Annotated in this window: 47 protein-coding genes, 4 tRNA genes and 1 pseudogene (2 of these 52 cut by a window edge); 11 read left to right on the forward strand and 41 right to left on the reverse strand. The window is 42.5% G+C overall.

The window, feature by feature from the left end; genetic code table 11:
• The 5 genes from BW986_RS13895 to BW986_RS13915 form a co-directional block, all read right to left on the reverse strand.
• On the reverse strand, nt 1–442 hold the beginning of the coding sequence (locus BW986_RS13895; protein WP_076368457.1) for a sensor histidine kinase. 797 nt of this gene lie to the left of the window's left edge; the window shows 442 of its 1,239 coding nt (coding positions 1–442); the start codon lies at nt 440–442; the stop codon falls past the left edge of the window.
• A gap of 10 nt (nt 443–452) precedes the next feature.
• Nucleotides 453–1,124, reverse strand: coding sequence for a response regulator transcription factor (locus tag BW986_RS13900; RefSeq protein WP_076368458.1), 672 nt, complete (start codon nt 1,122–1,124; stop codon nt 453–455).
• 108 nt (nt 1,125–1,232) lie between these two features.
• Nucleotides 1,233–2,423, reverse strand: coding sequence for an ABC transporter permease (locus BW986_RS13905; RefSeq protein ID WP_311316558.1), 1,191 nt, complete (start codon nt 2,421–2,423; stop codon nt 1,233–1,235).
• A complete protein-coding gene (locus tag BW986_RS13910; RefSeq protein WP_076368459.1) occupies nt 2,350–3,090 on the reverse strand; it encodes an ABC transporter ATP-binding protein in 741 nt (246 codons plus the stop codon). The genes BW986_RS13905 and BW986_RS13910 overlap by 74 nt, the downstream gene beginning before the upstream one ends.
• A 1-nt stretch (nt 3,091) precedes the next feature.
• A complete protein-coding gene (locus BW986_RS13915) occupies nt 3,092–4,060 on the reverse strand; it encodes an efflux RND transporter periplasmic adaptor subunit (protein ID WP_076368460.1) in 969 nt (322 codons plus the stop codon).
• 232 nt (nt 4,061–4,292) lie between these two features.
• On the opposite strand from BW986_RS13915, the gene BW986_RS13920 reads away from it, so the two are divergent.
• On the forward strand, nt 4,293–4,631 hold the full coding sequence (locus BW986_RS13920; protein WP_076368461.1) for a DUF485 domain-containing protein: 339 nt from the start codon (nt 4,293–4,295) through the stop codon (nt 4,629–4,631).
• A gap of 14 nt (nt 4,632–4,645) precedes the next feature.
• Nucleotides 4,646–6,184: a solute symporter family protein gene (locus BW986_RS13925; RefSeq protein WP_076368462.1), complete on the forward strand. Its 1,539-nt coding sequence runs from the start codon at nt 4,646–4,648 to the stop codon at nt 6,182–6,184.
• 105 nt (nt 6,185–6,289) lie between these two features.
• Here BW986_RS13925 and BW986_RS13930 read toward each other — a convergent pair whose 3' ends face one another.
• The 3 genes and pseudogenes from BW986_RS13930 to BW986_RS13940 all read right to left on the reverse strand — a co-directional run bounded on the left by BW986_RS13930 (nt 6,290) and on the right by BW986_RS13940 (nt 8,598).
• Complete coding sequence (locus tag BW986_RS13930) at nt 6,290–6,739, reverse strand: threonine/serine exporter family protein (RefSeq protein ID WP_179086070.1); 450 nt, start codon at nt 6,737–6,739, stop codon at nt 6,290–6,292.
• 16 nt (nt 6,740–6,755) lie between these two features.
• Nucleotides 6,756–7,511, reverse strand: coding sequence for a threonine/serine exporter family protein (locus BW986_RS13935; protein ID WP_076368551.1), 756 nt, complete (start codon nt 7,509–7,511; stop codon nt 6,756–6,758).
• Nucleotides 7,512–7,792: 281 nt separating this feature from the next.
• A pseudogene (locus BW986_RS13940) lies at nt 7,793–8,598 on the reverse strand (alpha/beta fold hydrolase).
• 166 nt (nt 8,599–8,764) lie between these two features.
• Here BW986_RS13940 and BW986_RS13945 point away from each other — a divergent pair.
• A complete protein-coding gene (locus tag BW986_RS13945; RefSeq protein ID WP_076368464.1) occupies nt 8,765–10,027 on the forward strand; it encodes a dicarboxylate/amino acid:cation symporter in 1,263 nt (420 codons plus the stop codon).
• 360 nt (nt 10,028–10,387) lie between these two features.
• Nucleotides 10,388–11,059, forward strand: coding sequence for a lysoplasmalogenase (locus tag BW986_RS13955; RefSeq protein WP_076368466.1), 672 nt, complete (start codon nt 10,388–10,390; stop codon nt 11,057–11,059).
• Between the two features lie 85 nt (nt 11,060–11,144).
• On the opposite strand, the gene BW986_RS13960 is transcribed toward BW986_RS13955, so the two are convergent.
• From BW986_RS13960 to BW986_RS13970, 3 genes are all read right to left on the reverse strand, one after another.
• The gene (locus tag BW986_RS13960) at nt 11,145–12,344 is read right to left on the reverse strand and encodes a class I SAM-dependent rRNA methyltransferase (RefSeq protein ID WP_076368467.1); all 1,200 of its coding nucleotides are present in this window, start codon (nt 12,342–12,344) and stop codon (nt 11,145–11,147) included.
• A gap of 110 nt (nt 12,345–12,454) precedes the next feature.
• Entirely contained in the window at nt 12,455–13,447 is a 993-nt protein-coding gene (locus BW986_RS13965) for a PTS sugar transporter subunit IIC (protein ID WP_076368552.1), read from the reverse strand.
• A gap of 408 nt (nt 13,448–13,855) precedes the next feature.
• Nucleotides 13,856–14,758, reverse strand: a complete 903-nt coding sequence (locus BW986_RS13970) for a glutamate biosynthesis transcriptional regulator GltC (RefSeq protein WP_076368468.1) — start codon at nt 14,756–14,758, stop codon at nt 13,856–13,858.
• A gap of 156 nt (nt 14,759–14,914) precedes the next feature.
• Here BW986_RS13970 and gdhA point away from each other — a divergent pair, with 156 nt between their 5' ends.
• Nucleotides 14,915–16,297, forward strand: a complete 1,383-nt coding sequence (gene gdhA, locus BW986_RS13975; protein ID WP_076368469.1) for an NADP-specific glutamate dehydrogenase — start codon at nt 14,915–14,917, stop codon at nt 16,295–16,297.
• Between the two features lie 202 nt (nt 16,298–16,499).
• On the opposite strand, the gene rbsB is transcribed toward gdhA, so the two are convergent.
• From rbsB to BW986_RS14035, 12 genes are all read right to left on the reverse strand, one after another.
• On the reverse strand, nt 16,500–17,420 hold the full coding sequence (gene rbsB / locus BW986_RS13980) for a ribose ABC transporter substrate-binding protein RbsB (protein WP_076368470.1): 921 nt from the start codon (nt 17,418–17,420) through the stop codon (nt 16,500–16,502).
• Nucleotides 17,421–17,435: 15 nt separating this feature from the next.
• Entirely contained in the window at nt 17,436–18,380 is a 945-nt protein-coding gene (locus BW986_RS13985) for an ABC transporter permease (protein WP_076368471.1), read from the reverse strand.
• A 1-nt stretch (nt 18,381) separates the two neighbouring features.
• Nucleotides 18,382–19,863, reverse strand: a complete 1,482-nt coding sequence (locus BW986_RS13990) for a sugar ABC transporter ATP-binding protein (RefSeq protein WP_076368472.1) — start codon at nt 19,861–19,863, stop codon at nt 18,382–18,384.
• 18 nt (nt 19,864–19,881) lie between these two features.
• A complete protein-coding gene (rbsD, locus tag BW986_RS13995; protein WP_076368473.1) occupies nt 19,882–20,274 on the reverse strand; it encodes a D-ribose pyranase in 393 nt (130 codons plus the stop codon).
• Nucleotides 20,271–21,155, reverse strand: a complete 885-nt coding sequence (gene rbsK, locus BW986_RS14000; protein ID WP_076368474.1) for a ribokinase — start codon at nt 21,153–21,155, stop codon at nt 20,271–20,273. Before rbsK ends, rbsD begins: the two co-directional genes overlap by 4 nt.
• Nucleotides 21,152–22,138: a LacI family DNA-binding transcriptional regulator gene (locus BW986_RS14005; RefSeq protein ID WP_076368553.1), complete on the reverse strand. Its 987-nt coding sequence runs from the start codon at nt 22,136–22,138 to the stop codon at nt 21,152–21,154. Before BW986_RS14005 ends, rbsK begins: the two co-directional genes overlap by 4 nt.
• Before the next feature lie 748 nt (nt 22,139–22,886).
• A complete protein-coding gene (locus BW986_RS14010; RefSeq protein WP_076368475.1) occupies nt 22,887–24,698 on the reverse strand; it encodes an IucA/IucC family protein in 1,812 nt (603 codons plus the stop codon).
• A 22-nt stretch (nt 24,699–24,720) separates the two neighbouring features.
• Nucleotides 24,721–26,049 (reverse strand): lysine N(6)-hydroxylase/L-ornithine N(5)-oxygenase family protein, encoded by a 1,329-nt coding sequence (locus BW986_RS14015; protein WP_076368476.1) that lies wholly within the window; start codon nt 26,047–26,049, stop codon nt 24,721–24,723.
• The gene (locus BW986_RS14020; protein WP_081395615.1) at nt 26,024–26,608 is read right to left on the reverse strand and encodes a GNAT family N-acetyltransferase; all 585 of its coding nucleotides are present in this window, start codon (nt 26,606–26,608) and stop codon (nt 26,024–26,026) included. The genes BW986_RS14015 and BW986_RS14020 overlap by 26 nt, the downstream gene beginning before the upstream one ends.
• Nucleotides 26,598–28,400 (reverse strand): IucA/IucC family protein, encoded by a 1,803-nt coding sequence (locus BW986_RS14025; RefSeq protein WP_076368477.1) that lies wholly within the window; start codon nt 28,398–28,400, stop codon nt 26,598–26,600. Before BW986_RS14025 ends, BW986_RS14020 begins: the two co-directional genes overlap by 11 nt.
• Nucleotides 28,401–28,402: 2 nt before the next feature.
• A complete protein-coding gene (locus tag BW986_RS14030) occupies nt 28,403–29,911 on the reverse strand; it encodes a pyridoxal phosphate-dependent decarboxylase family protein (RefSeq protein WP_076368478.1) in 1,509 nt (502 codons plus the stop codon).
• 7 nt (nt 29,912–29,918) lie between these two features.
• Nucleotides 29,919–31,271 carry an aspartate aminotransferase family protein gene (locus tag BW986_RS14035; protein ID WP_076368479.1) on the reverse strand — a complete coding sequence of 451 codons (1,353 nt, stop codon included), beginning with the start codon at nt 31,269–31,271 and terminating at the stop codon, nt 29,919–29,921.
• A gap of 257 nt (nt 31,272–31,528) precedes the next feature.
• On the opposite strand from BW986_RS14035, the gene BW986_RS14040 reads away from it, so the two are divergent.
• The 5 genes from BW986_RS14040 to pepT all read left to right on the forward strand — a co-directional run bounded on the left by BW986_RS14040 (nt 31,529) and on the right by pepT (nt 38,361).
• Nucleotides 31,529–32,212, forward strand: a complete 684-nt coding sequence (locus BW986_RS14040) for a polyphosphate polymerase domain-containing protein (protein ID WP_076368480.1) — start codon at nt 31,529–31,531, stop codon at nt 32,210–32,212.
• A 35-nt stretch (nt 32,213–32,247) separates the two neighbouring features.
• Nucleotides 32,248–32,943 (forward strand): DUF4956 domain-containing protein, encoded by a 696-nt coding sequence (locus BW986_RS14045; RefSeq protein ID WP_076368481.1) that lies wholly within the window; start codon nt 32,248–32,250, stop codon nt 32,941–32,943.
• A 69-nt stretch (nt 32,944–33,012) separates the two neighbouring features.
• Nucleotides 33,013–34,752 (forward strand): CotH kinase family protein, encoded by a 1,740-nt coding sequence (locus BW986_RS14050; protein ID WP_076368482.1) that lies wholly within the window; start codon nt 33,013–33,015, stop codon nt 34,750–34,752.
• A 744-nt stretch (nt 34,753–35,496) separates the two neighbouring features.
• On the forward strand, nt 35,497–36,960 hold the full coding sequence (locus BW986_RS14055) for an alpha-amylase (RefSeq protein WP_076368483.1): 1,464 nt from the start codon (nt 35,497–35,499) through the stop codon (nt 36,958–36,960).
• A 165-nt stretch (nt 36,961–37,125) separates the two neighbouring features.
• Nucleotides 37,126–38,361, forward strand: a complete 1,236-nt coding sequence (pepT, locus tag BW986_RS14060; RefSeq protein WP_076368555.1) for a peptidase T — start codon at nt 37,126–37,128, stop codon at nt 38,359–38,361.
• A 65-nt stretch (nt 38,362–38,426) separates the two neighbouring features.
• On the opposite strand, the gene BW986_RS14065 is transcribed toward pepT, so the two are convergent.
• Together BW986_RS14065 and BW986_RS14070 are read right to left on the reverse strand one after the other, a co-directional pair.
• Nucleotides 38,427–40,496, reverse strand: a complete 2,070-nt coding sequence (locus BW986_RS14065) for a catalase (protein ID WP_076368484.1) — start codon at nt 40,494–40,496, stop codon at nt 38,427–38,429.
• A gap of 282 nt (nt 40,497–40,778) precedes the next feature.
• A complete protein-coding gene (locus BW986_RS14070; protein ID WP_076368485.1) occupies nt 40,779–42,227 on the reverse strand; it encodes a DEAD/DEAH box helicase in 1,449 nt (482 codons plus the stop codon).
• 297 nt (nt 42,228–42,524) lie between these two features.
• Here BW986_RS14070 and BW986_RS14075 point away from each other — a divergent pair, with 297 nt between their 5' ends.
• Nucleotides 42,525–42,857: a heme oxygenase gene (locus tag BW986_RS14075; protein ID WP_063234288.1), complete on the forward strand. Its 333-nt coding sequence runs from the start codon at nt 42,525–42,527 to the stop codon at nt 42,855–42,857.
• A gap of 63 nt (nt 42,858–42,920) precedes the next feature.
• Here the strand turns inward: BW986_RS14075 and rlmN are convergent, their stop codons facing one another.
• The 16 genes from rlmN to dnaB form a co-directional block, all read right to left on the reverse strand.
• Nucleotides 42,921–43,988 carry a dual-specificity RNA methyltransferase RlmN gene (gene rlmN, locus BW986_RS14080; protein ID WP_076368486.1) on the reverse strand — a complete coding sequence of 356 codons (1,068 nt, stop codon included), beginning with the start codon at nt 43,986–43,988 and terminating at the stop codon, nt 42,921–42,923.
• Between the two features lie 81 nt (nt 43,989–44,069).
• Nucleotides 44,070–44,549 carry a 23S rRNA (pseudouridine(1915)-N(3))-methyltransferase RlmH gene (gene rlmH / locus BW986_RS14085; RefSeq protein WP_063234290.1) on the reverse strand — a complete coding sequence of 160 codons (480 nt, stop codon included), beginning with the start codon at nt 44,547–44,549 and terminating at the stop codon, nt 44,070–44,072.
• A gap of 388 nt (nt 44,550–44,937) precedes the next feature.
• On the reverse strand, nt 44,938–45,099 hold the full coding sequence (locus tag BW986_RS14090; RefSeq protein WP_065310847.1) for a CxxH/CxxC protein: 162 nt from the start codon (nt 45,097–45,099) through the stop codon (nt 44,938–44,940).
• 175 nt (nt 45,100–45,274) lie between these two features.
• On the reverse strand, nt 45,275–46,486 hold the full coding sequence (locus BW986_RS14095; RefSeq protein ID WP_076368487.1) for a S1C family serine protease: 1,212 nt from the start codon (nt 46,484–46,486) through the stop codon (nt 45,275–45,277).
• A 255-nt stretch (nt 46,487–46,741) separates the two neighbouring features.
• Nucleotides 46,742–47,536, reverse strand: coding sequence for an MBL fold metallo-hydrolase (locus BW986_RS14100; protein ID WP_076368488.1), 795 nt, complete (start codon nt 47,534–47,536; stop codon nt 46,742–46,744).
• Between the two features lie 6 nt (nt 47,537–47,542).
• Nucleotides 47,543–48,340, reverse strand: a complete 798-nt coding sequence (locus BW986_RS14105) for a two-component system regulatory protein YycI (protein ID WP_076368489.1) — start codon at nt 48,338–48,340, stop codon at nt 47,543–47,545.
• Nucleotides 48,327–49,664, reverse strand: a complete 1,338-nt coding sequence (locus BW986_RS14110; protein WP_076368490.1) for a YycH family regulatory protein — start codon at nt 49,662–49,664, stop codon at nt 48,327–48,329. The genes BW986_RS14105 and BW986_RS14110 overlap by 14 nt, the downstream gene beginning before the upstream one ends.
• A complete protein-coding gene (gene walK, locus BW986_RS14115) occupies nt 49,661–51,493 on the reverse strand; it encodes a cell wall metabolism sensor histidine kinase WalK (RefSeq protein ID WP_076368491.1) in 1,833 nt (610 codons plus the stop codon). The genes BW986_RS14110 and walK overlap by 4 nt, the downstream gene beginning before the upstream one ends.
• 5 nt (nt 51,494–51,498) lie before the next feature.
• Nucleotides 51,499–52,206, reverse strand: a complete 708-nt coding sequence (yycF, locus tag BW986_RS14120) for a response regulator YycF (protein WP_034316131.1) — start codon at nt 52,204–52,206, stop codon at nt 51,499–51,501.
• Between the two features lie 278 nt (nt 52,207–52,484).
• Complete coding sequence (locus BW986_RS14125; RefSeq protein WP_076368492.1) at nt 52,485–53,903, reverse strand: peptidoglycan DD-metalloendopeptidase family protein; 1,419 nt, start codon at nt 53,901–53,903, stop codon at nt 52,485–52,487.
• 409 nt (nt 53,904–54,312) lie between these two features.
• Nucleotides 54,313–54,385, reverse strand: a tRNA-Phe gene (locus tag BW986_RS14130).
• A gap of 28 nt (nt 54,386–54,413) precedes the next feature.
• Nucleotides 54,414–54,489: transfer RNA gene (locus BW986_RS14135), tRNA-Asp, on the reverse strand.
• Between the two features lie 23 nt (nt 54,490–54,512).
• Nucleotides 54,513–54,584 (reverse strand) — tRNA-Glu (locus BW986_RS14140).
• 8 nt (nt 54,585–54,592) lie between these two features.
• Nucleotides 54,593–54,668 (reverse strand) — tRNA-Lys (locus BW986_RS14145).
• 267 nt (nt 54,669–54,935) lie between these two features.
• On the reverse strand, nt 54,936–56,228 hold the full coding sequence (locus BW986_RS14150; RefSeq protein WP_076368493.1) for an adenylosuccinate synthase: 1,293 nt from the start codon (nt 56,226–56,228) through the stop codon (nt 54,936–54,938).
• A gap of 291 nt (nt 56,229–56,519) precedes the next feature.
• A protein-coding gene (gene dnaB, locus BW986_RS14155; RefSeq protein WP_076368494.1) for a replicative DNA helicase crosses the window boundary here: on the reverse strand, nt 56,520–57,671 show its 3' portion. It continues 213 nt past the right edge of the window; the window shows 1,152 of its 1,365 coding nt (coding positions 214–1,365); the start codon falls outside the window, past its right edge; it ends in the stop codon at nt 56,520–56,522.

Below are 57,671 nucleotides of genomic sequence, written 5' to 3' on the forward strand. Positions count from 1 at the left end.
CAAGCATTTCTTTTTCTGTATCCACATTCCTGATGAATTGTACAGTCATCTCTCCATACTCCGTATCGACCTTGGTGGAAAGTGCACGAAACGTTTGCCCGTTTACCGATATTTCTTCAATCTCATCAAATCTTTCAGGGTAAAATTCCGATTCATTAATTTTAATAAAATTGTCTACACTCAGTCTTGGCTCAATGATCGTATCATCCGGTCCCCAAACGATTACGCTTGGCCCCGGACCTAAGAGAAACTCACCTTGCGGACGTCCGCCTGGCATTCCTCCATTATTGAAATCCCTATAATCCTTTTTAAGTGAATCATTGACATCCATATAGATCTGATTTTCCGTATAGAAATAAATCGTTCTGCTTAATATGGCTATTAAGACAATAAAGACGATAGAATTCAATAATGTTAGTTGAAGCCGTGTTTTTTGGAACATAATGATCCCCTTATGGTTGTTTTAGCATATAACCAATACCCCGAACGGTTTGAATATCTTTATGGTAATTGAAAGGTTCCAATTTTTTTCTAAGGTGATGGATGAACACTTCAACAATGGCAATCGTCGTATCTGAATCAAACCCCCAAATACGGTCGAAAATCTGCTCACGGGTCAGTATTTTCCCATTATTTTGAATTAGGTATTCCAGTAATTCAAACTGTTTCAAAGTCATTTTAATGACCTTTCCATCAATCAAAATATCCTTTTCTTTTTCCAACAGTTCAATATTGCGGTATTTCACATGCTGCTCAAGCGTTATAATGCCACTCCTTCGAAGCAGGGCACGAATCCTGGCCTTAAGTTCCGGTGCCTGAAACGGCTTGACTAAATAATCATCGCCACCCATTTCCAATCCTCTGACACGATCCTCAAGTGCATCTTTTGCCGTCAAAAACAAGACACTTGTATCTATTTTTGCTTCCCTGATTTTCCGTACGATTTCAAATCCATCGATTCCCGGAAGCATTACATCCAAAATGATGATATCGTATATACTTTGCTGAGCCATGAATAGCCCATCTTCCCCATTATCCGCTGTATCCACTTCATATTCATCCGTCAGAATCTGTCGGATCGACTCTAATAATGAAACATTATCTTCTACCACCAAAACCTTCATGCAGGGTACCTCCCAACCGCCTCAATTGTGATATATGTTGATTTTATCCTTTTTCATATGCAAAAGAAAGCGGGCTTTTAATCGCCTGCTTTCTTTCAAATTGTATGGTCATTCGTGACGCAGTGCCTGGATTGGATTTAATTTGGATGCCTTATTGGCAGGAAATACTCCAAACATTATCCCGATTAAAATGGAGAATAAGAAGGCAAACAATGTCACCGACCATGAATAACTAATCGATAAACTTGAAAAAACTGAAATCAATTTTGCGATTCCCAATCCAATTCCAACCCCCAACAATCCCCCGAAGCAGCTCAGGACCATCGCTTCAATTAAAAACTGAAGAAGAATCGATTTCCGATTTGCCCCAATTGCTTTTCTAATCCCGATTTCCTTCGTCCTTTCTGATACGGAAACCAACATGATATTCATGATCCCGATTCCGCCAACCAGTAACGAAATACTGGCAATACCGCCAAGCATGAGTGTGAATGTGTCCGATACAGAACTCATTGTATCCATCAGGTCTTCTTGATTGGACACCGAATAGTTATCACTCTGTTCTGGGAATGATGTGGTCATCGCACCTTGTACCTGGTACATCGCCCTATCCATGATATTCTCGTTCTCCGCTTTTAAATATACGGTTCCGATTGTCGTGCTGCCTGTAGCCCTTTCGGCAGTGGTGATCGGTGCAATGATTACATCATCCCCGCTCGATCCCATTGAGGTGCCTACCGATTTCAGGACACCGATCACGCGATAGGAAACACCGCCGATAAGCACGTTCTGGTCCACAGCTTTTTGATTTTCAAAAAGCGTGCTGGCTGTATCCGACCCAAGGACAACGACCTTGGAGCGTAATTCCGTTTCCATATCAGTCAAAAACCGGCCTTGGCTGAGCTCCAGATCCCTAACCGATAAGTAGGATGAAGTTGCACCGGTCATTGAAACCTGTGCCGAAGCTTCTCCGTTTTTAGCATAAACGCGTCCGGTGACCACAGGCGCCACTTCCGATATCCCGTTCAGCTCTTTAAACTGTTCAATTGTATCATCCGTCAGCTCCACAGAGTCGGTATCCGTGACACTTACCGTTATCAAGTTCGTTCCCAGGCTATTGATTTCATCCTGAACGGACTGTGAGGAGCCCTGCCCGATCGAGACCAGAACGATTACGGAGGCAACACCAATTATGATCCCAAGCATGGTTAAAAATGCTCTGACTTTATTGGTTTTGATACTGCGTATAGCCATCTTCATAGATTCGCTCAGGTTCAATCCAATCACCTCCGTTTTCAAATAGCTGACCATCCTGTATCCGGACGACACGAGTCGCTTCTTTAGCAACTTCCAAGTCATGGGTTATTAGAATGATTGTTTGTCCCTTTTCGTTCAATTCTTTCAGCATCTGCAGCACTTCTTTACTCGTTTTACTATCCAGTGCCCCCGTCGGCTCATCCGCCAATAGAACGGGAGGGTTACCGGCAAGTGCCCTTGCAATCGCAACTCTTTGCTGCTGTCCGCCCGACAGTTGGGTCGGCAGATGATTCTTCCGGTCACCCAGACCTACCATATCAAGGCATGCATTGGCCACTTCTCTTCTTTCCTTCACGCTTGCCCCTCTATAAACCAGGGGAAGTTCGACATTCTCCAACGCTGTCAGTTTTGCCAACAGGTTGAAATTTTGAAAGATAAAGCCTATTTTAATATTACGAATGGCAGCTAGCTCATTATCTTTCATCTTGTCCACTTCTTTTCCATCAAGAAGATATTCACCAATGTCAGGCTTGTCAAGGCAGCCAATCATATTCATGAACGTCGATTTCCCTGATCCAGAAGGACCAATGATCGAAATGAAATCGCCTTTATCGATTGTAAGACAGACATCTTGAAGTGCCCTAACCGTTTCGCCGCCTAATTCATATGATTTAGACATGTTCTTAATTTTTATGATGGGTTTCGCCATTTTACTGACCTCCCTTGCCGCTTGGTATTCCGCCACCGTTTTGCATCCCGCCGCTCGGCATTCCGCTGCCGCCCTGCATTCGTATTTCGCCTCCTTGGCCTCCCCTCATTCCATCGGCGCCACTGCCAGTCGAGCTTTCATTGATGGTGATAGGCAAGGAAACAAACTGGCCCTCTTCAAGACCCGAAGTTATTTCAATATACCTATCATTGCTGATCCCAGTCTCAACCGCTGTCTTTGTACTGGCAGTTCCTTCAGTTGTACCGGATTGTTGTATATTTACATATTTTTCTTCGCCGTCCATCTGGACAGCTTCAATCGGAACATATAAAGCATCTTTTACACTATTCGTCAAAATGCTCACTTCAGTCGACATCCCAATTTTTATATCGCCGGGTTTGTCAATTTTGATAGTGACATCGAACGAAGAAACTCCATTCTCATATGTACCTTCCTTTGCTACACTGGTCACTTCCCCCGTAAACGTTTCATCTTCAAAGGCACTGGCTTTAATTTCAACTGTTTGTCCTTTTTTAACACTTGGAACATCCAATTCATCTACACTGATCGTGGTTTTCAATTTTTTATAATCCGTAACGTGTGCCAACACTTCACTGCTTGATACACGATCCCCTTCTTCTACATCCATTGTTGTAACGGTACCATCGAATGGGGCCGTTATCGGGTCACTTCCATCCGTGAAGGTAATAAGTTCATCACCTTTCTCAACCAATTCATTCTTCACTACAAGGACTTCATCCACTTCACCCGTTACAGAGGAAGTGATGTCCTCACTATTGATTGCGGCGACCGATCCGGAACCGCTTATTTGAACATCAAGATCTCCCTTTTCAACTGTAGCGGTCACCGACTTTGCGATGACAGGCTCAGCACTGTCCTTCATGAAAAACCAAGCGCCTCCCCCAATCGCCAACACTAAAACCGTACATATCATTATTAACTTTTTCATCGCTTTTCTCCTTTCAGATTTCCTTCGTTGAAACCAGTATCGTGAAAGAAGCTTAACTTTTCCTTAATGGCCATGCGTTTGATTTCCATGATCTTTCGTTTATACAACAAAACTCCCTTGCTTGTACGAAAGAATTTTTTAATTTACAATATATTCTGAAAATTATATACTGGTACTGATATCGGAATTTGGTAATGTAATCCGAATCAATAATGATGAAGGGGGAACCAACTTGGCATCTAACGATTCAATCGCTAAGGAAACCAAGGTAAGCGCTTCCACGGACTACACCAAGATCGTCCAATCACAATCATTTCAAGAACTGTTAAGGAAAAAACGCAATTTCATCGTCCCACTATCCATCTTTTTCATGGTCTTTTATTTCACCCTACCCCTACTAACTTCCTATTCTAAAGTTCTTAACTCCTATGCTTTCGGGGCAATCAGCTGGGCCTGGATTTTTGCCTTCGCTCAATTTATCATGACCTGGACATTATGCATCCTCTATTCCAAAAAAGCTGCGACATTTGACCGATTAGTGGAAAAAATCGTTAAAGAAGCGAAAGGATAAAAGGTGAATTCACAATGAATATACTTGCTTTTATATTATTTCTAATCATTGTCGGGCTAACATTGGTCATTACCTATTTTGCTTCACGGCGCACCAAAACGACCGCGGACTTTTATACGGCGGACAGCAGCCTTACCGGCTGGCAGAATGGCTGGGCCATTGCGGGAGATTATATGTCCGCTGCCTCATTTTTGGGGATAGCAGGCATGGTCGCACTCTCTGGATTTGATGGTTTTTTCTATAGCATAGGTTTTCTGGTTGCGTATCTGGTCGTTCTGTATATCGTGGCCGAACCGCTCCGTAACCTTGGCAAGTATACATTGGCGGACATGATCGCTGCCCGTTTCAATGAAAAGAAAGTACGCGGGGTCGCTGCCCTTAACACCATTTCCATCTCAACCTTTTATATGATCGCCCAATTAGTCGGTGCAGGTGCCCTTATAAAACTCTTACTTGGAATTGATTATCTTTACTCCGTCATCATTGTAGGCATTTTAATGACCGTGTACGTCGTATTTGGCGGTATGACGGCCACCAGTTGGGTCCAAATCGTTAAAGCCGTTTTATTGATGGCAGGCACATTCATCATCTCCATCATCGTATTGGCGAAATTCGACTTTAGCGTGATCGAGATGTTCAAGCAGATGAAAACAGCCACTCCCTTGGGCGGGGATTTCCTCAACCCCGGTAACAAATTCAAGGATCCCTTGGATACTTTATCCCTTAATTTAGCGCTTGTACTCGGTACAGCAGGACTTCCTCACATTCTCATCCGTTTCTTTACGGTGAAAGACGCCATCACAGCCCGAAAGTCCGTAGTATATGCCACTTGGATCATTGGCATCTTTTATATTATGACCATTTTCTTGGGGTTTGGAGCGGCAGCCTTTGTTGGATACGACAAAATCATAGCCGCAAATGCGGCCGGGAATATGGCTGCCCCGCTGCTTGCCGAAGCCATTGGGGGCGACTTCCTGTTCGCCTTTGTCTCTGCAGTTGCTTTCGCTACCATTTTAGCGGTTGTAGCAGGTCTCGTTCTATCGGCAGCATCTGCTTTTGCCCATGACTTCTATGGCCACATCATCCGGAAAGGCCAAGCCACTGACAAGGAACAAGTCGTTGCTGCTCGTTGGGCATCGATCGGAGTATCCATCCTCTCCATCATCCTTGCCTTATTTGCCCAAAACATGAATGTCGCCTTCCTTGTTTCACTTGCCTTTGCCGTCGCTGCCAGTGCCAATCTGCCCATCATTGTCTTCACGGTATTCTGGAAACGTTTTAACACAGCTGGTGCTGTCACGGGCATGTTAGTTGGGCTGATCAGTTCTTTATTGCTCGTGTTCCTGAGTCCCAATGTCTGGTCACCGGTGGAGGGAGCGGCAATATTCGTAGGGGAGCCATTATTCCCGCTTGCCAATCCAGGCATCATCTCCATCCCGATTGGTTTTATCGCAGCCATCGCCGGAACACTTCTGTCAAACAAGAAAGCGGATGCAAAAAAATTCGACGAAATTTTGGTTACAGCCAACACCGGGATGAAAGATCCTATATAAGCTAAATTACTTATTATTTTAAAATATTAAAAAGAGAAAGGAGATCAGGGTTTGTCCTGCTCTCCTTTCTCTTTATTCAGAACATATTCATCAGGAAGATTCCTGTTAACTTCTCAATCTTAACTTCCTTCTATTGTACTTTGTTACTAACTGGTTCATGACTTCTGCAAAGATCAGCCCCATCGCAATGGCACCAGCCAGCATGAAGACCTTGGCGGCCAACTGGACGGCGACATAAAAGTCATTTCCGACAAAATGCTTCATCGCATCATACGACAAACCTCCAGGCACGAGCGGGATGATTCCCGATACATTGAAAATCGTGATCGGCGTTTTATACCTTTTAGCAAAATACTGGCTGATAACCGCAACGATAAATGCAGCCGCTAATGTTGCAATGATGCTGTTTATCTCATTTTCAACCAGAAAAAAGTATAAGATCCACCCTAACATCCCTACGAAACCACATTGTAACAATGAATTTTTTGGTACATTGAAGATGACTCCAAAGGCGGCTGAAGCAATGAAACTTGTAATAAGCTGTGCAATCATCATTCTTCCTCCCTTAAAATCATAAGAAAACAAACGCAGCAGATATTCCTGCCCCAATGGCTAAAGCAGTCAAACCTGCATCAACACCCTTGGATAGGCCCGAAACCAAATGTCCTGCAATTAAGTCCCTGGCTGCATTCGTAATTAACAGCCCTGGCACAAGCGGCATCACCGCTCCAATGATTATCGTGTCCAAATGACTTCCGACTCCAATCTGGACAAAGAACATAGCTGCTAGACCTACGACTAAAGAGGCGATGAATTCAGCAAAAAAACGAACTTCCAGTAACCGGTTCAAATAAAACAGGCATGAGAACCCCATTCCTCCAGCTATACAGGACCAGATGAAATCATTCCACTGGCCTTGGAACATGATTAAAAAGCAGCCGCTCGATATAAATGCAGCAAAGACCTGTACCCACATGGGATACCCCATCCCGGCCTTTTCGATTTGTTTTAATTGTAAATAAGCTTCCTCCGGTGTCATTTCCTTGCTGGAAATACTTCGGGATATACTGTTGACCAGCGTCACCTTATGTAAATCTGTAGACCGTTGGGAAACTCGAATTAATTTTGAAGCCGGGTGCATACCATCCAGCGAAAAAATAATTCCTGTAGGGGTCGAAAAACTATGTGAGTCACCGCATCCAAACGCTGCAGCGATTCTTACCATCGTATCTTCCACCCGCGAAGTTTCCGCTCCGTTCTGAAGCATGATTTTTCCCGCAAGTAAACATACATCTATAATTTCATTGTATGGTAAACGATCATCCATTTTATCCTCTCCATCACTTCCTGCATGAGTTTCCCTCAATAACAGATACGATCATACCAAGTTAAATCCACCTCATAATAGCCCAATTCCCGTGAAAAGGATATAAAAATATTACCCATTTAATTTATCAATTCCATTAACCAGCACTACAGACTTCCTTAGTACCAGTATTCCCCTTATTTCTTGCCGAAACCGTTTAGTTAACAGAAAAATTCATTTATAACCATAATAAAAGGAATGCGGGCACAAACCCTGCATCCCCATTTTCCCATCCTGTACGACTATACTCCCTTTTGAATGAAGCAATCTACGGTTTCATTAAACAAATCGCTTTCTTCCATAAATGGACAATGGCAACTATCTTCAAAGATTACTAGTCTGGAATTAGGAATGTTTTCATGCAAATGTTCCCCTGCTGCTACAGGAATGACTTTTTCATGCCTTCCAAAACAGAGAAGTGTCGGAACATTGATTTTTGGCAAGAAGTCACGATAGTCCACAATCGATTGGTCAAATAGAATGCTGCTGGCAATGGATTCTGGCATTTTGGTCACTTCCCCAAGCATCCAGCTTACATCCTCTGCAGATAATTCATTGTTGAACATGGAAGCAAGGAAGCTTTGTAAAAATGGGGCACGATTCGTTTGAATTTCAGTCATGAAGGCAATCAACGTGTCCATATCAAATGCACCGATATTAAAATCGGGCCACTTAAAATCAGAGGCCAATTCATCCACGATCACGGTTGAATCAATATTTCCCTCACCGAATTGCTTAAGGTAATCCCAGACGACAAATGCCCCCATGGACAGCCTACAAGTATGACATCCTTTAATCCCAGTTTACCTATGAATGCATGAAGATCTTTTGCATAAACGGAGACCGTATTTCCGTAATGTACATGATTTGACTGGCCATGGCTTCTTAAATCAAGTAAGATCGTTCTATATTTTTCTGAAAAGTACGGAAGCTGCCTTTTAAAGAACCGGCTGCTCATCCACACACCATGGATAAAAATAACCGGTTTTCCCTGGCCCTTTTCTTCATAAAACAACCGAACGCACTCTTCCACCTCAATAAATGCCATTCTATCCCTCCTTCACTATTTTTTCACAACCCATTCCCTATTATTATTTATTGCATTTCTCCTTTTAACATTCCTCCCTATAAAAAAATATTGTCAAACCTGATTTTAGAGTTGATAATGAAGTATATTTTTATTGATATCTTCATCCTGAAAGGACGGAATTTAAATGAAGAGCTTTATCAAAAACTATCGATCCTCTTTAATATTACTGACTGCCATTATTATCGGTGGGATAGCTGGCGTGGTTTTCGGGGAAAAAACTGCGATCATACAGCCGCTAGGGGACTTATTCTTAAATCTGATGTTCACGATCATCGTGCCATTGGTATTTTTCAGCATTGCTTCAGCGATTGCCAATATGAGCGGAATGAATCGTCTTGGCAAAATCATGGGCAGTATTGTAATCGTTTTCCTAACAACAGCCGCTTTAGCTGCCGTCATTGGATTTATTGGGACAACCATCGTCAATCCGTTGGAAGGCACAGATACGACAGCCATTAAGGAACTGATGGAAAACAGTTCCCCTGAAGAGACCATCGAAGAAGTTTCTTTCTTCAGTCAGCTGGTCAACACTGTAACCGTTTCCGATTTCCCAGAACTGTTCTCTAGAAGCAATATGCTTCAGCTTATCGTTTTCTCGGTATTAATCGGACTTTCCACTGCACTGGTCGGTGAGAAAGCAAAACCGATTACCGGGTTTTTGACAGCAGGTACAGCTGTCATGATGAAGGTCGTCAAAATCGTCATGTACTATGCTCCGATTGGACTTGGTGCTTATTTTGCGGCGATAATCGGGCAGCTTGGGCCGCAGATTTTAGAAGGCTACGCCCGCACTTTCATTCTTTATCTAGTCTTGGCCTTGATTTATTATTTCGGCTTCTTCACTTTGTATGCCTTTATCGCAGGCGGGAAAGATGGAGTTAAACTTTTTTGGAAAAATGCCCTGACACCATCCATTACAGCCATCGCAACTTGTTCTAGTGCCGCATCCATTCCAGTCAATCTGGAATCAGTCAAGAAAATGGGCGTGCCTAAGGATATAGCGGAGACTGTCATCCCACTCGGAGCCAACACCCATAAAGATGGTTCGGTATTCGGCGGGGTATTGAAAATCGTTTTCCTATTCAGCTTATTTGGAAAGGATATGACAAGCATATCAAGCATTTTAAGTATACTTGCTGTTGCCTTTTTGGTCGGGGCCGTTATGGGTGCCATTCCTGGGGGCGGCATGATTGGGGAAATGCTGATTCTTAGTGTATTCGGCTTCCCTGTTGAAGTCCTGCCGATCATTGCCGTTATATCCACGATCATCGATGCTCCTGCTACACTGCTTAACTCAACAGGAAACACGGTTTGTGCCATGCTTGTCACAAGGCTTGTTGAGGGGAAAAACTGGTTAAAACAAGCATTCGTTAAAGAAGCTGTATGATTCTTATAACTGACTGGCTCCTGGTTAAAACAGGAGCCAGTTCATGTTGTAGGCAAAAGGCGTTCTATCTAAATTTTAAACAACTTGATTGGAGCGGGTGTGCGAGACTCCTGCGGGAAAAGCGCGTCAAAGGGAGACCCCGCAGGCGCATGTGCGCCGAGGAGGCTCCCGGACCGCCCGCGGAAAGCGAGTGCCTGGAGTGGAAATCAATTTTCTAATTTTAAACACGCTAAATCTGTATACAACTCGATAAAACAGGAGTCAGTTTTTTCATTTTGACGACTTTCTTTCAAACAGTACTTTAATTGGCAAGGGGTTCCTTGCCCTTACATAGAATTAAAGATTGAAGGAGGGAATTGAATGTTAATGAAATGCTTACCTGCCGCAATCCTTATCACGGGACTATTATATATTTTTTTTATACCGGAAGAGCCATTAATCATTAAAATCATGTTCAAGGTCATCCCGATGTTATTGATTTTGCTCTACGCCTGCACAAATGTGGGAAGACGGGATCGTTACCAATCCTTCATTCTTCTTGGTTTATTCTTTTGCATGCTTGGAGATGGGTTGTTAATCTGGTTCGTCACCGGGCTTTCCGCCTTCTTGATCGGCCACCTTTTCTATATCTCGGCATTCTTTAGACTGTGGAACTTTTCATGGCTTCGATTTGCGACAATTCTTCCGATTAGCATTTACTCCACTTGGATTGGCCGTGAAATTGTAAGTTCTTTAATTGAAAAAGGTGAACATGACCTCATCATTCCTGTAATCTGTTATGTAACGGTCATTTCCCTTATGGGCTGGGCGGCATTCATGACCGGAAATGCGGCCGCAATCATCGGCGGGGTCCTGTTCGTGATTTCCGACTCCATTTTATCTTGGAACAAATTCATCGATGATGTTGCCCATTCTGGACCACTGATCATGCTTACCTACTATACAGCCCAGTTTTGTATCGCTAACAGCATTCGAATGAAACCTCCTTTCCATTTATCGAATGGTTTGAAAAGTGACAAGCCAAACCTTTGAATTCCGAATATCCGTTCGTTTCACATGAAACAATTTTTCATTAAAAAAGCATCCTCAGCTCTAATGGAGCTGAGGATGCCCTTTTTCAACCTTTAATTTTCTTAATGAAGACTACTTTTAAATAGTTGCCTTCCTTATATTCCCTGCTTGTTTTAAAATCAGCCGGTAATGAGAATTGTTCCATGATCTCGTATTTTCCATTCATTTCCTTGAAAGCGACATCAATGAAGCTCTTGAATTTTTTCATGTCAAACGTACTGCAATTAGTTGAGGCGATAATGACCCCATTATCCTCCGTAATGGAAATGGTATCCTTCAATAGATTCGTATAGTCTTTCCCGGCACTGAAAGTGAACTTCTTCGATTTGGCAAAGCTGGGCGGATCAAGGATGACCATTTCAAATTTCAGGTCCTTCTTCACTGCATATTTAAAATAATTAAAAACATCCATCACCACGATATTGTGAGCTTCGGGATCTATTCCATTCACACTGAACTGCTCGACCGTCTTTGGTAAACTGCGATTCGCCAGGTCAACACTAGTTGTTTTAACAGCACCCCCTAAAGCGGCAAACACGGAGAATGCCCCAGTATATGAGAACATATTCAACACAGTTTTCCCTTTTGCGTATTCATCCCGGATTTTCCTTCTGACATCGCGTTGATCAAGGAAGACACCGACCATTGCCCCATCATTCAGATAAACAGCGAAATGGACTCCATTCTCCTTTACAAGAAGCGGAAATGCAGGCTGTTCACCCATGACAAAATCGTCTTCATCCACGTACTGCCCCTTTGTATCAAAGCGTTTCTTCTGATAAATCGATTTAACCTCGACCGTTTCCTGCAATGCCTTAATGATGTAGTCTTTAAAGGAATATATTCCTTTGCTATACCAGCTAATGACATAGTGACCATCATAATGATCAATGATTAAACCGCCAATTCCATCACCTTCCCCATTAAACATGCGGAAAGCTGTAGTCTCCCCATCTTCAAAAAATGACTTTCGGAATTCGCATGCTGCCTGGATTTTGCCGGTAAAGAAGGCTTGATCAATTTTTTCATCTTCTCTATGGGTCAATACCCAGCCATAGCCCTTATTCTGTTTACCATAATATCCTTTTGCCAGAAATCGGTTGGCTTCATCCACCAAACGCACCAAGGACCCCTCTTCCTTAAGGTCATTAAGGTTGGCTATCGACTCTTTAACAATCAAGGGAAAACCCTTGCCGATTTTACTCACGAACTTAGCTTTCACTTTTATATCTATTTCTTTTCCCATATATATCATCCTATCTATGCAAATGCTTTCCTCCTCATTTTACCCTAATCCCTTTATAAATAAAAACCAGCCCGGTTCGTTAACCAGGCTGGTTTCTAAGAAAACTTTGATTATGAAACTTCCAAATGAAGATCTCCTGGCTTAACTTTACCCATCATCTTCAATACCCGATGCAATGCAAGTGTGATCAAAGCTGGCAATACCATACCCACTGCCACATAAACCAAGAACGTGTACAACCCCTGACCGGTTATGATGGCAATCGGGGCAATCATTGAACTTAACCCCATGCCTCCAAGCTCATACGGCACTTGAAAATCGAATGCCAGGGTAGCGATAGGCGCACAGATGATTGCCGCCACAAAAGGCGGAACGACATATATTGGTTTCTTGATTAAGTTAGGAAATTGAACTTTTGGCGTAACGACCATCTGTGCAAGGAACCCGCCCATATCATTATCTTTATAAGACATGACGGTGAATCCGACAAACTGAACGGTACATCCGATTAGAGCCGCAGCACTGGAAACGGGATCTAATTGCAGAGCGATCGCCAGTGCAGCGGAAGACGCCGGTGTCATCAATAAAATGCTCCATACCAAGGCTATGACCATTGAACCGATTACGGGAGAACCCTCGACCGCAGCGGTGGTTTGACTGCTTATCCATGTCAGGAGCGGAGTGGTGACAAGGGCCAGGCCATATCCCGAAACTCCACCGACAAGAACTGCTCCCATTGGAATGGCCATGATGTCCAACTTCGTTTTGCCGATTAGGCGCTTACCTATATATGTTGCAATTACTGCTGCCAAGACAGCACTTAGCGGCTGACCCGTAACAATCGTGAAGGCACCCTCAGCAGTTCTATGAATGGCAGCACCCCCAACAGCACTTGAAGCCATGGCGCTAAAGATAATTAATGAATTTCCACCTAGCTGATATGCGATGCCTGCTCCTAAAGCTGGTGCCATCAAGACCTTTGCGGCCCCGCCTATTGCCAGGAAGACTTCCCAACCTAAATATCCCCCTATGGATTCAAACAATAACCCGATTCCTAATGTAACCAAAACAGCATTGGCTATCCCTGTCGATGCCTTGTACATTCGATTGCTGATGTATTCTTTCCTGCTCACTATATCTCCACTCCTTATCAATTATCAGAATATTCAATTTCGTAAAATCGAAAAAAAAATAAACGTCTTCATTTAAAAAAGCCTATTAAGTATATCGCACCGCTGCCTATAATGTCTGCTCGTATAATAACATGAATTTTCTGATAATGTAAGCTGTATTTTTATTCTAATAAAATAAAAGCGTTTTCAAAAATAAAGGTTTAACACATTCTTATACAAGAAAAAACTAAAATTGTATTATTTCAAAATAGATTATCCCTTTTATGGATGTGCTACATGAAGATACTTTGATACATTTGCGACAAAAAAAAGAACCCGATTCAAGGATTCTCTCACTAGCTGGATTTATGACTTTTCTAATAGAGACGCAACTTATTCCTATTGAAAACCTTCCAATGTTGCAAAAGTGTCCTTCAAAAATTGGTAAAACAATTTCTCCGTTGGCATCAGTTCCCTATCAGTTGGAACGATGACCCCTACAGCCCTGGTAACAGACGGTTCCTCCAGCGGCAATTTAACCGTAAAACGCGGCAAGCTATCAATCAAGGAAATCTCAGGTATCAAGGTTATACCCAACCCTGCCCCCACCAGGCCTTTTATAGCATCAGTATCTTTCCCTTCAAATGCCACTTCCGGTTCAAAGCCATGCAGTTTGCAAGCTTTCATAACGAGATCCCTTAAAACATAGCCCTTTGGAGATAGGACGAACGGATTTCCTTTAAGCTCATTCAAGGATAGTGATTCCTTCAAGGCCAAAGGATGACTTTCTGGTAAAAGGGCAACCAAGTTCTCAATAAATAGCGTTTCACCTTTGATTTTCTTTTCATTCGTCGGCAGAGGACCGATCAAGGCCATGTTAATATTACCTTTTATTACCGAATCTATCAGGTATCGATATGAACCTTGTTTCAAAGTGAACTTTGCCAGCGGATAACTTTCCCGGAAGTCGGAAATGACCCTTGGCAATACATAAGAAGCCAAACTGCTGGGAAAGCCAATCCGGATTGTCCCTTTTTCCGGATTCAGGCTTTCAGCCATCTCACGCTTGGCACGATCGATTATATCCAGAGCTTGTTCCATATTCGCTAAAAATGTATGTCCTATAGGCGTCAATCTAATCTTTCGGCCTTCCCGGATAAATAGGGGCACACCTAATTCTTCTTCTAAGTTGTAGATTTGACGACTGACAGCCGACTGGGCAACATGCAAGTTCACTGCTGCTTCCGTCATATGTTCTCGCTTTGCCACTTCAATGAAATATTCGATTTGCCTTAATTCCAATCTAAGCTCCCTCTTCCATATCAAAACAGCATGTTACTTATCTAATATTCAGATTGTTTGTTTTATTTTTAAATTATATCATGAAAGTATCATATAAAGACTGATATCTTATTCAATTGTATTTTAAGACTACATTACCTTAAGGGAGAGAGAACAATGACCACTTCACAAGAAGTCGAGCATGAGGAATTACAAGTTGCCAAAGAGTTCGTAAGTCAAGTATATGCACAGGTAAAGGAGCGTAATCCCCACGAAAGTGAGTTCCATCAAGCCGTAAAGGAGATATTCCTTTCATTGGTCCCCGTTTTTGCAAAACATCCTGAATATATGAAAAGCGGGATATTGGAGAGGTTGGTTGAACCCGAAAGAATGATCACCTTCCGTGTTTCATGGGTTGATGACCTGGGAAATGTTCAAGTCAACCGTGGTTTTCGTGTACAATTCAATAGTGCAATCGGGCCATTCAAAGGCGGTCTTCGATTCCATCCCACTGTCAATTCCAGCATCATTAAGTTTCTTGGTTTCGAGCAAATCTTTAAAAACTCACTTACTGGCCAGCCGATCGGTGGGGGAAAAGGCGGATCGGACTTCGATCCAAAAGGAAAATCGGACGCGGAAATCATGCGTTTTTGCCAAAGTTTCATGGCAGAGCTAGCTCGCTATATCGGCCCTGATACAGATGTACCGGCCGGTGATATCGGAGTCGGTGCAAGGGAGATCGGTTACCTGTTCGGTCAGTATAAAAAGATGCAAGGCAGCTACCATGCCGGTGTTTTAACAGGTAAAGGCATAAGTTACGGCGGAAGCTTGGCCCGTACAGAAGCAACTGGATATGGAACCGTTTACTTTGTCGAAGAAATGCTAAAAGACAAAGGGTTACAATTCCATGGCAGCACTGTCGTCATTTCCGGATCTGGCAATGTATCCATTTATGCCATTGAAAAAGCTACACAGCTTGGCGCAAAAGTTGTTGCATGCAGCGACTCCAATGGCTACATATACGATGAAAATGGCCTGAACCTTGATACAATTCGACGTCTAAAAGAAGTGGAACGAAAACGTTTGAGCGAGTATGTCGATGCGCACCCGGAGGCTATATACCATGAAGGAAGCTATGGCATTTGGTCTGTACCATGTGACATCGCACTGCCTTGTGCCACACAAAATGAAATCGATGAAGAAGCAGCAAAATTACTGGTCAAAAACAATGTGAAGGCAGTCGGTGAGGGTGCTAATATGCCTTCAACCCTCGAGGCCATTGATGTATTCCTTAATAACGGCATCCTTTTTGGACCAGCAAAAGCGGCCAATGCAGGCGGCGTAGCCGTGTCTGCACTTGAAATGGCCCAAAACAGTGCCAGAATGCCTTGGACTTTTGAAGATGTCGATGCCAAGCTGCATGAGATCATGAAAAACATTTATAAAAACAGTGTAGAGGCTGCAGAGGCATATGGTGCGCCTGGCAATTTAGTTGTCGGGGCCAATATTGCCGGATTCCTTAAAGTGGCGGATGCTATGCTGACTCAAGGCATACTCTAGCAATCTGTTGAATTAGGAGGCGGTTCCATCAAGGGCCGCCTTACTTTTGTAAAAGAGCGTTTTCACTTTCTTATACCACTCATTCATATCAATTCAAGCTGAGTATACACAATCAGATAACATCAATTGGATTAAAAACATATCTTTCCTACGAAAAAAAGAGTGCCGGAAAAGTTCCGGCACTCTTTTTGTTGAAAGACAATCATTCTTTTGTGACCAATTTCAATGGAACGGAAATTGTATCATCCACTTTGTCACCTTTTAAGATTTTTTCAGCCGCATTAACCGCTTCTTCACCGATAAGTGCCGGTTGTTGGGCGATTGTGGCTTTTAATTCACCGTTTTCAACTGCTTTCAATGCATCATCATTTCCGTCAAAACCAACCACGATGATGTCTTTTCCTGCTGCCTTGATTGCTTCAATGGCTCCCAGTGCCATTTCATCATTATGGGCGAATACCGCTTGGATGTCTTTATTGCCTTGCAGGATATTTTCCATGACGTTAAGCCCTTTTGTCCGGTCGAATTCCGCCGTTTGGCTTGTCAGCACATCTAACTGCTTGTCCGCAATATTGTGGAAACCTTTCCCGCGTTCACGAGTTGCGGATGCTCCGGATACCCCTTCAAGTTCCACTACTTTCGCTTTTTCGCCAAGCTCTTTAACTAGATATTCTGCAGCCATTTCCCCGCCAGCCACATTGTCGGAAGCGATGAATGTTTCAATGTCACCTTCGTCTGAAGAGCGGTCAATCGTGATAACGGGAATGCCCGCTTCATTTGCTGATTGAACGGCTGAAGATATTGCAGCAGAGTCAGTTGGATTCACAAGAAGGACATCAACCTTTTGAAGGATTAAATCTTCAATTCCGCTAATTTGTTTTGCCGTATCATCTTGGGCGTCAACAACTGTGACTTTCATGCCTTTTTCTTTTGCTTCTTTTTCAATGCCATCTTTTAAGGAAACGAAGAATGGGTTGTTTAAAGTAGAGATGCTGACTCCGACTTTCACGTCTTTCATGGAGTCTTTCTTTTCTTTTTTATCATCATTTAGACCAGAATCCATTGAACAGGCAGCCAAGACCATTAAAGAAAGAACCATGATGATCGATACTATTTTTTTCATTGATTACACCTCTTATTATGATTTTTTACGGTCAAGCAAGACCGCAATTAATATAACTGCACCTTTCACCACTTGCTGGTAGAAAGAGGATACACCAAGTAAATTCATGCCGTTATTCAAGGTACCGATGATCAGGACACCCACCAGCGTGCCGAACAACCGCCCTTTACCGCCTGAAAGGCTCGTTCCGCCTAGCACCACGGCTGCGATGGCATCCATTTCATAGGATTGGCCTGCCGTCGGCTGAGCCGAATTCAGACGGGATGTTAAAATGGCACCAGCGATTGCCGCCATTGTACCGGCGAGACCATATATGGCCACCTTGACCCGGTCGACTTTAATCCCCGAAATACGGGAAGCCCTTTCATTTCCTCCTATGGCATATGTTTTGCGGCCAAAGGATGTTTTATGAAGCAGGAACCATAGGATCAAGAATGCGATGACCATCACCACGGCCGGTACTGGCAGTCCCAGGAAGTAACCTCTCCCAAGCATCTGGAACATTTCAGAATCGCCGATTCCAGTAATCGGCTTTCCATCCGTATACACAAGCGTTAATCCCCGGAAAATCGTCATGGTTGCCAGTGTCACGATGAAAGGGGCCATTTTTCCCTTTGAAACGAGAATCCCATTGATTACACCCATTATTGCACCTAGTAGAATCCCTACTAATATAGCTAAAATCGGATCTAATCCTGAGACCATCATACCAGCCATAAGTGCGCTGGATAGAGCTAAAATGGAACCGACGGACAAGTCGATGCCGCCTGTCAATATGATAAAGGTCATTCCAAATGCAATAAGTGCATTGATGGAGGTTTGACGCAATAAATTCAAAATATTATTCGGTTCCATGAATGATGGATTTAAAACGGTTATTACGATAAATAAAAGTACCAGGGCGAGTAACGGACCAAATTTTTGCCAAATCCCGCTTTTCCCTGTAGCCTCAAGTTTCATCCTAGTTCCCTCCTGTCGCCAATGCCATAATTTTTTCTTGCGTCGCTTCCTGCTTTAACAATTCCCCAGCAATCTCACCTTCATGAACCACAAGGATCCTATCGCTCATTCCAATGATTTCGGGAAGTTCTGACGAAACCATGATGATGGCGATGCCCCGCTCCGTCAATTCATTCATCAATTCGTAAATTTCACGTTTTGCACCTACATCTATGCCCCGGGTCGGTTCATCCATAATTAAAACTTTAGGGGAAGTCCCGATCCACTTGGCTATTACCACCTTCTGTTGATTTCCTCCGGATAGATTGCCGATGACCGTTTCGGCAGAAGATGTCTTCACGTGAAGTCGCTTAATCATCATTTCGGCAAAGTTCATTTCATCTTCCGTTTTTACGATTCCGCTAGGAGCAAAACTCTTGAGATTCGGCAAGCCGATATTTTCCCTTACAGAAAAGTCCAGGATCAATCCCTCTTCTTTACGATTTTCCGTAATGAAAGCCAGGCCGTGCCGAACTGCATCCGTTGGTTTCCGTATGGAAACTTTTTTGCCTTCAATGGTAATTTCACCGCTGTCTATTTGGTCGACACCAAAAAGGGCGCGCATTATTTCTGTTCTGCCTGCTCCCATTAATCCTGCCACACCGACAATCTCACCTTGCCGAACCGAGAAATGGATATCTTCAAAAAGCCCCTTTTTAGTTAGACCTTTTACATCAAGGACTATGTCGCCAGCATTCGCTTCACGATGAGGAAAACGATCCTCCAGCTCCCGCCCGACCATTTTCCGAACGACTTCATCGAAATTTGTATCTGCAATTCTTTTCGTATCGACTGTTTTTCCGTCACGCATTACGGTGATCCTGTCACAAATGGCGAATATTTCTTCCATTCGGTGAGAAATATAAACAAGCGATACTCCCTTTTTGGTAAGTCCCTTCATCACTTCAAAGAGCTTCTCCATTTCTCTATCGGTTAAAGCGGCTGTGGGCTCGTCCATGATGATGACTTCGGCATCCGTCATGAGCGCCTTGGCAATTTCAATCATTTGCTGTTCCCCGACAGAACAAAAACCGGCTTCCTTATCAAAAGGAAGGGAAATATTAAGTGTATTAAAAATCTCGTTTGCACGCGCTTTCATTTGTTTCGTCTTCAGGACACCGAAGGCATTCACCATTTCCCTGCCGATAAATAGATTCTCCAGCACGGTCATTTCTGGCCAGATATTCAATTCCTGACGGATAAACGCCATTCCCGCCTCTTCCGCTTCCTTGGAATCCTTGAATGAGGTTTCTTTACCGTTAATCTCAATCGTTCCTTGATCTTGTTTATGCAGCCCGGTCAAAATGTTCATCAAGGTTGATTTCCCCGCTCCATTTTCCCCCATTAGTGCATGTACTTCCCCAGCCTCCAAAGAAAAATGAACACCTTCCAATACCTTGTTTTGACCAAATGCTTTATAAATATTGTGCATTTCGATTTGCATGCTCATCATCTCATTTCTTTAAAAGAATACTCCAGACTGCAATATGCAATTTGAATATGGCGTCGTCTCCCCGGTCCGGATTATTGCTTTCGCGTTACTTGTCAGCCTTTTAAACTCCTCATGGGAAACATATTCAATCGCTGCTCCGAATTGCTGCTCCATGTATTGATGCTGTTCCGGGTTTTTAACCTTCACTTCTGTGGCAGCGATAACTTTTTCAACAACCATATCTTCGTGAACCGCCCGGACGACATCTTGAAATGATGGTGTTCCAGGCGTCAATGCCAAATCTATCTTGTAAACTCCCGGTGGCACCGGCAGCCCGGCATCACCTACGACAATATAATCGGTATGACCAAGGTCAACCAGGACCTTGGCTATTGAACTATTGATGATTCCTTGACGTTTCATGCTTCAAAGCCCCTCTCGACCTCTGACCTTTGCGGCATGCCGCCTTGAGCGCCTAACTTCGTCACGGAAATGGAAGCTGCCCGGTTGGCGAATGACAAACATTCGTCAAAACTTTTTCCTTCTGCAACAGCCACGGCAAAGGCAGCATTGAATGTATCCCCTGCGCCTGTTGTATCCACCGCTTCGACTTCAAAGCTTGGAACAACCTTTTCTTCATGTCCGTCAAAATAACGGACGCCATTTTTTCCTTCGGTAATGAATAATTTATTTGGATACTCAGTCAAGACTTTCGATCTATCTCTCCCATTGAATAGAATCTCGAATTCATGTTCATTCGGAGTAAGGAATGACGCCTGTTGAATGACAGCCTCGCTTATCTTGCGGGCAGGAGCTGGGTTCAATAGTAATCTCTTTTGAAGCGTGTTGCACATTTCAGCCAGATATTCCACGGTTTCCTCAGGTATTTCCTGCTGAACCATCACGATATCCGATTCCTCTATCACCTTTTTCGCCTTTTGTACATATTCGGGAGTAATGAAATCATTCGCACCTTTAACAACAATAATGCTGTTATCACCTTCCGAAAGGGTAATGTGTGCTGTCCCGGAAGCGGAACCTGTAACCGGTTCCACACACTCCGTATTTACATGATTTTTTTTCAGGTTTTCTAAGATGATCTCTCCATAGACATCATCCCCTACACATCCAACCATTGACACTTCTGCACCAAGACGCGCCGCTGCAACAGCCTGATTGGCTCCCTTTCCTCCAGGAACCGTGATAAATGACTCTCCTAAAACCGTTTCCCCGGCCAGTGGCCGCTTAGCCGATGTCACCACTAAATCCATTGAAGAACTTCCCACTACTGCAATTCTAATCATGTCTTCTCCGCCTTCCTTCTCGTTGTTTGTCTCTCCACAAAAGAAACAGGGAGCTTTTTATGTGTTACTTCCATTTTTTCTTGATTGATCTTTTTAATGAGCATTTCCGCCGCTTGTGCCCCCATCTCATAGGCTGGCTGCCGAATTGTCGATAACGGTGGGTGCAATAACGCTGTGAAGGAGATATCATCATAACCGATCAGTTGTATGTCTTCCGGTATCCGTATTCCCCTTTTTAAAATCTCTTGAAGTGCGGCAGCTGCAACAATATCATTACAAGCAATGATTCCATCCGTCTCCGGATATTGCTCGAACAGCTGCTTCACGCAAGTTTGGCCGCCTTGAAGTGTTAGGGATGAATCCATGACTTGCACGTTCACTTTTGCTTGTTTCAATTCCTCCAGTGATGCCATGTACCGTTCATATACAGGCTTTATTTCGACTGGCCCCCTAATGAGGACGATATTCGTACTGCCTCTATCCAGCAATACGCGTGCTGCCAGCTTACCGCCTGTCTTTTGATCGGAATAAACAGCTGGTAATTTCTCTCCCGTACGGTCGAGAAGGACTACTGGAATATCCAGATTATCGAAATTTTCATTTGCTTCTTCACTAGTGGAAGCAATCATGCCCACTACATTATTTTGCAAAAAAGTGTCAATATATTCTATTTCTTTATCTCTCTTTTCATCACTATTTCCAAAAATTAACCGATATCCAAATTGCTGCAGATAGTCCTCGACACCTCTTGCCATTTCCGGGAAGAAGGGATTCGTAATGTCCGGCAAAATCAAACCAACCAATTTGGATTTACGTTTGTAGAGGGATCTTGCCACTTCATTCGGTTTATAATTTAATTTTTCAACAGCTGCCATGACCGACTTTTTTGTGTCCTCATGTGCATAACCACTGCCATTCATAACCCTGGAAACCGTTGCCACAGAAACCCCAGCTTCCTTTGCCACATCCCGAATAGTTGCCAATATATCACCCTCAATACTTTTGTGTAACCGTTTACACATAGCTTATCACCAATTTAAATGAACGGCAAGCCCTATTCCAAAGATAATTTTTAGGTAATTTGACCCAAAGAGGATAACACATTCCACTTTTCATGTGTATATTTGTTAATAATTATCGGACTCTATCGTCTCTTTGTGTTTCGCATATATAGGTTTTAGGGCTGACCGTCCGCAGAAAGCGAGTGCCTGGAGCGGAAATCAACAGTCTAATTGTAAAAGCCGTACTGTGTGGAAAGAGGGTCGGAACACATATTAACACCTTCAACTCCTTAAATATGGTTTCTATCCAAATTTAATAACAATGTTGATTGGAGTGGAAGGTACGAGACTCCTGCGGGAAAAGCGCGTCTAGGGGAGACACCGCAGGTGCAAGCCGAGGAGGCTCCCTGACCGCCCGCGGAAAGCGAGTGCCTGGAGCGGAAATCAACGATTAATTTGTAAAAGCCATAAAAAACTGTGGAAAGGGATCGGAACACATAATAAAACCTTCGGCTCCTTAAATATGGTTTCTATCCAAATTTAATAACAAGTTGATTGGAGCGGGTGTTCGAGACTCCTGCGGGAAAAGCGCGTCTAGGGGAGACACCGCAGGCGCAAGCCGGGGAGGCTCCCTGACCGCCCGCGGAAAGCGAGTGCCTGAGCGGAAATCAACGATTAATTTGTAAAAAGCCAAAAGAAAACTGGCCCAAAAGTCTGAGCCAGTTTAACTTTATAGCGTTTTTGCAGGTAACTTTATATAAAGGGCATTATTCACATACCCAAACTCAGATGCATGCGGACGATCTTCACCATCGCTATATCCATATTGAAGCATCCGATTTCTATTAAGGCAGAGTTTCGTTAATTTTGGCGCAAAGAAATTGAATGTATCGAAACGATCTTGTAGCATAGGGAATTTTTTCTGATGTGTAAGGATTGCTTGGACGACGCCTTCCCAAAAAACATTCTCATCCAAAAGGGACCTCTTCATCAGAAGTGTTGACAAGTATCGGAAATGACAGATGAATAGTCCCGTGAAAATGAATTGAACCAGCCCCTCGGGTTTCTCGCTTCTTAGTACTTTCCTTAAATCCTCAGGAAGGCTGCTTAATTCAGGAAGCGGCTGATCACTGACGTTCACATCATCTACAAAATCCTTGATGGCCAAACGGTGAGGCTTGTAATCCTTCAAAACTAAAATGGTATTTTGACCATGCGGCGAGAAGACCAGTCCATATTGATAGATAAAATGCAGTAATGGTGATAGGATGACGTCGAATAATTGAGCTGTCCAGGCTTCTGCAGTCAATCCCGATTTTTCAATAAGGCTTTCTACATATGGTTTCCCTTTGCTGTCCACATGTAAAAGGGACGCAAGCGTAATGGGCTTTTCGCCTTCTTCCATATAGCTGTATATGCTTTCTCTCCAAATTCCACCCAGCATCTCTAAATATTGATAGGGCACATTCTCTAGTTTGGAATAATACGGGTGGTCAACATTTAAACTGGCCACTTCACCAGGAAGCACTACTTTGCATTGTTCTTTCAAGAATGAATCATTTTCATAAATGTTCTTTATATACGTTGTGATTTTTGGGGCTATGACCGTGCGTTCAGCTGGTAATCCACGGTAGACCAGCGTATTTAAAATGCTCATTGGCAGCTTGACGTGGTGTTTATCCTTATTCGATACGTTAACGAATGTCCGGATGGATTGTTGCGGCAGATATTTATCAGGACCATTTCCCAAAGCTACGATCAGCCCTTTGGCCAAGTCATCGGTAAAGTTCTGGATGATTACATTCTTCCACTGCCATTCATGGACTGGGAGGTAGTAATAGTTTTCTGCGTTCAGCCCTTTCTCCGTCAATATCTTTGCAAATGAATTTTGGGTTTCCCCATCCAGTTCATTCTCCATCAATTGCTTATAGGATAATGTTTCGACTGAATTGAACTCACCCCTCGTTTTATGGATGGCAATCCAAGATAACTGAACTTCCTTCTGGTTTTCTGGAGCGAACTTCAAATAATCATCATAACCGAAACCGATTCTTCCCTTGTTATAAGCAATCCAAGGGTGACCGCTCATTTCCCCTTCAAGTAATGCATAATCCAGTTCGACTAAATCATCTGCATCTTGTTCAGGTTTGGATAGCAATTGGAGATCCGCAAGCAGCGTATGATGGAATTCTTTGATTAAATGTCCTGTTGTTTCTGCAGTCATTCCAATTAATGGCTGGATGTCTAAAATGAATTGAATGGCGTCATGGGCCTGTGTAAAGCCTTCCTTTTCACATACTTGAATCGACTCTGCCTGTACTTCATAGCTGTCAAAAAGACGGGGCGACGCCAAAAATTGATAGGATTTCCCCTCATTTATCTTTAACTCATATAGGTTTCCCGCTGCCTTTTCGTTCAGAACAGCTGGATGGATCATATCTTCATACATATACTCAGAAATCATCTTGGCCAGCAGGTTTTGGTTTACTAACGACCAATTTTTTTCTGAAACCGCCTGTTCCACTTCACTTATGAACTGCATATAATTCTCCCTTTCCCTTCTCTTAGTAAGCCATGACGGGTGTTTTTACACGGAATGACTGAAATGCACCCTTTGGCTCGGATGGATAAACTTCTTTACCTGCCAATTGATTAATGATAATCGAATTTCGGAATGCTCCCAAGCCTAGATCCGGAGCACCCACACCATGTGTATGTATCTCGCCATTTTGAATGAAAAGGTGATTCGGTGTAGGGATGGCCGTTCCTACCCGATAGTCTTTCGTTATTGCAAGACGCCCTAAATCATCGCGGACTAAATGGTCCTCCATGGTTTCAAGGAATGCCGGAAGGGTTGATTTATAGCCCGTTCCAAAAACGATCGCCTCTGTGTCCACATCAAATTCGCTATCTTCTACCCACTGTCGGCATTTCAATCTCCAGCCATTTTCGGCGGGGGTAACGGACGCAACTTCCGTCATGGCCCGAAGTTCAATGGAAAGTTCGGCATTTCCAATCGATTTTTCATACATTTTGTCAAAAATTGCTGCAATTGTCGTAGCACTGATCCCTTTATACAATAAATCCTGTTTCGGCAGGATTTCATCCTTCTTTTCCTGTGGCAGCCGATAAAAGAAATCAAGGTAATCCGGAGTGAAGTATTCCAACCCGAGTTTTGAATATTCCATAGGGAAGAATCCCTTTGATCTTGTATACCAGTTTAGCTGGTAGCCATTTTCCTCCTGCTCATTAAGCAGATCCAGAAAGACCTCTGCTGCACTCTGTCCAGACCCAACAACCGTTACGGATTTTTTCTTTAAAACATTTTCTTTATTCCGTAAATAATCGGCCGAATGCAGGATGTTCTCTCCCATATATGGATGAAAGGCCGATGGAACGGTCGGGGCGCTGCCAATTCCCATGACTACATGACGGCTATAATAGACTTCGACCTTTTGTGTTTGTGCATCCCTTACACTGATTTGATAGCAGGGTTCACCTTGATCCCCTATATATTCAACCGCCTCCACCGCTTTTCCAAAACGGCAGCTATCAAGTTGATGGGCAGTCCAGCGGCAATAATCGTTATATTCTTTTCGTGGAATCAAGAATTTTTCAAGAAAGTAGAAATGATAAAGCCGATCATGTTGCTGTAAATAATTCAGGTAACTATATGGGCTTGTCACATCTGCCATGCTGACTAGATCGGCAAAGAAAGGTACCTGCAGAGTTGTCCCTTCCAACAGCATCCCTTCATGCCAATTAAATTCCCGCTTTTTCTCAAAAAAGACGGCATTCAGCTCCGGGGTTTTCTCCAAAAGGGCTGCAAGTCCAAGGTTAAAGGGTCCTATCCCTATCCCTACCAGATCATAGATAGATTGTTGCTTCTCCATACTTCCACTTCCTCTCGAAGTTCTCCCGTGTACATGACATAAGTAATGCTGTTTTATCTGGGAGCTCAATTTCTTTAATTGGGGTAAACCCGCACTTTTCAAATAAGTAAATCATCTTTGCATTTCTAATATCCGGTTCAGCCATCACTTTTTTTGTTTTCGCAGAAAGCAGTTGGTATTTCACCATTGCACGTAAAAACGGCAAAGCCAGTCCTTTTCCTAGATAATCCGGATCACCTATGAGTAAATGAATGCCTTGATCTCCCTCTTCGGATTCATAAAAACCTTCGATGATATCGCCTTTTACCCAATACGATTCCCAATAGCTCATGGGAATGGAGTCCAGACAGCCAAAATAGAGTGTTTGGTGTGTATCAGCCAATGCCTTCTTTAAATGAACGGCGAATTTTTCTTTTGTGAAATTCAAATTCCAGTAGGGAATCACATGATCTTCATGCATCCATTTATGCAGTGTATCCAAATCCTTCTCAAATTCGACTTTGACAAATGAAAGCTGTTGATTACGGTCCTTCAGCATTTCTTCATAACTATTTTTCATGGACGGCCATAACCCCCTGCGCGAACGGATTATTAATCGTTGTATAAACGGATTGCGTCTCAAGTGAACCAACAAGCTCATCCATATCATGGAATCGTGTCAGTAAATTAGCCTTACACGATAATTCCCGGGCATGAAGCAACTTTGAAACAACTCGATTCACCCCTTCATCTTCGCTTTCCTTGCTGCATATTTCCAGTTGTTCCTGAACGAGCTGTAACAGTTTGCTCTCTGATACTAATCCTTCCGTACCAAAATTATTGATTAAGCCTAATAAGTGATTAAAAAAGAAATAGTATTGCAGTCTTTCTTCAGCGACTTCATCAGAACAAATCGTGAAGCTTTTTTCACTTAGTTCAGGCAAGATCTTCAGCAGCCTATCCACTTTGGATTCACAATAGTAATACCCTTGATTATCACGATAATAAAAAGTGGCTGGATAACCATCTTGAAGTTGAATGATGGAATTTTGTTGATGGGCTTCCAAAACTATTCCATACTTTTCAAAAAGCCAAAGCATCGGTTTTAATGTCATTGACAGATAGGTTTTGAACCAATCCTTACTTACTTCTTCGGTACTGCGGTTTTCTTCAGCTGATAATTTGCGGATGATCGCTCCAAGCCTTGATGGTGCACCATAGGCATTATCCTGACATAAGCCGGCAATCAGGCTTGCTTGTTTATCGTTTTCATAAAAAGGGTTTTCCCGGATATCGACATCGAATCCCGATTCTTGCTCGGTTGTTTTGATCGTTAGGTAAGCAGGGTCCTTGATGATTCGGAAGGATGGGTGCCGTTCTTTTAGATCGTCGCCCACTTTAGAATCTATTAATTTAGCAATTTCCACACCACGATCTAATTCTTTTTGCAGATTTGCACGTAAGGAATTCGTGATTTTAACCGGAACGGAAAATTTGTACATATATCTTGATGTGGCACTGTATACCGTTCTAAATGAAGAGGTGGCCGTGAATTTTTTCCCAAGCGGTCCAGCATAAACTAGTGACCCTTGCTCGATCAGCCTCTTGACCTCTTCTTTTTCAATGAGCACTTTTGCCTGGAGCGGGTGTGCCGGGATGATGATGAATTTGCTTTCCTTTTGGCAATACGTGCCCCTGAATTCACTGGAAATCTCCAAGTCCCCGGCTAATTCCTGTTTAATGATCTCACTTGCCGAAAGGACTTCACTGGAATCCTGGATGACAATCGAAGGTTCTGCCAGGAAGTAGTGCAGCTGAAACTCACCTTTTAATTCGGGTGAATAGATCCATTCCTCTTTTTCTGAAATGCCCTGCTTGCTTTTCGGTGTCGGGTGGAACAGGTGCCCGAATAAAAGTGACTGCTCTGCTTCGATGTAGGTGAAATCAGGACTTTGAAGTGCATCAATGTCTTCCGTCCTGGCTTCAACATACCGTTGAATATTTTGGCTGCTTAGGATGACCCGCAGCATCAATTCATCTTCACTATCCTTCCGGTCCTGCTCATTCAATAATTCTTTAGAAACGATCGAGACCATTGTCACGTAATCTAATTCATGTACTTGCTTGGATGCCGTTTGATAGTAAATCGGGAAGTTAAAAATATGACGCCCCGTTTCTGACCAATATTTAAGCGGAACAAGCAATGCAATATCTTGGGACATGAGCTTACTGACCACTAATGAATCCGGAATGGCCCCATCCAAATCCGCCCAGTTTTTCGTTTCTTCTAAACTGTAATTTCCGGTTTCCCGGAAATAACAATTCAGAAAGCTTTGCATTGTCGCCCTTTCAGCTATTTGCTTACCATTCATCTTCATTCCTCCATTATCTTGAACATTTCACCTAATACTCGGATTTCGTCTAAAATTCCCTCTATGTGTTCAAGGCTTGTCATTGGATTCAATAGTGTCATTTTTAAATATACCTGTCCGTCAAAACGCGTTTTTGCTAAAAATGCCCGTCCGCTTTTCAGTAATTCTTGCTGAATCTGTTTATTTAATAGATTTACTAACTGATCACTTTCACCCTCGGGATTATAACGGAATACAACCGCATTCAATTCAGGTTCTTTATTTAATACTGTGAATCCTTCCTCCTTATCGATCTTCGCTGCCACTTCACGTGCAAGATGGCAAGTATAGTCGATCATTTCGGCAAAGGTATCCAGTCCAACAACCTTCAATGACATCCAGAGTTTCAATGCGTCGAACCTTCTCGTCGTTTGAACCGATTTATTGACTAAGTGAACCATGCCCTCGGCTTCATCTTCCTGAGGATTCAAGTAATCGGCGTGATGCTGGATATATTGAAATGAGTTGCTGTCAGAGACAAGAAAAGCACCACAACTGATCGGTTGATAGAATAATTTGTGAAAATCAACTGTAATCGAGTCGGCCCGTTCAATTCCGCTGATTAACTCTTTGTAATCCTTACTTAAAATCATCGCCCCTCCATATGCGGCGTCCACATGCAGCCATATCCCATTCTTCCTTGCAGCTTCGGACAATTCGTGTAATGGATCGATTGAACCGAAATCCGTTGTTCCACAAGTTGCAACGATGGCAAATGGCAGTAAACCTTGTTCCTCTAAAATCGACATTTGAAGATTTAATTCATCCATGGACAGACGGTGATTTGAATCCGTTTTAATCGTGACTACAGCCTGCTCACCAAGACCCAGCTGTGCCGCTGATTTACGGACCGTAAAGTGGGCAGCCTCGGAGCATAAGATCCGCAATTTTTTCGCCTCGACTGGCAAACCTTGCTGCTGAACATCCACACCCCAGAAACGCTTACAATAAGCGTCCCTCGCCAATAGCAGTCCCATATAATTAGATTGGGTTCCACCGCTAGTGAAAATCCCATCCGCTTGTTCAGGTAACCCCACCTGGCTGCACAGCCAATCTATTAAACGCTCTTCAACGAAGGTGGCCGCCGAGCTTTGGTCCCATGAATCCATGGATTGATTCAACGTACCTATAATCATTTCGGCAGCCACGGCAGGTATTAATGTCGGGCAATGCAAATGTCCGATACAAGTGGGGCTGTGTACATTGATGCTGTCGTTAATAACAAACTCTGCCAGCTCATCCGCTACCGCTTCCATTGTCTTCCCTTTTAGAGAAGCAAGGGACAGCTCGTTTAATCTTGCTTCGATTTCATACGGTTTTTTCCCAGAGTATGGTGAATCGTTCCCTTTTAAAAAGTCCGTCAGCTTTTTTTCAATGATTTTTAATGACTGGCTGTAGTTATTGAAACCTTCTTCGTTATTCAAGAACAATCGAGAATAAGCAAAATCCGTTCTATTTATCATTTCGATCATTGTTCATTCACCCTCTTGCAACAGCTGCTCGAACAGCTTGTTCAAAAATTGCAGTGGCCTCGTGAAGCTGGGATTCCGTTACGATCAATGGAGGCAAGAACCTCACTACACTTCCATGTCTGCCGCCAACTTCCAGTATCAATCCTCTTTGAAAACATTCCTGTTGAATGGCACTGGCAAGTTGCGAATCAGCAGGATGGCTTCCATTCGCATTTTGCGGTTCTTCAGGATTGATCATTTCCACACCGACCATTAATCCCCGGCCCCTGACATCACCGATCTGCTTAATATCTTTTTGCAAATCTTTAAGAATATCCTTTAAGATTTCTCCCATTTTAGCGGCATGCTCCACAAGATTCGTCTCTTTCATGTATTTTAAAGTAGCTGTTCCTGCTGCCATTGCCATTTGGTTTCCGCGGAACGTACCGATATGTGCACCTGGTGACCATAGGTCAAGCTCTTTGTTATAAATCACCACCGATAATGGAAGACTTCCGCCTATTGCTTTGGATAGTACAAGAACATCCGGAATGATTCCTGCATGTTCAAAGGCAAACATTTTCCCTGTACGGCCGATACCTGATTGAACTTCGTCGATAATTAGCGGAATGCCCTTCTCTTTTGTTATTCTCCTGATTTCCTTAAGCCATGGAATTGGAGCTGGAATGGAGCCTCCCTCGCCTTGTACTGCTTCTAAAATCATTCCTGCAGGCGGCAATAATCCTGATTCGGGATCGTTCAATAGATTTTCGATATACTGGCTGCTGATTTTATGGCTTTCTTCCCCGCCTATTCCAAAGGGACAGCGATACTGATAAGGATACGGCAGGAATTGTACATCTGGGATTAACCCTTGTATTTTTTCCTTTGGCTTTGTATTGCCGCTGATTGACATGGTTGCATGCGTTGCCCCGTGGTAAGCACCTTGGAAGGATAAAATACTTCTATTGCCTGTCGCTGTTTTTACTAGTTTAAGTGCTGCCTCAATGGCGTCTCCGCCAGTAGGACCACAGAATTGAATTTTTGCATTTTTCCTGAATTCTTCAGGCAGGCATTCAAAAATTTCATCGACGAACTGCTCTTTGATCGGCGTCGTAAAGTCCAATGTATGCAAAGGACGCTTGTCCTTAAGAATTTTTTCCATTGCCTCGAGCACTGCCGCATGATTGTGTCCAAGCGCTAATGTTCCAGCCCCCGCGAGAAAATCAATATAACGTTTTCCATCCATGTCTGTTAAGTAAATTCCCTCCGCTTGATCGATCGCCATGGGTAATCTTCTAGGATATGACCGGGCATTTGATTCCCTTGTATTTTGTTGTTCCAGTAGTTGATCATTTTTCGTAAGCATGTTAGTTACCATAGTGAACCTCCATATATTAAATTAATTGAGAATAATTATCATTATCATGGAACTAATTTTACTGATAATGATAATTATTCTCAATGAGTAAATTCACTCATTTTTCTGCTATTAATTTCCAATAAAATTAAGAAAAGGTTAAAACTGGGGCCTATTCTCCACTTAACTATTGAATATAAAAAATGTTGTTAAGGTTTTATTAAGATTCTGTTTATAAGCTGAACGCAGTCAAAAATCATGGAAAAGGAGGAACGGCAATGAACGGTTTAAAGGGAAGGCGGGAACTTAAACATGCAATCACCAAAGCGGATTGTCATTTATTAAGAAAAAATCTGCAAAACTTCATGAGACTTGATCCCCATGGGTGTGATGGGAAATATTTAATTCGAAGTGTTTATTTCGATAACTTTGAGAATAAAATCCTGCGGCAAAAAACAGAGGGGTTCTATCACAGGGATAAGTTCAGGGCTAGACTTTATGATCATAATGCCAATTTCATCAATCTAGAAAAAAAGAGTAAGCGGAATAACCTTACCTATAAACAGAAGTGCAGGCTTTCTGCCGAGGAATACGAACGGATTCGTTCAGGGGATATAGATTGGATGTCCCAGGATTCAAGGGATATCCTCAGGGACTTATACATTCAAATGACCCTTTTCCAAATCAAGCCGACAACCGTCGTAGACTATGAAAGGGAGGTATTCATCTATGAGTATGGAAATGTTCGGGTCACCTTTGACAGTAATGTGAAAACGAGCTATCGGGATACGGACTTCCTGAATCCCGAATTGATCGTGGTCGATGCTTTAGACCCAGATTGTGTCATCCTGGAAATAAAGTTTGACGAATTTCTTCCGGATATCATCAAACAATTGTTATCCATCATCGATACAAGAAAAACAGCTTTTTCAAAATACCAACTAAGCAGAAGATACGGCTGATTGCAACAAACATATAAATTTTGGAGGAATAGAAAATGGATACGACGACAACCAGCACCACTTTTAATGATATTTTCAAATCAAGCTTTTTGGACAAGACCGAGAGTTTTTCAATCATTGACTCCCTAATTGGATTACTGTTGGCATTTGCCATCGGATTGTTCATTTACGTCATTTATAAGAAGACCTTTTCCGGTGTGATGTACTCACATAATTTCAATATATCCCTCATCATCATGACAATGGCCACGGCTTTGATCATCATGGGCATATCGACAAATATCGTCATCTCCCTTGGTATGGTCGGTGCCCTCTCCATCGTACGATTCAGAACGCCCATCAAAGATCCCATGGACTTGGTCTTCCTATTCTGGGCAGCGGCATCCGGGATTTTATGCGGGGCAGGACTAATTCCGCTGGTTATCATAGGTGCCATTTTAATAGGTATTGTGATGCTCATATTTGCCAATCGGATCACTGTTGAAAATCCATTTTTATTAATCATTAAATATTCAGATGCATCAATTGAAAAAAAGTTAGAAGAAATGATATCCAACAAGGTGAAAAAGCATTCTGTCAAATCGAAATCCGTCATGGCGGATAATAACCTCGAAGTGACATATGAAATTCGATTAAAAGATAACAATGCGGAATTCATAAATCAAGTCAAGGACATGAACAGCGTTCACTCTGCCATCATGTTAAGTTATGATGGCAACTTCACAGCTTAAGAAAGATGGCGGACATAAAAATTCATGCCCACCCCTCTATATTAGACTACAGGAGGAAGGAGCCTTGGCATGTTAAAAACAAGATATGTTGTAGCGACCAGTGCATTATTGATAATAATTTTTATGGCAGTGATGTTTTTCCTTCCCCATCTTCATGTTGAAAAAGCAACTAAAGGAAATACTTATACAGAATCTGTATTTGACCAAAGTAAGGTGACAACCGTGGATATAACATTGGCTGATGAGGATTTGGATTCCATCCTGGATAACCCCTCTGAAAAGGAAGTTGTTGCATCCGATGTGACCATTAATGGGGAAAAAGTTGAGAATGTAGGGTTTCGAACCAAAGGAAACCTTTCCTTAAACTCTGTTGTCCAAATGGAAGATTCGGAACGTTACAGCTGGAATATAGACTTTGATTATTATCAGGGAGATCAAAATTTTCACGGCCTGAAAGAATTCGATTTAAATAATAATTATAGTGATCCCACGTATATGAGGGAGTACCTTTCGTATGAGCTAATGGAAAAGATGGGCATAGCAACTCCCGGACATTCCTATATGTACGTGACCATCAACGGAAAAGAATGGGGCTTGTATTTAGGCGTTGAATCTATTGATGAAACATTTTTGAATAATAACTTTGCATCTGGTAACGGTGACCTTTATTATCCTGATGGCACCGGAAGTGATTTAAAATGGATCAGTGATGATATTGATGATTATACAGGGTTGAACTTAAAAACAAATGAAAATTCTGATCAATCTGCCATGATCAAGATGCTTGATGCTATCAATAATGGCGGGAATTTGGAAGAAGTCTTGGATGTAGATGAAACATTACGCTACTTTGCAGCAAATACGGCCCTCGTCAACCTCGATCATTATCAAGGCACATTAAAGCATAACTACTATCTATACGAAGAAAATGGAATATTTTCCATGCTTCCCTGGGACTATAATATGTCATTTGGAGGCTTTTCCGGAGGCGGCGGTCGACAGGCGGGCGCATCCGGTCAAGAAAATAAAAGTGAAATCGCCGCTGACCAAAAAAATGGCGCTACGGCTGAGAGTAACGACGATGCTGATAAGCAGGATGACACGGAACTCAGTGGGGAAGCACCAAATATGAACGGTGGCGGAATGATGGATATGAGCTCAAATTTCATGAATGAAAATAATATCAACTTCAGCATTACCGAGCCTGTTTCAGGTACGGCCCTTGAAGATCGCCCTTTATTGAATGCCCTGCTTTCCAACGACGGGTATCGTGAAAAATATTATGATTATCTGGACGACATTGCTACAGATTTTTTCTCTGAAGAAAATATGAAAGCAATGACCACTGAAATTTCCACATTAATCAAACCATACGTGAAAAAGGATCCGACCAAGTTTTATACAATGGACGAGTATACAGAAGCAACGTCAGGCGAGGAGACCCTGGTTGACTTCGCTGTCCAACGTGCTGAGTCCATCTTGGCACAGCTTTCTGGAGACCTGGTTGTGGAAGCCGAGACAGAAAGCGGTATGGGAGGCGGAGCTCCTAATATGGGCGATGACGCAAATGCAGGCCAGCAACCACCAAACATGGGCGGCGGCGAGAATGAGGCTGCGATGGGGCCCCCTGACATGGACCGCGGCGGGAATGGTGCACCTCCTGGCATGAACGGGAACATGGGTCAAAAGGGGGCAGTTAACAGTAGTTCCTCCAAAGATATGATCATACTATCTTCCTTGCTCCTAATCCTATTATTAGGTGCAATGGCTTTCGCCTACTTCTTTAAACGAAGAGGTAAAAAAGGATAATAGACTATCCCCCTCCAATATAAAAAAGGTGCAAAAGGGGGTTAGGAATGGTTCATCCTTAATTAACTAGGGCATACTAATGTTTTTACTGTTTTTGAGACCCCTGCTAGATTGAAGAAATTTGCGGCACTCCTGCCGAATAACTGGCCAGCGGAAAGAAAGCGGATTTCTGAAAACAACATGAACGTTTTTTAAAGAGGCACTTTTCGTAAAGATTGTTGTTTTTAAAATGAAACGATTTAACGTTGATTGGAGCACAAGAGCGAGACTCCTGCAGGAGCAGCGGGACAAGTGAGACTCCACAGGCGTTTTCGCCGAGGAGGCTCACCGCCCGCCCCGCGGAAAGCGAGCATCTGGAGGGGAAATCAACCACACCGCTTTACTTGGAATAGCAACAAAGTATGCGAAAACAGCCTTTAAAGAACACGGTAGGCAAACTGCTTTTCTTCGAATTATCTATAATCTGAGGTATCCCAAAATATTCGGGATACCTTTTTTATTGAATTGGTGCATGGCATTTTCCGGGTTATTCCTTCACGTTTGATTAATTTTTAACTGCTAATTAATATAAAATACCCTTATTTGGTATAAAATAGTAAAATAGAGAGGTAAATGAACCTCAATCAAGAGGGTTGTTCACTTGTTTATCAATTGAATTTAGGGGGTAAAGATTTCCATTATTACTTTATCCGATCGTACAGTTTCACTTTTGTTAAAAACGGGTCGGTGTCAGGGGGGAAACGGATGAAAAGAAATCATACGATGATGCAATTTTTTGAGTGGCATCTTGAGGCAGATGGTTCTCATTGGGAGAGATTGAAATTTGCAGCCTCCAAGTTGAAGGATATAGGAATTGACTGCGTTTGGCTTCCGCCGGTTACCAAAGGGCAATCCGTTGGGGATAATGGATATGGAATATACGACGGATACGATTTGGGGGAATTTGACCAAAAAGGAACAGTCCGTACCAAATACGGGACCAAAGATGAATTGCTGCAAGCGATAGCCACCTGTCATAACTACGGACTTTGCGTTTATATCGATTTAGTCATGAACCATAAAGCAGGAGCCGATGGAACCGAAAAATTTAAAGTGATTGAAGTCAATCCAGAAAACCGTATGGAAGATATCTCAGAACCATTTGAAATGGAAGGCTGGACAAAATTCGATTTTCCAGGCCGTAAAAATAAATACTCTGATTTTAAGTGGAACCATACTCATTTTAATGGTACAGACTATGATGCCGAAAACGACAAAATGGGTGTATATCGAATCGCAGGCGAAAACAAGCACTGGAATCAGCATGTCATCGATGAATTCGGAAACTATGATTATTTAATGTTTGCCAACATCGATTATAGCCTGCCGGAAGTTCGTCAGGAAATGATTAGCTGGGGAAAATGGATGGTTGATACGTTAAAGTGTGATGGTTTTCGTTTGGACGCCGTTAAACATATCGATTATGAATTCATCAATGAATTTCTCCAAGAACTCATTCCTTATACAAAGGAACATTTCTTCATGGTCGGCGAATTTTGGAAGGCGGATGTTAAAGCATGTCAAACTTACTTAGAGCAAACCAATCATGACCTCAACTTGTTCGATGTTTCCCTGCATTATAAATTTCATGAGGCCTCAAACGCAGGAACTGACTTCGACCTCTCAACCATCTTTGATAATACCCTCGTCCAAACCAATCCGGCAGAGGCCGTCACTTTTGTCGACAACCATGACTCCCAGCCCCATGAATCACTGGAATCTTGGGTAAAGGACTGGTTCAAACCATCGGCATATGCACTTACCTTGCTTAGACTTTGCGGTTATCCATGTGTCTTTTACGGGGACTATTATGGAATCGGCGGGCCTTCTCCGGTGCCAGGGAAAAAGGACATTCTAGATCGCCTCTTATATGCAAGGTATGAAAAAGCTTACGGGGAACAGACTGATTACTTTGATGATCCAAATACGATAGGCTGGGTCCGGCACGGAGTTGAAGAGCTAGAAGGCTCGGGGTGCGCCGTCATAATTTCGAATGGAGATCGCAACAGTGAAAAAAGGATGTTCGTCGGTGAACATCGTGCTGGTGAAATCTGGAGTGATTTAACTTGTCATAGAGATGACCACATCACCATTGAAGAAGATGGTTTCGCGACCTTCCCCGTTCATGGAAAAAGCGTATCGGTATGGGCCTTGGATAATCCGCTCTAAAAAGAGATAAGCAAGGAACGGCATGTCATTTACGGATATGCTGTTCTTTGCTGATGACACCCCCCTTGAAGACTTGGAAATAAGTCTGTATGCCACATAGGGAAAGATAATTTTTCCATTTTGATCAATCATGGTAAGATAAGGGAAAAAGGAGTTGAAGGAAAAGTGAAAAATGAAATCATTGAAAGATTCACTTCTTATGTGAAAGTGGATACCCAATCGAATGAGGAAAATCCATCATGTCCCTCTACACCCGGACAGTTGACCTTGGCAAATGCATTGGTCAATGAACTTCAATCGATTGGGATGAAGGAAGTGACAATTGATCAGAACGGATATGTCATGGCAACATTGCCAGCCAATTCAAATAAGGATGTCCCGACAATCGGTTTCTTGGCACATGTCGATACAGCAACGGATTTCACTGGAAAAGATGTAAAACCGCAAATCATTGACAACTATGATGGCAAAGATCTTACTTTACATGAAAAATTGGATGTCATTCTTTCACCTGATGATTTTCCTTCGCTTAAGAACTATAAAGGGCATACCTTGATTACAACGGATGGGACAACCCTGTTGGGAGCAGATAATAAGGCTGGAATTGCCGAAATCATGACTGCCATGGATTATTTGATCCAGCATCCGGAAATCAAGCATGGAAAAATCCGTGTTGCTTTTACTCCCGATGAGGAAATCGGCAGGGGGCCCCATAAGTTTGATGTAGATGCTTTTGATGCTCAATTTGCCTACACTGTGGACGGTGGTCCACTTGGAGAACTTGAATATGAGAGCTTCAATGCAGCATCGGCCAAAATCCTGATCAAAGGTACGAATATTCACCCTGGTACGGCTAAAGGAAAAATGGTCAACTCGGCAAAAATCGCCATGGAATTCCATGATAAACTCCCAGTAGCAGAAGCACCGGAATATACGGAGGGTTACGAAGGATTTTATCATCTGATTTCATTTCACGGTGATGTGGAAGAGACCAAGCTTTCTTATATCATCAGGGATTTCGACCGCCAAAAATTTAATGAACGCAAGGAATATATAACAATAGTAATCGAAGATTTAAAAGAAAAATATGGGCAAAACCGCATCCAGCTTGAATTAAACGACCAATACTTCAACATGAAGGAAAAAATTGAGCCCGTAAAGGAAATCGTGGATATTGCCCACGAAGCAATGGAGAAACTCGATATAAAACCGAAAATATCGCCAATACGCGGTGGTACGGACGGCTCTCAATTATCGTATATGGGCCTGCCAACACCCAACATCTTTACGGGCGGGGAGAACTTTCATGGCAAATATGAATTTATTTCCGTCGATAACATGATCCTGGCCACTAAGGTGATCGTTGGCATTGCATCGCTTTTTGAAGAAAAAGCAATGTAGCTTGATACGAAATGCCTTTATTGAAAAACCCCCCGACTCCAAGTCTGGGGGTTTTTCATCCAATATTAAACGCGATTCCAGTGACGGTGCTTGGCAATCGCCTCGATAAAGACAGTACCACTATTTTTATCCGTAACAGCTACAATGCCTGAGGCTGGATCATTGGAACCGATGCCTGCCTTCGATAGGATCTCGGCTCCTTCTTTTCCCGCACCAATTGCTTTGAAATGATTGTAGGCTTCATCAACAAAGTAAATTGGTTCCTTGGATGCCTTTAAAGAATTGACGCTCTCCTGCCCTCCTGGCACATATACAGCATCGAAAAGTACCGAATCGGCTGTCAGGAATGTCTGATTCACTTCGGCCTGCTGTCCTTCAGAACTTGTAATCACTCCACGGTTATGACTGATGATTTCAGCCGTTATCCCTGCAGATTTAAATGATTCCAAGACTTGATTGACCTCTGATCCGTTGAAGCCATCTGCAGCCAAGATTGCCACTTTCCTTGTTGCGGCCGTGTTCACCTTCATTTGCTCCTGGCTTAAAGCTGGAGAAGCCAAATCCATTTTGACCTCACTTTTGTTGGCCGGAGGATTCACGCCCACCCCAATAGCGATCGTTTTAGCCAGCTCGACATCCACATTGCTGAACATCTCGACGATTTGCTGCTGAACGTCCTTACTTTTCACTTTTCCCACTTCAAAGTGGAACGCCTGAATAATATGCTCCTTCTCCACTTCCGTCATGCTATTCCAAAATAATTTAGCCTGGCTGTAATGATCCTTGAAGCTTTCACTGCGTTGTCGGACCTTCCTGCCATCGACTTTTTCCTGGTAATGTGCATAGCCGCCTTCCTCTTCCGAAGCAGGTTCGGGAGAGTTGCCTGCAAGGGAATTTTTGTGGTAGCTGACCTGCCCTGGATTTATTGACATTCGGTGCATGCCATCGCGTTGATTATTATGAACGGGGGCAACCGTCCTATTAATCGGAAGCTCATGGAAATTCGGTCCTCCCAATCGGGATAGCTGGGTATCGGTGTATGAGAATAACCGTCCCTGGAGCAGCGGATCATTTGAAAAATCAATACCCGGTACGACATGCCCCGGATGGAACGCTATCTGTTCCGTCTCTGCAAAAAAGTTATCCGTATTTTGATTCAAAACCATTTTTCCGATTATTTTCACCGGGATCTGTTCTTCCGGCCATAGTTTAGTAGGATCAAGGATATCAAAGTCGAATTTGAATTCATCTTCCTCCTTAATCATTTGCACGCCAAATTCAAATTCAGGATAATTTCCGGTATCTATCGCTTCCCACAGATCTTGGCGGTGAAAATCAGGATTCTTCCCTGCAATTTTCTGTGCCTCATCCCAGACAAGGGATTTAACTCCAAGTACAGGCTTCCAATGGAATTTAACGAAATGGGCCACGCCTTGTTCATTTACAAAACGGAATGTGTGGACACCAAACCCTTCCATCATCCGGAAACTTCTCGGTATGGCCCTATCAGAAAGATGCCACATGATCATATGAGCCGTTTCTTCATTGTTGGCGATGAAGTCCCAAAAAGTATCATGTGCAGACGCAGCCTGAGGTATTTCGTTATGAGGCTCCGGTTTAACCGCATGAATTAAATCCGGGAACTTAATGGCATCCTGGATAAAGAATACCGGAATATTATTTCCGACTAAATCATAGTTTCCTTCCTCAGTATAGAACTTTGTAGAAAATCCCCTTACATCACGTACCGAGTCTGCAGATCCACGGGAACCTGCCACCGTTGAGTAGCGAACGAATACTGGTGTCTTGACTGAAGGGTCTTGAAGAAACTTGGCTTTTGTATATTCGGCCATCGGTTCATATACCTGAAAATATCCATGAGCACCAGATCCACGGGCATGGACAATCCGCTCAGGAATACGCTCATGGTCAAAATGTGTCATTTTTTCCCGGAAATGAAAGTCCTCCATCAAAGTTGGACCACGCGTTCCAGCTTTCAAAGAATGCTCATCCTCAGAAATGCGCAAACCTTGGTTAGTCGTCATCTTTTTCCCATTATCGTCCACTCGATATTGATCCAACTGTCGCTGCTTACTTTGCTCATTGATTCTTCCGTTTTCATTTGCTTTTGCCATCCCACTCATTCCCCTCCATGTCTAAGAATTCAGATTAAATCGTGTTGTATGTACTTAATTGATTCGAAAAAATTGCGTTATCCTTCCTCATATACCACTCTATTTTGTCGGATAAACAGAATTCAAAAAAAGAATCTTCACGGTAGGTAGGTAGGTTCATTTTGGGATAGGTGGAATGCTTCCCGTCCCCAGTTTTGAAACACTTGAGACGGATCATTAACATATAAAAAAGAAGCGGGAGACCGATATTTCGATCTTCCCGCTTCTTTTCATTCAACACCTTTACTTCTTAAAAGCCTCTGAAACCTTCAAAAGTTTGCCTTTTACTTTCGTATTTTTCATCACTTTCAAGACAAGCGGTCCCTTTTCATTCAATATTTCCACATAAGAAACATTGTCCTGGATCGTAATGATCCCAATGTCCTCTGCATTCACTCCATCAATCTTTGCGATGGTTCCGACAAAATCCACAGCCCTGAGTTTCTTTTTCTTGCCGCCATTAAAATACAACTTCATGATTTGTTTATTCAACTGTTCACTTTTATCTTTTTTGATCTTGGGACGAGCTTCCAGTTTCGCTTCGAATTCCAATTTTTTATTGGAGACTTCCTCTTTTGAAGGAACAGTCATCTTAGGGATTTCAAAACCGATATATCCTTGAATCTCAGCAAGGAATTTGTCTTCGTACGGCGTCACAAAAGTAATGGCTTTTCCTTTTTTACCGGCACGGCCCGTTCTTCCAGTTCGATGTACGTAACTTTCCTTTTCCAATGGCAGGTCATAGTTAATCACATGGGTTATATTGTCGATGTCAATTCCACGCGCAGCAACATCTGTCGCAACCAAATAGCGGAATTCACCTCTTCTGAATTCATTCATCACTGCAAGGCGATCTTCCTGAAGCATGCCGCCGTGTATCATATCACACGGATATTCCAGTTCCAGCAGCTGTTCACATACTTGATCTACCCTATCTTTCGTCCGACAGAAAATGATGCAGCTATCGGGGTTTTCCGTGATGGTGACATCTCTAAGCAGGGAAAACTTATCATCTTCCTTCACTTCAATAAGAGCATGTTCAATTTTCTCCGTTGTTAAGCCCTTTGCTTTGATTTCAATATCCAAAGGATCTTTCATATATTGCTTGCATAGCTTTTTTATACTCTCAGGTAACGTAGCAGAGAACAGCATGGTTACTCTATCTTTCGGAAGCTCTTTAATAATGGCTTCCACTTGTTCAATGAAGCCCATATTCAGCATTTCATCCGCTTCATCAATAACTAAATGAGTTAAGCGTTCCAAGGCGAGTGTCCCTTTCTCGATATGATCCAGAACACGCCCCGGAGTTCCAACGACTACATGGCTTTTTTGTTTCAATTCCGCTTTTTGCTGTGCGAATGGATGTTTTCCATAAACCGCAGTAGCCTTTATCCTTTTAAATCTGCCTATATTCGTAATATCCTCTTTAACCTGTACAGCAAGCTCGCGTGTGGGTGTTAAAATAAGCGCCTGAGGCTTATTCTCCTCCCAATCGACCATTTCGCAGATCGGTATGCCGAATGAAGCGGTCTTGCCGCTTCCCGTTTGGGATTTAACGACTAGATCCCGCTTTTTCAGCGCCACTGGTATCACTTCACGCTGTACTTCGGTTGGACTTTGATATCCCAAGCTTTCTAATGCCCTTACAATTTCATCGCTTAATGTATAATCAGTAAAACTCAATTCATTCATATGACAGCCTCTTTTGTTGTTTAGTATATTGCTTTATTGTTTCCATAATCGTAAATTCCTTATACAAGGTTCTATTATACGCGATATGCATCGATAAACCTTGTACTAACCAAATTTCAATTGCCTTATTTCAATATAATGAAACGTTCGTCTTCATTAAAACAACGGTCATCAGGATATCATGATCTGAGTTAATCAAAATGGACCCTGCTTCTTTCAATATGCTAAAATATGTATGATATAAAAGCCGAAATAGGGTGTAGTTTCTAAACCGATGTCCAAAAGGAGTGCTGATTTATGATAATCGTAACGAATAGAATCAGAGTCAAAAAAGGGATGGGTGCAGTCATGGCCCCAGGATTTACTGCACCAGGTCCACTTGATACTACGGAAGGCTTCGTAAAAGTTGAAGTATTATTAACGCAGAATTTGTCGGACCACGATGAACTGAGCGTTAATATGTACTGGGAAAACCTTGATAACTTTACTGCTTGGAGAAATAGCGATGCATTCAAAGCTGCACATAAACGGCCTGAACCAGGTTCCGGTGAAGCAAAAAAAGAATCTCCTATTCTAGGCAGCGAGCTTACAACGTATGAAGTCGCCTCGGTAAAGGAAATAGCTAAATAATAAAATCACACAAAAAGAGGCCGCAAAATATGCAGCCTCTTTCTGTTGTTTTCTCTTAGTGAATTACTGGGCTTCAGCCTTCTTTATTTGCTTGCTTCTAAGCTGGCCGCAAGCTGCATCAATATCCGTTCCATGTTCTTGGCGGATTTTACAATTTACGCCTCTCTTTTTCAGCGTATCATAAAACGCGAGAACGGACTCTTTTTCACTTCTTTGGTATTGACTATGCTCATCTACAGGATTATATGGAATCAGGTTGACATAGAGCCGATGTTTTTTGTCCTCAAGAAGAGTGGCGAGTTGCTCGGCTTCTTCTTGATGGTCATTGACATCTTTCAATAGGATATATTCAATCGTAATTCTCCTATTCGTTTTCTCTAAATAATAATCAAGAGATTTCATCAATTTTTCTATCGGGATACCTCGGTTTATTTTCATGATCTGTGTCCTGAGCTCATTATTCGGCGCATGCAATGAGATGGCCAGATTCACCTGTAATTGGGTATCCGTGAATTCATAAATCTTATTGGCAAGACCGCTCGTCGAAACAGTAATGCGCCTGCCCGCTATAGCAAGGCCCTTATGGTCCATGAGCACCTTCAAAAAGTCCAACATATTTTCAAAGTTATCGAACGGTTCGCCAATACCCATTACAACAACATGGCTTACAACATCCTCTTGTTCCAATTTATCCAGATGAAGTTGAACGTTCATGATTTGTTCCACTATTTCCCCGCTGGATAAATCACGGCTTTTGGCCAATAATCCACTGGCACAGAAACTGCAGCCAATATTGCAACCCACTTGGGTGGTGACACAAACCGAAATTCCGTATTTATGTCTCATCATGACCGTTTCGATAAGATTTCCATCCTGTAATTTAAACAAAAACTTGATTGTACCATCCGCTGATTCTTGCTTGACGTGCTCAGTCAAAGTCTGGATGACAAAGTGCTCTTCAAGTAATTTTATGCACTCTTTATTTACATCCGTCATTTCAGAGAAACTCGTCACACGTGTTCTATAAAGCCACTCCCAGACTTGGGAAGCTCTGAATTTTTTATGGCCATGGTCCGAAAGCCACGCTGTCAATTGTTCGAATGTTAAACCATAAATGGACTCTTTATTCATTCGTTACCCTCTTTTCATTACATTAAGATTTAATATGTTATCCCATTAACCTTACGGGGAATTCCCCCGGAATCAGTCATTTCATTTATGATATGGTTCATTTCTATTTATCCGAAAAGCCCGATATATTTGCTCCACCAGAACCAGTTTCATTAATTGATGCGGAAAGGTCATTTTCGAGAAGGAAAGGGCATAATCGCTTCTTGATAACACCTCGGTGCCAAGCCCAAGCGATCCGCCGATAATAAAGGCAATTTTGCTCTTTCCATAGGTGGCGAGCTGATCCATATGAGTGGCCAGCTGCTCTGAAGTAAGCTGTTTTCCATTGATCTCAAGCGTTATTACGTAGGTGTCTGGGCTGACTTTTGCCAGGATTCGTTCACCCTCCTTTTGCTTTACAATGTCCATGTCTGCTGCACTCAGGTTCTCCGGGGCTTTTTCATCCGGTACTTCGACAAGTTCTATATTAGCATAGGCGCTTAACCTTTTAGTATATTCAGCAATTCCTTGCTTTAAGTATTTTTCCTTTAGCTTGCCAACAGTAATAATCGTTATTTTCATATATATCCTCTAGCTTTCATTATGTTTTTACTATCAATTGTTGGATTTGCCTACCTATTATCATACCTTACAGTGCCCTATAAGCAAAACAAGCATATCCTTTCCAATTTTTAATGCATTTTAAAATAAAAACCGCTGCCCCTGAAAGCGGCAACGGTAACTTTCATTATTTTTTAATGTGTATTGAATAAATTAGGGTCGACTTAGTTAAATCCGATGCAGAATTATGTTGATTATTCGTACAGCCAAAAGCACGAATCTAAACCATTTCACACGCCGCTTCATTCTTCGGAAATGTTAAGAACATGTTAAGAACAGGTTACGAACATGTTATCCACAAAAGTTATCCACATATCCACAAAATCTATCCACATCTTGTATGGGAATATTAGTTCCCTACTAGATATATTGCCACGTTTCGACAATATTCACAGGTTGTTGATAACTGATTTTCTTCGGGAACCAGCGTTAAAACAGGATAGGTTTCACATTCGTATACCACTTCATCCAGCGCCATATCCACGTGTTCCTGACAGCAATATAATTTCATCTTTTCATATCTCCTTTCCCACTCATTATTCCCAGTACTTCCATTCCAATTATCCACAAGTTACATGAGATTATTAATTTAAGTATATATCCACAGGTAATCGTAACAAAAAATAAGAAAATCGCAAGGAAATAGAAAGGACAGGAGGCATTTTTCCCCCTGTCCTTTTGTGCTTTTAGATTTCGCTGCTTGAAAGTTTGACTTCCGTAGTTTCTTTCTTTCCGTCACGGTAATAAATGATTTTGACTTTATCACCGATTTGCTTTTCGTTGTAAAGGTATTTTCGTAATTCCACAACGTCATGAATTTTTTCATTATCCATTCCAACAATGACGTCAAATTCCTTCAATCCAGCTTTGGATGCTGGAGAGTTGCTTTGAACGCCTGTTATTGCAACGCCAGATGTAACTTTCCTTGGTAACTTTAATGTATTTTGTTGATGGTATTGGGAAATCTCTTCTACAGATGCCAAGTTCACACCCAAGTAGGCACGTTTCACTTCACCAAATTCCTCTATATCATTAATAATCGGTATAACTGAATCAATCGGAATGGAAAGACCGATTCCTTCCACTGCATTTTCCGCAATCTTCATCGAATTTATTCCGATGACCTGCCCTGACATATTTACGAGTGCCCCCCCGCTGTTACCTGGGTTAATCGCCGCATCGGTCTGGATGACCTCCGCATTCCAGTCCACTTGTCCGTCCTCATTGATATCAACCTCTATCGTACGCTCCAAACCGGAGATGATCCCTTGTGTGATCGATCCAGAGAATTGGAGGCCTAATGGATTGCCAATGGCAATTACGGGCTCACCAGGTTTCAATTTGCTGGATTTCCCGAATTCAGCAATGGTTTTGATTTTATCACCATTCACGACAATGACAGCTAAATCTGTCCATGGGTCACTACCTTGTAGTTCAGCTGGTAATTTAGTGCCATCACTTAATGTAACTTCCAGTTCATTGGCGCCTTCAATGACGTGATTATTCGTGACGATATAGGCTTTGCCCCCATCTTTTTTGTAGACGACTCCAGAACCAGTGCCGGCTTCTGCCGAACTGTCCTCGGCGTTGCTCCCTTGACCCCAGAAGTTCGTTTCCTGAATGTTAGTGATCCCGACTACTGCGTCGCTGGCCTTATCAACAGCATTTGTGACAGCACTTGTTACATCAAGAGTAAGGTTTTGCTGGGACTGCTCCGCGGGCTCATTCTCTGTTGATTTCTCCGTTGTAATTTCGTTATCATCGTTATTTAACAGCCCGCTTCCCGGTAAAATAAGTAAGGCCCCGATGATGACGCCCCCCAAGCCTGCTAGAAAATAGCCCGTATAGCCTTTTTTCCGTTTATTTTGGTTCTCATCATTCTGATCATAATAACCCAAGACCGCCCCATCCTCTCATTTTAGGAATGTATTATAGCAATTCTATTGTTTGGTATCCTCCCTCAATTATACTCAATTACCGAATTTTTTCTAAAAAAATGAATGCTTTTATTTAAGGGAATAAAGCCACTTTCCTTTTACCTATACAGTTCTAACCAAACGATACCCCTTTTAATCCGATTCGTAACTTACGAATCGGAATTTTTTAAAATAAAAAAAGGAATGAACAAGGTATCCCTCATCCATTCCTTTTATTTATAACGTAACAAGCTCCGTTGGTCTTTTCGGGTCAGTATCATATAAGGAAAATTGTTCGCCAACGATGATCCCCTTTGTCTTTAACGTCTGTTCCACCGACATTCTTGCTAGATCCTTCATATTGTTATCAAGGCTTAAGTGGGCCAAGTAAATCCGCTTGGTCTTATCACCTGCCACTTCACTCATTGCAAGGGCAGCGTCTTCATTACAAACATGTCCGACATCACTTAAAATCCGGCGCTTGATGCTCCACGGATATTTTCCCATCCTCAGCATGGACACATCATGGTTACTTTCAAATACATAAGCATCGGCATTTGAGATGATTCCTTTCATCCGGTCACTAACGTACCCTGTATCGGTAATGACCACAAGTTTCTTATCCTCATGATGAAAGACGTAAAACATCGGCTCTGCCGCATCATGTGAAACGCCAAAAGATTCTATATCAAGACTGCCGAACGTTTTGACCTGTTCCATTTCAAATGTGAATTTTTGTTCTGTTGCAATTTCACCGATTGATCGATCCATGGCATTCCATGTTTTTGCATTCGCATATATCGGGAGTTTATGTTTTCGGGCAACCACGCCAAGACCTTTAATATGGTCGCTGTGTTCATGGGTAACGAGGATACCGGATAACTTCGACATATCACGGCCTATATCCTGAAACAATGCTTCCAGGGCTTTACCGCTTAAGCCGGCATCGACAAGGAATGATTGATCCTCCGTTTCCACGAAAAAGGCATTTCCTGTACTCCCGCTTGCGAGAACACTAAAATGCATTGTCATCTTTACTCACTCCAGTATTTTTTCTTCTGTATTCAATTCAATGACCTCTCCATCAAAAGCATTCACGAAGAGATCCGTTTCGTCATCAATGACCACCCACCATGTTGGCACAAGTAAATGTGACACAGATGTCGTCTGAAGCGAATTATAAAAGCCCAGTTTTACATTCGTGACTTTGCTTTTGGGATCAATATCACCATTCTGATACAATTGTCCAATAGCAGTTAATGCAGATACCAATTCTTTAGGTTTATTGAATTTTTCGATGCCCTCTAAATACATCTGTTCATAGGAAACGATTTCACCCTTCTTGTTCAGATATAAAGTGACCTTCCCTTTACTATTATTATAAAACATCTTTTTATCTGCCACTTGATAGCAGATGATGGTCTGGTTGATTTCATCATAGCTCCAAAAATGATACTCACTTCCATTTAAAATATACTCCTTCAGGAATATATCAAGGTCTGCAGCATGAACTTCCGCTTTCATGCCAACCGGTGTTTTAAATGTACCCACAAGCTTCTTATCATCGATGATTCTTGCTTTTTGGTTTTTCAGGTGCTGAATATCCTTCTTCTCGAAAGTCTTGCTTTGGGCAATCAGGAATTGATCCTTCATCTTTTGTTTCGGAAGTGGGGTTTCTATTGAAATCTCATCTTCTTTCAACAGTTCTTCCGTTGAGGACTCCGTGAAACTTTCATATTGGGAGTCATTAATCTTTTCCAGGAATTGATAAAGAAGAAAAATATTCAAAATGAAGAAAACCATGATGAAAATCGACTTTGTATTATTCCAATCCACTTTGATCGCCTCCCGAATCTTCTTCAAAAGGCACCATAAACCATTTATCGCCGATACGATAATACCAAGTGGGATCGAGTGTAACCAGTGTTACAAGTTTGGAATCGAGGGATTTATTCAGTTTATAGCCAATCGAGATGTCCTCCACGCTTTTGAAATCGATATTATCTATCGATTTCAGCTTATTCAATACTTCTCTACCGCTTGGTAAAATTACTACCGCTCCTTCTGACGGGAGGACTGAGTCAAGTGAAAAGTATGGGCGGTCATAGCTATAAATTTCTTCTTTCCCCCATATTTGCTCGATTTCTGTCATCCCAGATTCATTGAAGGTCGGATAACCATTTACGAATAAGCGGAATACCACTCGCTGTTCATTCTCCGACATATAGGCAAAGCGGTAATTGTTATCTTCCCAACCGTCATGATCATTGATGAAATCAATGCTTTTTTGCAAAAGGTCACTGGAACTGTCAAATCGCTTGCTCTTTTGTGCCGGATTGATATAAGAAATAAGATAATGATCTTTATTGACCGTCATAAGTCTTGTTCCATCCGTGTATTCCTCACCGACCGAAACGGGTTCCTGGCGTACGAACTTCGGAAAAATAAATAACGCATTTTTCAAGTTCCCAATATCCAAGTAATCAATGTAATACTCAAGTTTGTTGATCTCCACCGGCTTTTCCGGAACGAACAGCGTCCTTTTGCTGTTTATGGTTTCAGCCGTGTATTCAGGGTGCTTATCGTATGAACCACTATAAAATGAATCCATGAAATTCCTTAGTTTTTTAGTGTCGACCATCCCTTGATAAATCTTCTCTTGATCGTAGGAAACAAAATAAACGGCAGATTCCTTACCACGGATATCCTTTTGTTTAATGATGATTCGATCGAATGAAAATCCAGGCACTTCCTTATCCGTTATATTCAATACCGTTTTATAAAGGGCGATGGGTATATCATCGGTAAATTCTATTTCAATCGACCCATCTTCATGGACAAAATCCTCAAATTTCCTTTGCAGCCTTTTTACGGATACCTCTTTTATGCCGCTGAAACGCCATTGCGAAAATTCTTTTTCCATTTCATTTATTTCCACCGGATCGGAAGTTTGGAAATGCTGCCCATTGCCATGGAAAAGGATACTGACTGGTTTAATGACATCACTGACAATCTGGACATCGCTTTTAATCCTTATAAATTCCGACGATTGTTCAAATGGATCATATTCAGGCTCGTACGTCCAAATGCTCCATGTCAAAAAAATGCTTGTCCCAACCAAAATAGTCAGTATGATACTTTTTGCACGTTCAAAATTCATGACCAATCATCCTCTTCTTCCTGTTCGTAAGGAAGTGTAAAGAACACGGTAGTTCCTTTTCCATCCACACTTTCCGCCCATATTTTCCCGCCATGCGCCACGACCATCTCTTTTGCAATGGCTAAACCAAGCCCTGTCCCGCCTAAGTTACGGGCCCTTGCTTTATCCACACGGTAGAAGCGGTCAAATATTTTATCAATGACGTTTTTCGGGATACCCACTCCTTGATCTGTAATGCTCACAATGATAAAGCCATCAGATGCCCTGACGCGGAAAGTCACTTGACCCCCTTCAGGTGAGTACTTTAAGGAGTTGGAGATTACATTATAGAGAACCTGGGTGATTTTATCTTCATCAATATCCACAAAATAAGCTTCCTTCGGCAAATCACGTTTAAACGTGATGTCATCATTTTTCGACATTTCAAAACGATCGATGATGTGGTCATAGAATTTATTGAAATTCACCCAGCCCGTTTTAAGCCTGTAATCTTTACTGTCCATTTTCGAAAGCTGTAACAGATCATTAACAAGCCTGATCATTCGCTCCGTTTCATTTTGGGTAACGCTTAAAAAGGATGGAGCGATTTCCTCGTCCTTCCATGCACCTTCAGCCAATGCTTCCAGGTAACTTCTCATCGTCGTTAACGGTGTTCGCAGTTCATGTGATACATTGGCAACAAACTCCCTGCGTTCGCTCTCGATTTTTTCCTGCTCAGTTATATCATGCAAAACAGTAATCAAACCATTGACGAAACCCGTTTCCTTTTGAATGACCGAAAAGTTCCCCCTCAAAATGAAAGGCCGGTTTTTTTTGCTGTAATCAAGGATAATGGACTCTCGTTCTTCCAGTAAATCCTCAAATTTATATTCTTCTTCAAGACCCAAAACCTCAATGATCGGTTGGTTCATGACGGTTTCACTCGAGACATCCAATAATCGTGCCGCCGGTTCATTGATCAAGTTCACCCGACCGCGCCTGTCCGTCGAAATTACACCATCGGTCATATTGGAAAGTACAGAAGAAAGCTTGCGCCGCTCTCCTTCTGTGCTTGATTGCGATTCTTGAAGCTTTTTGGTCAAATTATTGAAAGTGACGGCAAGCTGGCCAATTTCATCATCGCCATACACCCTAACTTTTCTGGAGAAATTTCCTTTCGCCATCACCAGGGCCTGTTTTCTCATATCTGACATCGGCCTTGTGATCGTTCGTGCGAGCAGGATCCCCAAGATGGCCGTAATGACTAGGGCGATGGCCGTCCCCGTCATAAAGATACTATTGATTTCATCCATCTGCTCAAAGACATTTTCCATCTCTGCTATTACATAGACGGCGCCAATGACCTCCCCATTTGCTTCAATGGGTGTCGAAAGGACCCAGAGCCGCCTGCCTGTTTTCTTGTCCCGAAATATATCACTATCTTCTTTTCCATAAATGAGCGTATTCTTAATAAGGACCTCCGTTGTCTTCTTCCCTACAATATCCTGGTTACTTGGGGCTGAAGTCCCGATCACGCGTCTGCTGCGGGTGTCGATGACACGCACTTCCGAAATATCATTCGATGAATTATCCCGGTCTTTCAATATCGTATCAATCGCTTCTTCGAGGGTTGGATCTTCCTCTCCCCTCTCTTTTTCCATTTCTTCACCAATACTGTAGGTAAGCAGGTTAACGTGACCTTTTATTGATTTCGTAAAGTTCCCGACAAGATTTTCTTCCAATTCCCCAACAAAATATACCCCGATTATTTGCATAGCTACGAAAATGAGCAATACATAAATCAGAACAAATTTAAAATGAATTGAGCGAAAAAAACCAACCTTTTTCATAGAGACTACTCCTGTTCAGGGTTACGCAGGTAATAACCGACCCCTCTTCTAGTTACAATCCAGCCAGGGTGGCTTGGATTGTCTTCAATCTTCTCACGAAGACGTCTGACCGTTACATCGACCGTCCGCACATCACCAAAATAATCATAGCCCCACACGGTTTGTAATAAGTGCTCCCTTGTCATGACCTGACCGATGTGCTTCGCTAAGTAATGAAGCAACTCAAATTCGCGATGCGTTAATTCAATCGTATCGCCCCGCTTGGATACCACATAGGCATCCGGATGGATAGTGAGCGTTCCTATCGTAATTTCCTTCGGTTCATTCTCTTGATCGGGAACCGGAACAGCTTGCTGACGTCTTAGGTTCGCCTTAACGCGGGCAATTATTTCCCGGGTACTGAATGGCTTTGTCACATAGTCGTCTGCACCAAGCTCCAATCCTAAGACCTTATCAATCTCTGAATCCTTTGCCGTTAACATGATGATCGGCGTTTCATACTTCTTCCTTACTTCCCTGCAAACTTCCATCCCATCGCGCTGCGGTAGCATGATATCAAGTAAAATCAAATCGGGTTGCCGTTCTTCTACCATTTTGAGGGCTTCATTGCCATCATAAGCACAAAAAACTTCATAGCCTTCCTTTTTTAGATTGAATTGTAATATATCAGCAATTGGCTTTTCATCATCCACTACCAGAATCTTTTTATCCATGTACTTATCTCCTTTTTAATAACTGAACTGAATCTATTAAAAACCGTGTCCTTATCCGGGACCTTATTCACTTTTCCTTCTGCTTGCACCAAGCTGGCAACCTAGTTCAGCAAACTTACATATATATACCCAATAAAAGGGGCTGAACACCGGAATGAAAGCAAATTGTCTCTATTCTACTTTATCATTTTATAGGCATTAAATCACCTTTTTCCTATTATTCTCATCTATGTATGAAGCAAAGAAGTCTTCGAATATTTTTCGAAGACTTCCATCGATTACTGGCTTATATAGTTTAGCGGATTAACGAGAGACCCGTTTTTATATATTTCAAAATGGAGGTGGACACCGGTCGAGTTCCCCGTTGAACCCATCATGCCAATTTTCATGCCTTTTTCAATCTTTTGTCCTGCTTGTACATCTATTGAATCCAAATGGGCATACACGGTCTTATACCCGTTATTATGATTGATCGTTATCTTATTTCCATATCCTCCGGAGTTTCCGGCAGTTTCGATTATCCCATGATCTGCTGCCGTTATCGTCCTGGTTGCTGGTCGGGCAATATCTATACCTTTGTGCAGTTTCCCCCAGCGCTGGCCCTGCTTACTGGAAATATAGCCCCCATCTGCAGGCCATGAATATGTACCGCTGCCTTGTGAAGGAATGACCTTGGTGCCTTTTCTGGTGATTTCTGTTTTGGCTTTTTCCGTGACTTCCTTTTTTACGATCGTTTCACTGATTTTCTTTCCGTTTGTTTCGGATACATTATAGGTGAACGCAAGAATCCCCTCATTCCCGATTTGTTCAGTGATGAGCTCACCCTTTGGAAGTTCGTCATCCTCCTTCACTTTCTTTTCAAATGGAATTCTCTCTTCCTTAAATACTTCTCTTTCTACCATTACGTTCACATAGGGGATACGTTGGGTCACATAGAGCCGCTCGCCCTCTTTAACACCTTTGTTCTCATCCTGTCCCGGATTTAGCTCCAGCAGGCGATCCAGGTCCATATCATGCTTAGTGGCAATGGCTTCAAGATCCTCATCTTCCTTTGTCTCATAGATCATCGTTCCTTCCTTTCCTTCTTCTATCATGGAAAGGGTTTTATCGACGCTCTTGATTTCGTCTGGATATACCATTGTCTCTTTAAACGTGACGGGAAGTGAAAATTCGATGTCCAGAATTCTACTTCCTGGCTCTTTTAACGAATCCGTATCTTTTTCACTTTCCTTTTTACCTGATTCATATTCAGCGTATTCCTCTTCATTCACATATAATAAAGTGATTTTCTCCAGAACTTCCTCGGCATCTTCCTTTGACGCAACATAAGCGACCGCCTGATTATCTATGTCAATTTCATACGCCTCTGCCTTCACATTCAACTGATCTTGAATTCCCTTGACAGCCTGCTCCTCTTTTACCTCTTCATCGAATACCTCTTCAGGTACAAAAGTCAGCTGTGCCTCCTTATCGAATGTAAAGTCCGGATAATCTTCCTGTGCTTCTTCTACCTTATCGGCTACGATCTTTTCGATTTCCGTTTCATCCGTCACACTTCCGACGAATTCGTCGTTAAGATAAACATGCTGTATGGTTGCAGTTTCCGATATCCCGGCAGCAGTTACCCGATTTCCTGCAAGCATTAAAATGACGGAAACCATCAACAGGATGGTCCCCTTGCCTTTTGAGCTAAACATATATTGTCCTCCTTAACGGCTCAGTCACCAATTAAGAAACTAATTAGTTTTATTTCGAGATTTATTAGTCCAATTTAAATATCCACATGCTTATGACTGATTTCTAATGATTTTTATCACTCATAACTCTACCATATTAAGAAAAAAAACAAGAAACAGACTTCATAATGTAATGGAACTGTATAAATGGTGACAACATGTACCAATAAATAGAGGAATGGGGCACGTTCAATAAACTGCAGAAAAAGGAGTGGGCCTAGGCCCAGCATGGTTAAAAGCGGGTTATATGCCAAATTGGCCGAAATTGGTATGTTACAAATCGTTAACAATCTATTAACAAGATTTCATTCAAAATACATCTGGACTCAAAACAAAAAAACGCCCTAAAGGAAAGGCGTTTATAAAAGGATGGCTCAGGACGGAATCGAACCGCCGACACAAGGATTTTCAGTCCTTTGCTCTACCGACTGAGCTACTGAGCCAAATATTCTATTTTTTTAAAAAATAAAATGGCGGTCCCGACGGGAATCGAACCCGCGATCTCCTGCGTGACAGGCAGGCATGTTAACCGCTACACCACGGGACCAGTAAAGCATTTATATAAAGAAGTGACCCATACGGGATTCGAACCCGTGTTACCGCCGTGAAAGGGCGGTGTCTTAACCGCTTGACCAATGGGCCGGAAAAAATGGTGAGCCATGAAGGATTCGAACCTTCGACCCTCTGATTAAAAGTCAGATGCTCTACCAACTGAGCTAATGGCTCGTACTAATGAAATGTTTCTTTTCGGGATGTTAACTTAACATCCGTATCTTGTTAATGGCTTGTTCTATTGTGACGACGCTTTTGATAATATCATGGTTTATATAGTTTAGGCAATAGTTTTTTGAAATAAAATTATTTTTTTCTTATTTTTTTCATTTTCCAACAGTTTAATCCATTCATTCAGTATCCCGGACCTCCTGAATGTGACATATAATGCATTAATAACGAAAGAAGAGCCGGCAAAAAAGCCAGCTCTCTTTTCAAGAATTACGCTAGACGCCAAGGGCTTCTCACGACATTAGTTTGGTTACGGTCAGGACCGACAGAGAAAGTGGTCAAAGGAATGCCTACCAGTTGAGATACGCGCTCTACATAGTGGCGAGCGTTCTCTGGAAGCTCATCCAATGATTTGCAACCTGTGATGTCTTCTGACCAGCCTGGTAGCTCTTCATAGACTGGTTTACATTCGCCAATCGCTTTCAAAGTCGCTGGTACCTCATGAATGATCTCGCCTTTATAGTCATAAGCCACACAAATTTTGACCGTATCAAGACCTGATAATACGTCTATCGAGTTCAATGATAGATCGGTAATCCCGCTGACACGGCGAGCATGGCGAACGACAACAGCGTCGAACCAGCCTACACGGCGTGGTCTGCCTGTAGTTGTACCATATTCACGGCCAATTTCCCGGATTTGGTTGCCGACTTCATCATGCAATTCTGTCGGGAAAGGACCATCGCCCACACGGCTTGTATATGCTTTACATACTCCAACCACATGGTTGATTTTCGTAGGACCTACACCAGAACCGATCGTAACTCCGCCTGCAACTGGGTTAGATGAAGTGACGAATGGGTATGTTCCTTGATCGATATCAAGCATGACACCTTGTGCCCCTTCGAATAATACCCGTTTCCCTTCATCAAGTGCATCATTCAATACAACGGATGTATCACAAACATATTTCTGCACTTGTTGTCCGTACTCATAGTATTCTTCCAAGATATCTTCGATTTTGAAACCTTCCGTTTCATAGAAACGTTCAAACATACGATTTTTTTCGACAAGATTTTGAGACAATTTTTCCTCGAAAATTTCACGGTCCAAAAGGTCTGCCATGCGGATCCCGTTACGAGCAGCTTTGTCCATATATGCAGGGCCGATTCCCTTTTTAGTCGTTCCAATTTTGTTGGCGCCTTTACGGTCTTCTTCGACTTCGTCCAATTTGATATGGTAAGGAAGGATGACATGTGCACGGTTCGAGATACGAAGATTATCCGTACTCACACCATGGCTATGTAAATAAGCAAGCTCCTCTACAAGAGCTTTTGGATCAACCACCATACCATTTCCAATGACACAAATCTTATCACTATAAAAAATCCCTGACGGAATTAAATGCAGTTTATAGGTAACGCCGTTAAATTTTATTGTATGCCCTGCATTATTCCCACCTTGATAACGAGCGATGGCTTCCGCATTCTGGGATAGAAAATCTGTTATTTTACCTTTACCTTCGTCTCCCCATTGTGTACCGACTACTACAACTGATGACATCTGAATAAAGCACCTCCAAAGGTTCACGTAATACCGATCATTTTAACCGGTTCTTATCAAACAAACCTATTTTATCAATAATCCAAACTGGAAGTCAATACAAAATCCGAACAATACACTTTTCAATAAATACTTCGTTCGTAAATATGAGAAAATTCTTTCCGGTTTTACATTGGGTTTTGGATTGTCAATCATTATTGTACCCTTTGATTTCTTTTTCTATTATCATAAGGCCTTTTCTTTTTCCAAAAACAGAGAAAGCCCGCCATTGCAAAAATGGCAGGCAGTTCCCTATGCGCCTGGAGACATCGAATCATCATCGAAGCGGCGTTCGAGGTTAACGAATTTATTATATTCTTTTACGAATGCAAGCGAAACCGTGCCTACTGGACCATTACGCTGTTTCGCTATAATGATTTCGATGATATTTTTATTCTCGGATTCTTTATCATAATAATCATCACGGTATAAGAATGCGACGATATCGGCATCTTGCTCGATACTCCCGGATTCCCTGATATCAGACATCATCGGACGCTTATCCTGACGCTGCTCCACTCCCCGCGATAGCTGGGAAAGGGCGATGACGGGCACTTTAAGTTCACGAGCGAGCGCTTTGAGTGAACGTGAAATCTCGGATACCTCTTGCTGACGGTTGTCGCCTGAACGGCCATCGCCTTGAATTAACTGCAGGTAATCGATCAATATCATGCCAAGGCCATGTTCCTGCTTCAAACGACGGCATTTTGAACGGATTTCACCAATCCTCACACCTGGCGTATCATCGATATAAATGCCGGCATTCGACAAGCTTCCCATCGCCATCGTCAGTTTACGCCAATCCTCATCAGTTAAGGAACCTGTCCGTAAATTCTGGGCGTTGATATTCCCTTCAGCACAGAGCATACGCATAACGAGCTGCTCTGCACCCATTTCAAGACTGAAAATCGCTACATTCTCTTCCGTTTTAGTCGCAACGTTTTGAGCGATATTCAATGCAAAAGCGGTTTTACCAACCGAAGGACGGGCACCCACTATGATGAGGTCATTACGTTGGAACCCTGCTGTCATTCGATCCAGTTCAGCAAACCCTGTCGGTATTCCCGTGACATCCCCTGTACGGGTAGTCAAAACTTCTATGTTATCGTACGTCGAAACCAATACATCCTTAATATTTTGAAAAGACCCGGAATTCTTGCGCTGGGCCACTTCCATGATCGTTTTTTCTGCTTCCCCGAGCAGCTCCTCGACCTCGTCCTCGCGACTGTAGCCTTCCTGAGCGATGTTGGTCGCTGTCCTGATCAAACGACGCAGCAATGACTTCTCCTCGACGATGCGGACATAATATTCAATATTGGCCGCGGTAGGCACCGATCCGGCCAATTCACTTAAATAAGAAACGCCGCCAACTTCTTCAAGGTTTTTTGTCGCAGCCAATTCCTC

The organism is Peribacillus simplex (assembly GCF_900156045.1).
In the GTDB taxonomy this organism is placed as follows: domain Bacteria; phylum Bacillota; class Bacilli; order Bacillales; family DSM-1321; genus Peribacillus; species Peribacillus simplex_D.

Bases quoted from the DNA above. Each gene is read 5' to 3' on its own strand.
- BW986_RS14125 (WP_076368492.1), bottom strand. From the start codon at position 53,903: ATGTTTAGCTCAAAAGGCAAGGGGACCATCCTGTTGATGGTTTCCGTC.
- BW986_RS14150 (WP_076368493.1), bottom strand. From the start codon at position 56,228: ATGTCATCAGTTGTAGTAGTCGGTACACAATGGGGAGACGAAGGTAAA.
- walK (WP_076368491.1), bottom strand. From the start codon at position 51,493: ATGAAAAAGGTTGGTTTTTTTCGCTCAATTCATTTTAAATTTGTTCTG.
- BW986_RS13990 (WP_076368472.1), bottom strand. From the start codon at position 19,863: ATGCAAATCGAAATGCACAATATTTATAAAGCATTTGGTCAAAACAAG.
- rbsD (WP_076368473.1), bottom strand. From the start codon at position 20,274: ATGAAACGTCAAGGAATCATCAATAGTTCAATAGCCAAGGTCCTGGTT.
- BW986_RS14075 (WP_063234288.1), top strand. From the start codon at position 42,525: ATGATAATCGTAACGAATAGAATCAGAGTCAAAAAAGGGATGGGTGCA.
- BW986_RS13985 (WP_076368471.1), bottom strand. From the start codon at position 18,380: ATGAAACTTGAGGCTACAGGGAAAAGCGGGATTTGGCAAAAATTTGGT.
- BW986_RS14055 (WP_076368483.1), top strand. From the start codon at position 35,497: ATGAAAAGAAATCATACGATGATGCAATTTTTTGAGTGGCATCTTGAG.
- BW986_RS13945 (WP_076368464.1), top strand. From the start codon at position 8,765: ATGAAGAGCTTTATCAAAAACTATCGATCCTCTTTAATATTACTGACT.
- rbsB (WP_076368470.1), bottom strand. From the start codon at position 17,420: ATGAAAAAAATAGTATCGATCATCATGGTTCTTTCTTTAATGGTCTTG.
- BW986_RS14035 (WP_076368479.1), bottom strand. From the start codon at position 31,271: ATGGTAACTAACATGCTTACGAAAAATGATCAACTACTGGAACAACAA.
- BW986_RS13915 (WP_076368460.1), bottom strand. From the start codon at position 4,060: ATGAAAAAGTTAATAATGATATGTACGGTTTTAGTGTTGGCGATTGGG.
- rbsK (WP_076368474.1), bottom strand. From the start codon at position 21,155: ATGATTAGAATTGCAGTAGTGGGAAGTTCTTCAATGGATTTAGTGGTG.
- yycF (WP_034316131.1), bottom strand. From the start codon at position 52,206: ATGGATAAAAAGATTCTGGTAGTGGATGATGAAAAGCCAATTGCTGAT.
- gdhA (WP_076368469.1), top strand. From the start codon at position 14,915: ATGACCACTTCACAAGAAGTCGAGCATGAGGAATTACAAGTTGCCAAA.
- BW986_RS14050 (WP_076368482.1), top strand. From the start codon at position 33,013: ATGTTAAAAACAAGATATGTTGTAGCGACCAGTGCATTATTGATAATA.
- BW986_RS13930 (WP_179086070.1), bottom strand. From the start codon at position 6,739: ATGATGATTGCACAGCTTATTACAAGTTTCATTGCTTCAGCCGCCTTT.
- BW986_RS14045 (WP_076368481.1), top strand. From the start codon at position 32,248: ATGGATACGACGACAACCAGCACCACTTTTAATGATATTTTCAAATCA.
- BW986_RS13925 (WP_076368462.1), top strand. From the start codon at position 4,646: ATGAATATACTTGCTTTTATATTATTTCTAATCATTGTCGGGCTAACA.
- BW986_RS14030 (WP_076368478.1), bottom strand. From the start codon at position 29,911: ATGATCGAAATGATAAATAGAACGGATTTTGCTTATTCTCGATTGTTC.
- BW986_RS13910 (WP_076368459.1), bottom strand. From the start codon at position 3,090: ATGGCGAAACCCATCATAAAAATTAAGAACATGTCTAAATCATATGAA.
- BW986_RS14010 (WP_076368475.1), bottom strand. From the start codon at position 24,698: ATGCAGTTCATAAGTGAAGTGGAACAGGCGGTTTCAGAAAAAAATTGG.
- BW986_RS14020 (WP_081395615.1), bottom strand. From the start codon at position 26,608: ATGAAAAATAGTTATGAAGAAATGCTGAAGGACCGTAATCAACAGCTT.
- BW986_RS13955 (WP_076368466.1), top strand. From the start codon at position 10,388: ATGTTAATGAAATGCTTACCTGCCGCAATCCTTATCACGGGACTATTA.
- BW986_RS13900 (WP_076368458.1), bottom strand. From the start codon at position 1,124: ATGAAGGTTTTGGTGGTAGAAGATAATGTTTCATTATTAGAGTCGATC.
- BW986_RS14100 (WP_076368488.1), bottom strand. From the start codon at position 47,536: ATGACAATGCATTTTAGTGTTCTCGCAAGCGGGAGTACAGGAAATGCC.
- rlmH (WP_063234290.1), bottom strand. From the start codon at position 44,549: ATGAAAATAACGATTATTACTGTTGGCAAGCTAAAGGAAAAATACTTA.
- BW986_RS13965 (WP_076368552.1), bottom strand. From the start codon at position 13,447: ATGTACAAGGCATCGACAGGGATAGCCAATGCTGTTTTGGTTACATTA.
- rlmN (WP_076368486.1), bottom strand. From the start codon at position 43,988: ATGAATAAAGAGTCCATTTATGGTTTAACATTCGAACAATTGACAGCG.
- BW986_RS13935 (WP_076368551.1), bottom strand. From the start codon at position 7,511: ATGGATGATCGTTTACCATACAATGAAATTATAGATGTATGTTTACTT.
- BW986_RS14110 (WP_076368490.1), bottom strand. From the start codon at position 49,664: ATGAATTTTGAACGTGCAAAAAGTATCATACTGACTATTTTGGTTGGG.
- BW986_RS14015 (WP_076368476.1), bottom strand. From the start codon at position 26,049: ATGGAGAAGCAACAATCTATCTATGATCTGGTAGGGATAGGGATAGGA.
- BW986_RS14065 (WP_076368484.1), bottom strand. From the start codon at position 40,496: ATGGCAAAAGCAAATGAAAACGGAAGAATCAATGAGCAAAGTAAGCAG.
- BW986_RS14040 (WP_076368480.1), top strand. From the start codon at position 31,529: ATGAACGGTTTAAAGGGAAGGCGGGAACTTAAACATGCAATCACCAAA.
- BW986_RS13960 (WP_076368467.1), bottom strand. From the start codon at position 12,344: ATGGGAAAAGAAATAGATATAAAAGTGAAAGCTAAGTTCGTGAGTAAA.
- BW986_RS14070 (WP_076368485.1), bottom strand. From the start codon at position 42,227: ATGAATGAATTGAGTTTTACTGATTATACATTAAGCGATGAAATTGTA.
- BW986_RS14025 (WP_076368477.1), bottom strand. From the start codon at position 28,400: ATGAATGGTAAGCAAATAGCTGAAAGGGCGACAATGCAAAGCTTTCTG.
- BW986_RS14090 (WP_065310847.1), bottom strand. From the start codon at position 45,099: ATGAAATTATATTGCTGTCAGGAACACGTGGATATGGCGCTGGATGAA.